Genomic DNA, 48,212 nt, shown 5'->3' with positions numbered 1-48,212 from the left:
TCTGCCGGTTTTTGCGCGTGAACAGCGGCACGCCCAGCCGCGCCTCAAGCTGCTTCAGCCGCGCGGTGACATTCGACTGCACGCAATGCAAACGCCGCGCGGCTTGCGAGACGCCGCCGCACTCATGCACCGCTTGAAAAACACGCAGTTCGGCCAGGTTCATGATTCGCTTTCAGTGAATGACGCATCACTATTTTTCATTTTTGAGAATACATCAGACAGCCTATCTTATAGATCACTTTCAGTAAATAACATTGACTAACGATTCTCTATAAGTGATAGATATGGAAACATCGATTGGCGCGACGCGTCAGCACTGGCTGCTGGCGTTGTCCGGCATGTTGGCCATGGCGGTCGCCATGGGCTTCGGCCGCTTCGCCTACACCCCGCTCTACCCCTTGATGCTCAAGGCCGGGGTCATTACCTTGCCGCAAGGTTCATGGCTGGCCGCGGCCAACTATGCCGGCTATTTGGCCGGCAGCCTGCTGGCCGCGCGCTGGCCGTACGACGGCGCCGGCAGGCAGGCGGCACGCTGTCTGCTGGCCACGGTGGCCTGTCTGCTGTTGATGGCGGTCACGCGCTGGTACCCGGCCATCCTCGTCCTGCGGCTCTTGGCAGGCTTTCTCAGCGCCTGCGCCATGGTATCGGTATCGACCCGCTGCTTGCGTGCCGACGCCCACCCCGCCATGGCGCCCGTGCTGTACGCCGGCGTCGGGCTCGGCATCTTGCTGTCCACCTGGCTCATCGGCCACGCCGCCGCGCTCACCCTTCCCGTCGGCGCCTTATGGACAGCCTGCGGCGCGGCGGCGCTCATGCTGTCGGTGCTGCCGCTTGTCCTGCTGCCACGCACGCACGCGGCCTCCGCACATAGCCCGCGCGCGCATTCTCTCGACGTGGACGGGCTCACGCGCCGGCATTTGACGCTGGTCTACACACTGGCGGGGTTCGGCTATATCATCAGCGCCACCTATTTGCCGGTGATGTTGAGCCAGTCCGCACAGCTGCGCGACGGCGTCACCCTGGTCTGGGGACTGGTGGGACTTGCCGCCATGCTGTCCTGCCCAGCCTGGTATTGGCTGTCGACCCGCTGCAACGCCCGGCGGGCGCTGATCTGGAATCTGAGCATTCAGGCGCTGGGCGTCGGTCTGCCGGTGGCTTTCCCCTTCTTTTGGGCGCATCTGTGCGCCGCTGCCTGTCTCGGCGGCACCTTCATGGGCACGACGGTGATCGTCATGCCGGCGGCGCGCCAACTGCAGGCGGGCGCGAAAACCAATTTGATGGGGATCATGACGTTCGGCTTCGGCGTCGGGCAGGTGGCCGGGCCGTTCTTCGCCCAGCTAAGCGCCGACCGTCTCGGCACCCTGTCGGCGTCGCTTGGCACCTCGGCCGCCGCCTTGGCGCTGGCGGCCGCGTCGCTGCGATGGCGGCGTGGGGGTAAATAGAGATTGCGGCGAGTGCGCCCTACGCGAAGGGGTGTCCCGTTTCGTAGGGTGCAATCGACGCGCAACGCGCGGCATTGCACCAAATACCTAGGGACAAAAAAAACGAGCCTGTCGAAAAACAGGCTCGGAGAAAAGGTCGCCGTCAACATTCAAGACAATGACTTGTGACCAGGGACAAAGAGATCACCAGGACAGTTGCGGAAGTTAACGTCACAACGGGACAGGACAGTTTTCCACAACAGATCCGGTAGCGGAGCAAAGCACCGCTGAGGCCCGTATTCTACGGCTACCCCCGGCGATGATTAATGGTGTTCCCCTGATAATTATCACTTCCAAGCTTCGAATGTTTGTTTATAATTTAGTTTTACCTTCGATTCGAAGCCATGGATAAGTTCGATAAGAAAATCCTCAATGCGCTCTACGAAAACGCGCGCATCAGCTTCGCCGAGCTGGCGCGGCGGGTCAATCTATCCGCTCCGGCCGTGGCCGATCGGGTGGAAAAACTCGAGCGCGCCGGCGTCATCACCGGCTATCACGCGCGCATCAATCCCAGCAAAATCGGCTACCCGATCCAGTGCCTGATCGAGCTGACCGTCAAACATCAGGACTACTTCATCGTCATCGAGCAGTTGGCGACGATGCCGGAAATCCTGGAGTGCTTTTCGGTCACCGGCACCAGCGGCCTGCTGTTGAAGGTGGCAGTGCATTCGATGCCCGATTTGCAGGCGCTGATCGCCCGCTTGATGCAATACGGCGACACCAAGACCTCGATCGTCATCGACGTGCCGGTGCCGTTGCGCATGCCCGAGGTGGTGGACACCGAATAAGCACCCGCCAGACGTAAAAAAACCGGGCGCTCAACGCGCCCGGTCGCGGGGGAGTCGATCAACTTTCGTCGATCATTTGTGGTTGAGCACGGCCACCGCCTGATCGGCGTCGCCCGCCAGAACCACATGCAACAGCGTGCTGGAGAACGGCACGATTTCCACCGCCCCCAGCCCCTTCAATGCCTTCTCGTCGACGCGGCCGCTGTCCGCCACTTCAACGCGCAGGCGGGTACCGGCCACCTGCTCGACATGGAATATATTGCTTTCGCCGCCCAATGCCGCCGTCCAGCGGGCGCGATCAAAATTTGGCGTGCTCGACGACGCGGCCGGCGCGCCTTCCATCTGGTGCAATGCTTGACGGATTTCGTCGGCAATCAAGTCGGCTTCCGGCCCAATCACCACTTGCACGCTGCCCGGCGCGGGGCGAATCATGCCGCGCGAACCCAGCGCCTTGAGCGCCGTTTCGTCCAGCGCATGACCATCGACCACTTCCAAACGCAGACGGGTGGTGCAGGCGTCGACCGACTTCAGGTTGGCGGCGCCGCCCAACGCGGCGATGTAGCCACGGGCGCGATCGCTGGCGCTGATCGTCTGATCGGGCACCACCGGCGCGTTGTCTTCGCGGCCCGGGGTCATCAGGTTGAATTTGCGAATCGAGAAGGTGAACACCACGTAGTACACCACGAAGTACACCAAACCGACCGGCAGCATCAACAGCGGGTTCTCACCCTTGCCGCTGGAAAGCAGGTAGTCGAACAAGCCCGCCGAGAAGGTAAAGCCCAGGCGGATGTGCAGTAGGTGGGTAATCACCAGCGACAAGCCGGTCAATACGGCATGCACGGCATACAGCGCCGGCGCCAGGAACATGAAGCCGAATTCCACCGGCTCGGTTACGCCCGTCAGGAAAGCGGTCAGCGCCATCGACAGCAACAGACCGGCCACGGCTTTCTTGTTTTCCGGCTTGGCGCAACGATACATGGCCAAGCAGGCGGCCGGCAGGCCGAACATCATGATCGGGAAGAAGCCGGTCATGAAGGCGCCCGCGGTCGGGTCACCGGCGAAGAAGCGGTTCAAGTCGCCGGTGGCGAGCTTGCCGGCCGCGCCGGGGAAGCTGCCGAACACGAACCACACCAGCGAGTTGAGGATGTGGTGCAGACCGGTGACGATCAGCAGACGGTTGAGCACGCCGTAGACGAACAGACCGATGCTGCCGGCGTTGATCAGCCAATTGCCGATAGCGCCGATGCCGTTTTGGATCGGCGGCCAAATCACGCTGAACACCAAGCCGAGCACCACGCTGGACAACCCGGTCACGATGGGCACGAAGCGCTTGCCGCCGAAGAACGCCAGGTACGGCGGCAGCTTGATGTCCTTATAGCGGTTGTACAAGCCGCCGGCGACCAAACCCATGATGATGCCCGAGAGCACCCCCATGTTGATCTTGTCGTCCAGCGCCTTGAGCACGGCGGTGAGGATCAGATAGCCGACCACCCCGGCCAAGCCGGCGGTACCGTTGTTCTCCTTGGCGAAACCGACCGCCACGCCAATGGCGAACACCAGAGCCAAATTGTCGAAGATCGCGCCGCCCGCCTGCGCGAGCCAAGCGATATTCAACAGGTCAGGCTGCCCCAGGCGCAGGAGCAAGCCCGCGACTGGTAGCACGGCAATCGGCAGCATCAGGGCGCGCCCTAGCTGCTGAATGCCTGCGAATTTACTTAATGCCATCTCACTCTCCTGTGTTGAGAAGCCGCCTACACCTGCGGCCAGATTTCGCGCGCTCGCGCGCGGACTTCCGCGGCCGACGAGAGCAGCAACAACGACTGCGCCTCGCGTCGGCACATGGCCAGATCCAGGGCACGCACCCTGGCCTTGAGTTCGGGAATCAATCCAGGGCTCACCGACAGCTCGGTCACGCCCAAGCCGATCAGCACCGGCGCGGCCTCCAGATCGGAGGCCATCGCCCCGCACACACCCACCCAGCGGCCATGCTTGGCGGCGCCTGCGGCGGTTTGGGCGATCAGGCGCAACAGCGCGGGGTGCATGGGGTCGAGGCCGGCGGCCAGGTCCGGATTGCAGCGGTCGCGCGCCAGCGTGTATTGCGTCAGGTCGTTGGTGCCGATGGACAGAAAGTCGGCATGCTCGGCCAGCTGATCGGCGAGCAAGGCGGCCGAGGGCACCTCGATCATCACGCCCAGTTGCGGCAGCGCGGTGATGCCCATTTCCGCCGCCAACTCGCCCAGCCGCGCCTTGACGCGCAGCAGATCGGCCACGTCGGCCACCATCGGCAACAGAATGCGCAACCGGCTGGCCTGACGGGTGGCCAACATCGCAGCCAGTTGATCGTCCAGCAAGGCCGGGCGGGCGAAGCCGCTGCGGATGCCGCGCAAGCCCAGCGCCGGGTTGTCTTCCTGAGGCAGGCTCAGGTAGGGCACCTCCTTGTCGCCGCCGACGTCCAGCGTGCGCATGATGGCGTTGCGCCCTTCCAGCGCGTCGAGTACCGCCTGATACGCGGCCTGTTGCTCGTCGCGGCTCGGCGCCGACTCGCGCTCGATGAACAAGAATTCGCTGCGCAGCAGGCCGACGCTGTCGGCGCCGCAACGCGCCGCTTCGCGCGCGTCGCGCTCGTTGGCAATATTGGCGGCCACCTCGATGGCCTGGCCATCCAGCGTATGCGCAGGTTCGAGCGCTTGGCGCTTCATGTGCTCGAGCGTGTCGCGGCGCGCGTCGATCTGTTGCCGCGCGGCTTGCAGGCTATCGGCGGCAGGCGTGATATCGAGTACGCCATGCGTGGCATCGAGCAGCACCTCCAGACCGTTCTCAATCTGCAGCACCGCCGCGCCGGTGGCCACCAGGGCGGGAATACCGCGCGCGCGCACCAGGATCGCCACGTGCGACGTGGCGCCGCCACGCGCGAGCACGACGCCGGCCAGGGCATCGGCCGGCATACCGGCCAGATCCGATGGCGTCAGGTCATCGGCGATCAGGATCGAGCGCGGCGGCACCACCGGCTTCTGATCCGCGTCGCCGCTGATCGCCAGCAACACGCGTCGCTCCAGGTCCTTCAAATCGTTGGCGCGCTCGGCCAACAGCGGATTATTCATGGCGCTGAGCACTTGACGCTGGGTGCGCGCCGCGTCGCGGAACGCCACGCCAGCGCTCTTGCCCTGTCCGATCGCCCGCTCGGCGGCCCCGACCAATTCAGGGTCGTCCAGTAAGGCCAAGTGGGCGTCGAAAATCGCTTGCATCGCCTTGTCGCCATGCTTCAGCGCGGCGTGCATCTGCGACATGATGGCGCTGCGCACGGTCGCCAGCGCCCGCGCCAGCGCGTTGTATTCCGTGCCGAGCTCACCGGCAAGCTCGACCACGCGCGGCTCGGCGGCGGCGAATTGCGCCACCGGTCCGATCGCCAAACCCGGCGCGGCCAGCACACCGCCGACCTTACCGGCGCCCAGCGCGGCAGGCGCGGGTACGGCGGGTGCCTCGACCTCGCCATGGGCGCTAGGGCTATGCGCCTCGAGCGCCTCCACCACCGCGGCCAGAGCCTGACCGGCTTCGGGGCCGCTGGCCAGCACCTCCACCCGGTCGCCATGGCCGATGCCGAGGCCCATCAGACTCACCACGCTACGCGCATTGGCCTCCTGACCGGAAAAGCGCAAGAACACGCGGGCATTGAACGCTTTGGCGGCTGCCTGGATCATCGCGGCGGGCCGGGCGTGCACACCGTCGCCATGACCGACCACGGCCCAGGCCGTCGTATCGGCGCTTGGCGTCGCCGAGGCATCCGCCACGGCCGATGCGGCACCCTTGGCGCGCACACGCATCAAGATCGACTGGCCGGCCGTGACTGCGCCCGTGGCCCTTTCCGCCATCTCTTGCGTGTCGCTATTGGCAATCACCACCACGGTGATCAGCGACGGCGCTTTGCCGGCGATGAAGCTGAAATCGGCCTCGATCAGCGCCTGTCCGCAGGTCACGGTCTGGCCCTGCGCCACCAGCGGCTTGAACCCCTCCCCCTTCAAACTGACGGTATCGATGCCGATGTGCATCAATATCTCGGCACCATTGGCGGCGGTCAGCGTCAGGGCGTGGTGCGTGCGCGCGATCTGCGTGACGACGCCGTCGCACGGCGCCAAGAGCGTACTGCTGGTGGGGTCGATGGCCAGGCCGTCGCCCATCATCCGCCCGGCAAAGACCGGATCGGGCACCTGCTCCAGCGGCAGCACCGTACCGGTCAATGGGGCTTTGAGTTCGAGCGCTTGGGTCATGATGTTTTCCTGTCTGGCGCAGCCGCCGTCAGACGGTGCGTGTTACTTTCGAAAGATGGCGCGGCTGATCGGGATTCATCCCACGGGCTTCCGACAATTGCGCCGCCATCAAGTAGAAGCTTTGGATCGCCAGCAAGGGATCGAGTACCTCGTCGTCGGCGGTGGACAGCGTCAATTCACGCTCGGCCACGTCCTGCGGCGCCGCCAGCAGCACATTGGCGCCGCGGTCGCGCATTTCGCGCGCCAGGGCGATCAAGCCGGCTTGTTCCGGGCTGCGCGGCGCGTAGATCAACAGCGTGTAGCCCTTGTCGATCAACTCCATCGGCCCATGGCGGATTTCGGCGCTGCTGAAGGCTTCCGCCTGCAACGCGCAGGTTTCCTTGAACTTCAGCGCCGATTCCAACGCCACGGGGAAACCGAGACCGCGTCCGACCACCATGATGCGGTCGAGCGGCGCCAGCACGTCGATGGCGCGCGACCAGTCTTGCTTCGCGGCCTCGACCAAACGTTGCGGCAGGCTATCCAACGCCGACAGCAGCGCCTTGTCACCTTGCCAGTGCGCCACCAGGCGCGCCACGGCGGACAGCGAGGCGATGTAGCTCTTGGTCGCGGCGACGCTCTTTTCCGGGCCGGCGCACAGCGGCACCACCCATTCGCAGCAATCGCCGAGCGGCGATTCGTTCTGGTTGACCATGGCCACGGTCACGGCGCCGGCGCGGCCGAGCGCGCTCATGGTTTCCACCAGATCCGGGCTCTGGCCGGACTGGGACAGACCGATCGCCAGTTGGCCGTTCACGGCCAGCGGCGCGTGGTGCAGCGTCACCAGCGACATCGGCAGCGACACCACCGGGAGCCCCTGGCGTTGCATGGCCAGGTAGGCGAAATAGCTGGCGGCGTGGTCGGAGCTGCCGCGGGCCACGGTCAGCGCCATCTGCGGCGGACGCTGCACCAGCAGGCGACCCAGCATCGACAGGCGTTCATCGGCATACATATGTTGCGCGGCGACCGCATCGGCGGCGCTTTGCGCTTCTTCAAGCATCAGCGAGGACAAGGGATTCTCCTTCGACATAAACATGAGTCAGATTGAGGTCGGTATCGAACACGGTCAGATCGGCCCAACAGCCGTCGCCCAGCCGGCCGCGATCCGCCAAGCCGAGGTAATCGGCCGGGTTTTGCGACAGGCGGTGCGAGGCATCGGCCAAATCGAGCCCGATGGACACCAGGTTGCGCAGCGCCTGATCCATGGTCAGCGTGCTGCCGGCAAGCGTGCCGTCGGCTAGGCGAACCCCGCCCAGGCACTTGGTTACCGTGTGCGAGCCGAGCTGGTACTGCCCGTCGGGCATGCCGGCGGCGGCGGTCGAGTCGGTGACGCAAAAGAGTCGCGGGATCGCGCGCATCGCGGCATGCATCGCGCCCGGATGGATGTGCAGCAGGTCCGGAATCAGCTCGGCATACTCGGCATGCGCGAGCGCGGCGCCGACCATGCCCGGCTCGCGGTGATGCAGGCCGGTCATGGCGTTGAACAGGTGGGTGAAGCCATGGGCGCCGTGCTTGAGCGCCGCCACGCCGTCCTCATAGCTGCCCAGCGTATGGCCAAGCTGCACGCGCACGCCGCGCGCCTTGAGCGCAGCGATGATGTCCAGGTGTCCCGGGATTTCCGGCGCGATGGTCACCAGGCGAATCGGTGCGATCCGGTTGAAGCGGTCGAATTGCGACAAGGCGGCCTGGCTCGTGTTGTCGGGTTGCGCGCCCAGTTTGCCGCGGTTGATGTACGGCCCTTCCAGGTGCACGCCCAACACGCGGGCCGCTTGGGGCGGACGCACTGCGCAGACGCCGGACAGCGCGGTCAGCGCGGCGACGATGTCCGACTCGGGCGCGGTCATCGTGGTGGCCAAGAGCGACGTGGTGCCGTGGCGGGCATGCAGCCGCGACAGCGTCACCACCGCATCGCCGCCTTGCATGGTGTCGGCGCCGCCGCCGCCATGCACATGGGTATCGATGAAACCCGGCAAGATCACCGGTTGCGGTCCAGTCAGCGTTTTCGCCTCGATGGCGCGAATTTTTTCGTCAAAGGCCAGTGTGCCCTCCACCCAACCCGTGGGCGTCAGGATACGGCCGCTCAATTGTTGTAAATCACTCATCGCTTCAGCTCCGCGACAAAATCGTAGTAATCGTTTCGACAGTAGGTATCGGTCAGTTCAATGGCATTGTTGGCGGCATCGAAGCCGATACGCGTGACCCGCAGCATCGCTTCGCCGACAGGAATGCCGGCCAGCGCGGCGAGATCGGGCGTGGCATTGATCGCCCGCACGTGCTGCAAGGCGCGCACAACCGAATGACCGGCACTATCCAGGTAGGCGTACAGCGAGCCGCCGATTTGCTGCGGATCGGGCAGACAGGAGGCCGGCAAGGTACTGATTTCAATCGCCATCACCACGCCGTCCGCCAAGCGTTTGCGCTTGAGGCGGTAAACCTCGGCATTGGGCGATAGCCCCAGCTTGATGATCTCCTCAGTCGACGGGATGCCGCGATCGCGCGAGAGCCATTGCGACTCGGGTTTGAAGCCCTTGGCCTTCAGCACTTCGCTGAAGCCCTTGAGGTGTGACAACGGTTGTTCGAGTTTCGGGGTAATAAAGGTGCCGGAACCATGGCGTCGGGTAATGAGCCCTTGATCCAGCAAGATGTCGAGCGCCTTGCGCGCCGTGACGCGGGAAATCGCCAGCGCCTCGCACAACGAACGCTCCGACGGCAAGGCCTCGTCCGCCTGCCACCAGCCGGCATTGATCGCCTCGGCGAGTTTGCGCGCCAATTGCAAATACAGCGGCGTGTTCGCCGTTTCATCCAGCAACAAGGCAGTCCAGCGACTATCCATTTGCCACTTCCGGGAATGAGTATGTGTGGCGAAAATTAATACCACTTCAATACCACGTCAATACCAATTTCCTAAGATTTATCGCCACCTCGATATGCTGCACGGCACAATCAGTGGTGTTTTACCCAGTATTTATGCTTTTGGTATGAATAGAGCGCTGGCAAAGTGGTATTAGCGCCGGAGGAACGTCTTGGCGATGGAAACAATGGCAGGCATTTGCCCGCCTGTATCATCGCCGCCGCAGTGGTGATCCCGCGAAGCGGTTTCCGACGAGTGGTCTGATAGGAACGGCGTCGACCGGCCTTTGGCGGCCGCGCCGGCATCAAGGAAAACACCATTCGCCATGCGAGCGGCATGACGAGCGCACAGTGTGGTAAATCAGCGTCGCCAGGCGAGCAACAGAACGGCGGAAACGATGACGCCCATGCCGGCCCATTCCGCTTGGCCGACATGTTCGCCAAGCAAGCCCATGCCGAGGAGCACGGCAATCACCGGGTTGACGTAAGCGTAACTGGTGGCCAGCGAGGCACGGACATGCGCCAATAGATAGATGTACGCGGTATAGGCGACGATCGAACCGAAAACCGCCAGGTAGAGCATGGCCAGCCAGCCGGAAAGCGGCGGCAGCGCGCTCAAGTGCTCACCCCTCAGCGTGCTGCCCAGCAGCAGCTCCACGCCGGCGCACAGCATCATGGCCGCACTCGACATCATACCTTTGGGCTGAGTCACTTTCTTGCTCAGCGCCGATCCCAACGCCCAGCCGGCACAGGCCAGAATCAACAGCACGGCGCCGATGGGGCTCGCGCCCAGATTGGCGCCAAAGTTGAGCAGCACGATGCCGCAGAAGCCGAGCGCCAGCGCCAGCCACTCTTTGGGCCGGGCGGGATGGCCAAGCAGGCCGGCGAACAGCGTGGTGAACAACGGCACGGTGGCGACTACCAGTGCGGCCACGCCGGAGGACACATGGGTTTCCGCCATCGTCACAAGCCCATTGCCGATAGCGGGCATCAGCAAGCCCAAGAGCGCCGCGCCTCCCCACTCCCGCCGATTCGGCATCGGCGCGCCTCGCGCGATCAACCAGCCGAACATCAGCATGCCAGCCAGCAAAAAGCGCACGCCAGCCATCATCAACGGCGGCCAGTGCTCGACGCCGATACGGATGGCGAAGTAGGTCGAACCCCAGATGATGTAAAGCGCGAAGAGAGAAAACAGAACGGGAAGACGGTGTTGAGTCATAGGATCGGCCAGGGGAATGACCGATCATTCTATGAGTTCATATCCAAACAGCAAAGAGCCATTATCTTGGAATAAGACAGGTCCACTCTGGGCGCGGCGCGCGCCCAGAGCCCGTCAGCGCGTCGCTAGGCGTTGCAGGATATTGGAAAACTCTTCCATGTAGGTATCGAAACGCGTGGCCAGACGGTCGACGTCGGTGGCAAAGCGGTTGTAGGCCACAACGGCGGGAATGGCGGCGAATAGACCGATGGCGGTAGCGACCAGCGCCTCGGCAATACCCGGCGCCACAGTGGCCAGGGTCGCCTGGCCGGCATTACCCAGGCCGATGAAGGCATGCATGATGCCCCACACCGTGCCGAACAACCCGACGTAAGGGCTGACCGAGCCGACGGTGGCCAGGAACGAGGTATGCCGGTCGAGCGCGTCCAACTCGCGCTGCGCGGCGGCACGCATCGCGCGGCGGGCGCCGGCCATGACGTCCGACAACTCCGTGCCGCTGCGGCCGCGCAGTTTGAGGAATTCGGCGAAACCGGACGAGAAGATGCGCTCCATGCCGCCACGCTGCTGCCGGCGGCTCGCGTCCTCGTAGAGCCGGTTCAGATCGGTGCCGCTCCAAAACTGGCGCTCGAACTCGTCGCTGTCGCGGCGGGCGCTCTTGAGCACGAAGGTTTTATTGAAGATCAACGCCCACGACAGCAAGGAGGTCAGCACCAAGCCGGCCATCACCAGCTGGACCACCAGGCTCGCGTTGAGAATCAGAGAAAGAAACGAAATCGGTTGCACGGAAATTCCTTGCAGGCGGTGCCGGCGTGGGTCGCTCGGCATCATTTCATGAAAATGATGTAGTGACCCGCTCAATGTCATTCAAGTTCCATAGCTGACCGCGACAAGCAGCCAACATGGCGCATGGCAAACGCTTATTGTAACGCCAAGCGGGCCAAAAACGGCAAAGGACTCACGGGGCCAAGTAGTTTTGGGTGATGCGCGCCACCGAGCCGTCTTGCTGCATTTCCTGCATCACGCCATTGAGCCGGTTGATGGTTTGGTTGGGCATGCCGGGATTACAAGCCAGATACATGAAGGCCGTGTAGAACACCATCGCCGGTTTGAGCTGCGGCAGGTTTGCCTGCTTGACCAGGTAGTTGCCCAAGTATTTGCCGGTGGCCCAATAGTCGATGCGGCCGGCCTCGAGCTTGCGCAGATTGAGATCGTCCGTCGGCGTCAGCTCAACGTTGAAGCCGCGCGCGATCAAGTATTGCGCCACGGCGTCGCCGTTGTAGCCGCCGATCCTGTACCTGCGCACGCTTTCCAGATCGAGTCCCGGCCGGGGGCTCGACGGCCCGGCGTACAATACCCACGGGTTGGCCAGCAGCGGACCGATCCACTTGAATTGATGTTCGCGATTATCGCTGCGCGTGGTCGAATACACACAAGTATTGTTTTCCAGCACAGCGGTGTTGAAGGCGCGAATCCAGGGCATGAGCTCGACGGTGTAATCCATGCCGGCGCGGCGAAACAACTCGCGCACGATGTCGGTGGACATGCCGCCGACCTGGCCGTTCTCCAGCATCATATTGAACGGCGGGTACGACTCGGTCAGCAGGCGCACCCCGGCCGCCCCAGCCGTTCCGGACAACAGCCCCAACAACAGCGCCAGCATCGGGCGACGCAACCAGGCGGTTTTCATGCCCCCCCCTCGATCACTCGTTCAAATAACGTTTATGCAGTTGCTCGTAAAACCCGTCGTGCTGCATGGTCGACAGGGCGTCGTTCAAGCGCCGGATCGTGGCATCCGGCACATTGGGGTTACATGCCAGGTAGAGGAAAACACTATTGAAGGTCAAGATCTGCTTGACCTGATCCGCTTTCAGCTGGTTGATCAGATACGTGCCGCGCGGCTTGCTGGTTGCCCAGAAATCGATGTGGCCGGCCAAGAGCTTGCGCACGTTGAGGTCGTCGGTCGGCGTCAGTTCGACGTTGAAGCCAAGCCCGATCAGATACTGCGATTCGGCGTCACCGTTGTAACCGCCAATGGTATAGCGGCGCGCATCTTCCAGCGCCGCGATGCCTTTGGGGCTGGACGGTCCGGCGTATAACGCCCAGGTGTTTTCCACCAGAGGGCCGATCCACTTGAACTGGCGCTCGCGATTATCGGTGCGCGTGGTCGAGTAGACGCAGGTATTGTTCTCGATCACCGCGGTGTTGAAAGCGCGGATCCACGGCTGCAACTCGATCTGATAAGGCAGTTTCGCGCGCCGGAACAATTCGCGCACGACATCGGTCGCCATCCCGCCCACATCACCGTTGGTCAACGTCATGTTGAACGGCGGATACTGCTCGGTGAGCAAATGCATCGTCGGCGGCTTTCCCCACGCCGCCGTCACCGCCATCATGCCCGCACATACCATGCATTGCCGTAGAAATTTATTCATCGGCGCCACCTTCTCCGGGGGGTCACGCTATCACTATAGCCGAGCGCTACCGTGTAATCCTCAATGCCGGCGGTGCAAGGCGCGCGCACCGATGTCACGCCGCAGCTGCATGCCGGCGAAATGAATTTGGTCGGCCAATGCATAGGCGCGTGACTGCGCCATGCGCACGCTGTCGCCCAAGCCCACCGCGCACAGCACCCGGCCGCCGCTCGTCAGCACCCGGCCATCGGCATCCAGGCGGCTGCCGGCATGAAACACCACGCCATCCTCCGCTTCCTCGGGGATGCCGCTGATCGGATCGCCCTTGCGCGGCGCATCCGGATACCCCTCCGCCGCCAGCACCACACCCAACGCCACACGGCGGTCCCATTCGGCCTCGGCCTTGTCCAGCGTGCCGCGGACGCCGTGCTCGAGCAAAACGGTCAAATCGGTCTTGAGGCGCGCCATGATCGGTTGGGTTTCCGGGTCGCCCAGGCGGCAGTTGAATTCGATGGTAAAGGGATTGCCTTGCGCATCGATCATCAGGCCGGCATAAAGGAAGCCGGTGTACGGGTGCCCGTCGGCGCGCATGCCGCGCACCGTCGGCATGATGATCTCGCGCATGACGCGCGCGTGCACTTCCGGCGTCACCACCGGCGCAGGACTATAGGCGCCCATGCCGCCCGTGTTGGGCCCTTGGTCGTTATCGCACAAGCGCTTGTGATCTTGGCTGGTGGCCAGCGGCAGAACATGCTCGCCGTCGACCATGACGATGAAGCTTGCCTCCTCGCCCTGTAGGAAATCCTCGATCACCACGCGGGCGCCGGCATCCCCCATGCGATTGTCGCGCAGCATCATATCGATGGCCCGGTGGGCATCGTCCAGATCCATGGCGACCACCACACCCTTGCCGGCCGCCAAGCCATCGGCCTTGATGACGATGGGCGCGCCGCGCACGGCGACGTAGGCGTGCGCCGCCTCGGCGTCGCCGAACGTCTGATAGCCCGCGGTGGGAATGCCGTGGCGCTGCATGAAGGCCTTGGCGAAGTCTTTGGAGCTCTCCAACTGGGCGGCAAAACGCGTCGGGCCGAAAATCTTCAGACCGGCATCGCGGAAGGCGTCGACCACACCGGCGGCCAGGGGCGCTTCAGGGCCCACCACCGTCAATTCGATTTTTTCGCTCTTGGCGAAATCGACGAGCTCGGCCGTTCCGGACAGCGGCACGTTGGTCAGGTTGGGATCGAGCGCCGTGCCGGCGTTGCCGGGCGCGACGAAAACCTTCGAAACCCGTCGCGACTTGGCAATGCGCCAGGCCAATGCATGCTCACGACCACCATTGCCAATAACCATCACTTTCATGCTGTCTTCCTTGCCTCGAATGAAGTGTGTTCGCCGACGTCATACCGTCGGTCACGCTGCGTATGATAACGCGCCACCCGCCGCCGCGGCAGGGTGGCGCATCTCTTAGTGCCGGAAATGACGGCAGCCGGTCAGCACCATGGCGATGCCGTGCTCATCGGCGGCGGCGATCACTTCTTCGTCGCGCATCGATCCACCCGGCTGGATGATTGCCTTGATGCCCTGTTCCGCGATGACGTCGACCCCATCGCGGAACGGGAAGAAGGCATCGGAAGCCGCCACCGCGCCGGCGAGCGCGAGTCCCGCGTCATGCGCCTTGCGCGCCGCGATGCGCGTGGAGTCGACCCGGCTCATTTGCCCCGCGCCGATGCCGGCGGTTTGCTGGTTGCGCGCAAAAACAATGGCGTTGGACTTGACGAATTTCGCCACACGCCATGCGAACAACAGATCGGCCATTTCCTGCTCGCCGGGCGCGCGCCGAGTGACGACACGCAATTCGTCGCGTTGTACGTTTTTCGCATCCGGCGTTTGCACCAAGAGCCCGCCGCCGACGCGTTTGAGCTCGAAGCGGTTGGCGCCAGCCGTCATCGGCACTTCCAGCACGCGCACGTTCTTCTTGGCGGCGATCAGCGCTTTGGCCTCGTCGCTAAATGCCGGCGCGATCAGCACTTCCAGGAACTGGCCGGTCACCGCCTCGACCGCGGCGGCATCCACCGGGCAGTTGAAGGCGATGATGCCGCCGAAAGCCGACGTCGAGTCGGTGGCGAACGCCAGCCGATAGGCCGACAGCGCATCGCCGGCGACGGCCACGCCGCACGGATTGGCATGCTTGACGATGACGCAGGCTGGCGCGTCGAAGGTCTTGACCGCCTCCCAAGCGGCATCGGCATCGGCAATGTTATTGAACGACAGTTCTTTACCTTGCAGTTGGCGGTAATGGGCGATGGTCCCCGCCGCCGGGTCGAGGTCACGGTAGAACGCGGCCGCTTGGTGCGGATTTTCGCCATAGCGCATGTCCTGCACCTTGACGAACTGCAGATTCAGTCTGCCGGGGAACGAGGAGCGTTCGATCACGCCGGTCGGTTCGGCATCGACCAACGCCGTCAGATAATTGGAAATCGCGCCGTCGTAGGCCGCCGTATGGGTGAATGCCTTCTTGGCCAGCGCGAAACGCGTTTGCCGCGACAACTGGCCGCCGCTGACGCGCATTTCGTCGACCAGCGCCGTATAGTCGGCGGCATCGGTCACCACGGCGACGTGCGCCCAGTTCTTGGCCGCAGAGCGCACCATCGTCGGCCCGCCGATGTCGATGTTTTCGATGGCGTCCTCCAACGTGCATTCGCCATTGGCGACGGTCGCCTCGAACGGATAGAGATTGACGCAGACCAGATCGATGGCATCGATGCCGTGCTCGCGCATCTTGGCCACATGCTCCGGCAGGTCGCGGCGGCCGAGAATGCCGCCATGCACTTTCGGATGCAGGGTTTTGACCCGGCCATCCAGCATTTCGGGGAAGCCGGTGTAGTCGGACACCTCGGTCACGGCGACACCCGCGTCAAGCAACAATTTGGCGGTGCCGCCGGTCGAGAGGATCTTGACCCCCATCGCGCTGAGGGCGCGGGCAAATTCAAGCACCCCGCTCTTGTCGGATACACTGATCAATGCACGTTCGATTTTGGTCATGATGTTTTGCGCCAGTAAAAAAGGACGGACAAACAAAAGGCCGCCCTGGGGGGCGGCCTTTTTATCTTCAGATCAAATCATAAGATTTCATCTTCTTACGCAGCGTGTTGCGGTTTAATCCCAGCAACTCCGCTGCCTTGGTCTGGTTCCCTTGCGTGTGGATTAACACGACCTCCAGCAGGGGCTTCTCCACACAGGCCAGTACCATATCGTAGATGGCGGAAGGCGTTTCCCCATCCAGATCCTGGAAGTAGCGTTCCATCGCCTGTCTCACGGATTGCGAAATATGGTCGTTGTCCTGTATGGCTTGTGTCTTCATCGACTTTTGCTCTTGTTGGGTCAGATCTGCTCGGGCAGATCTTGTGTTTGGTACACCAGCCGATCGGAGTCGGTAGCCAAGCCGGCGAAAAACGCCGCGACATAGGCATGCTGCTCCACCGTGCTCTCCAGTTGATACATCGCCTCGCGAAACGCATTGGCGCCTTTTAATCCGCGGGTCGTCCAGGCGATATGCTTGCGCGCGATACGGCAGCCGGAATACTCGCCGTAAAACGCATACAACTCGTCCAAATGGGCGAGCAGGATGTCGCGAACCTCGTCGACCCGGGGCGGCGGCAACAATTCGCCGTGCGCCAGGTAATGCAGGATTTCGCGGAATATCCATGGACGGCCCTGCGCGGCCCGGCCGATCATGATCGCGTCGGCGCCCGTTTCGGCCAATACCGCCTTGGCTTTTTGCGGCGAATCGATGTCGCCGTTGGCGATCACCGGAATCGACACCGCGGCCTTGACCTGCCGGATCGTGTCGTACTCGGCGTCGCCCCGGTACATGTCCTCGCGCGTGCGGCCGTGCAACGCCAAGGCGGCAATGCCGCAATCCTCGGCCAAGCGCGCCACCCTGAGCGCGTTGCGCGTTTCGCGACACCAGCCGGTACGCGTCTTCAACGTCACCGGCACATCGACCGCGCGCACCACGCGCTCCAGAATACGCCCAACCAATGCCTCGTCGCGCAACAGCGCGGAACCCGCCGCCACATTGCACACCTTCTTCGCCGGGCACCCCATGTTGATGTCGATGATTTGCGCGCCGCGTTCGACATTCAATCTCGCCGCCTCCGCCATCTGCGCCGGGTCGGCGCCCGCGATCTGCACGGCGATCGGTTCCGGCTCGCCGGCATGGTCGGCACGACGCAAGGTTTTTTCCCGCGTCCACAGCGCCTTGTTGGCGGTGATCATTTCAGACACGGCCAGCGCGGCGCCCATTTTCTTGCACAACATGCGAAAAGGACGGTCAGTCACACCCGCCATGGGCGCGACGATGAGGCGGTTCTTCAGCCGGTAGGGTCCTATCAACATGTTTTACAAAGGTATTACGAGCGGAGGGCGGCCATTGTAATGCTTTTTCACATTGCGGTAAAAAACATTTTGCTTATTTTTTGGTCAACCACGATAGCGGAAAGAAATGATCGAGGGGAAAAAGGGACGCTCGGCGGGGATAAGGGGGGAAGTCAGCCGATAAGCCGGGTTCTGTCGTTGGACAGTCATTCTTCTAGGCCTGCCGTTACCAGCAGGCTCCAGCAACCTACCCGGGCGCTATGCGAGCCACGTTGACGCGCCCATATTTGGTCTTGCTCCGGATGGGGTTTAGCCTGCCGTTCGTGTTGCCACGTACGCGGTGCGCTCTTACCGCACCTTTTCACCCTTGCCTGATCCACGCTGACGCGTGGCCATCGGCGGTTCAGCTCTCTGTGCCACTTTCCATCGCCTCGCGGCGTCCGGCCGTTAGCCGGCATCCTGCTCTATGGAGCCCGGACTTTCCTCCCCGCCTGGCGCAAGGCCCGGCGCGGCGACTGTCTGTCTGACTTCCCGATGCGGATTTTACCTGAAATCGGCACCGGCGCCAGCTGATTCGGACGAGGCAATGCCACGATTCCCGATTCGCAGCATCCGCGGCTATACTGTGCGTTCGCTTCGGGGGGACGGCATGGAGCATAACCAGACCAGTCTATCGCGCATGCAGCTCATCGGCTCCTTGCTGATCGTCTTCCTGCTGGCCGTGGGTCTGTCTTCCTATTTTTTGTTTTCCCATTGGCGCGACTTCTCCAACCGGCAGGCCACCCTCTCCGCGCTCTCCGCCGAGCGCGCGCGCGAACATTTGAAAACGACCAGCGAGCAGACCGAACTGATGCTCGGCGCGCTACGGGAACAGACGAGTCAAACGCTCAAGCGCCATATCCGCGAACAGACCGACCAGGCTTGGCTGATCGCGCAATCGACTTGGCAGCGCGAGCAGGGCAGTCAATCCCCCGCCATGATCGGGCGCCAAATTCTCTCGACGCTGGGGCCGCTGCGCTTTCATGACGGGGACGGCTACTTCTTCGTGCTGGGCCTCGACGGCCGCGTCCTATTGCACCCGGATGTACGCCAGTCCTCCCCCGCCGTCTCGCTGTCGCTGACGGACGATGCCGGGCGGCATGTGGTGCGCGCGTTGCTCAACGCGGCACAAAGCGCCGATGGCGCCGGCTTTCTCTACTATCGCTGGCCGGAACCGGGCCACAGCGTCATGCATGACAAGATCGCCTACGTGCGACGCTTCGCGCCGTTGGGATGGCTGATCGGCGGCGGAGAATATGTGGCGCACGCTGACAATACGTTGCAGCAACAGGGGCTTGAACTGCTCGATGCGCTGCAATCGACGCAGCGAGACAACTACGTCGTCATCGACCAAAACGGCTTATTACGGCTATTCCCGCCCGAACCGAGCCGCGTGGGTCAGCATTTTCTGTCACTGCCACCGCAATATCGGTCGCTGGTGGCGACCCTGATGGCGCAAAGCCCGAACGGCAACTTCCTGCCCTGTCTGTACGAAGGAAAACACGCGCTCGCCTATGCGCGCAAATTGCCGGACTGGGGCTGGACGCTGGTCACAGTGCTGCCGATCCAGGCACAGATCGACCGCGACCTGGCGGCGGACCAGGAGCTGCGGGACACCTTGAGGCAGCGCGTGCACGCCACCTTGCTGATGACGCTGTCGGCGCTGGTGGTCGCAAGCCTATTCTCTTGGATCTTCGCCCGTTGGATGAACACGCTATTCGCGCGATATCGGCGCGACCTATGGGCGAGCCATCACGAGTTGCGCGAGCGCTCGCGCGAACTGCTGCTGTCACGCTTCATGATGGACAATGCGTCGCAGGTGGTCTGCCTGATGGACCAGCACGCGCGCTTGGCCTATCAGAACGAGGCGGCGCGCCTAACCCTCGGCGACGAGCCGAATCAGCGCGCGAAGCGGCTGGAAGCACTATTTCGCGCGCCGGAAGGTCCGCTGCCGCAAACCTATTTGGTGATGTTGCCAGCGTCGTCCCAGGCACGCGCCTACGAAGTCACGCTCAACGAGATCGTCTACGAGGGTGAGCGCTACCGTTCGGTCACTGCCCACGACATCACCGCGCGAAAGCGCGATGAAGACACGCTTCGCCTCGCGGCCAGGGTGTTCGAGACCAGCACCGAAGCGATTTTGATCGCCAACAGTCAAAACCGCATTCTCAAGGTCAACCACGCGTTTGAAACCAGCACCGGCTACAGCGAAGCGGAAATCCTCGGCCTGACGCCGTCGATCCTGGCCTCGGGCTGTCATTCGCGTCAGTTCTACGACGAAATGTGGCAATTGCTGCGCGAGCATGGCAAATGGTCCGGCGAAATCTGGAATCGTCGCAAAAACGGCGAAGTCTTCCCGGAATGGCTGACCATCAGCGTACTGACCGATGAACGAGGCAAAGTCAGCCACTATATCGCGCTGTTCACCGACATGACCGAGCGCAAGCGCCAAGAGGCGCAAGTCCGCTATATGACGGAATATGACCCGCTGACCGATTTGCCCAACCGCGCGCGGATCCATGACCGTTTGCAGGCGGCCATCGCCGCGGCGCACTCCGAGGGCAGCGAGCTCGCGGTCCTGTTCATCGACCTCGACCATTTCCAGCACGTCAACGACACGCTTGGCCACGCGATCGGGGACGCGCTGCTCAAGGAGACGGCGAAGCGGCTGTCGCAGATACTGCGCGACGTCGATAGCCTGGGCCGTAGCGGCGGCGATGAATTCATTCTGGTCTTGCCCCGGATCGCCCGCCACGAGGAAGCCGCGCAAGTGGCAGAGCGCGTCCTGGCCGCGCTGGCTCAGCCCTTCATGCTCATGGACAATGCCGTGCATTGCTCGGCCAGTATCGGTATCAGCCTATTCCCCCAGGACGGCCGCGATATCCAAGGCCTGATGATGTGCGCGGACCTGGCGCTGTATCACGCCAAAGCGAGCGGCCGCAACCTGTTCCGCTTCTATTCCAGCCAGATGAACAGCCACTTCAACGAGCGGCTGCTGCTGGAATCGCGGCTACGCGAAGCGTTGGCGCGGAACCAGCTCGACCTCGCCTATCAACCCCTGTTCGCCATGGATGGCCAGACGCTTCTCGGCTGCGAGGCGCTATTGCGCTGGCAACATGCGGAAATCGGCGTCGTCGCGCCGGAGCGCATCATCCCGGTTGCGGAGGAAACCGGCTTGATCGAGTCGATCAGCGCGCTGGTGCTGGAGCGCGCCTGCGCGGACATCGCCGCCTGGCAACAGGAAGGCGCGTCTGTGTTGCCGGTCATGATCAATATTTCAGCCGGCGAGCTGGCGCGTCCGCATCTCGTGGAGACGATGCGCGCCGCGCTGGCCAAATACCGGCTGCCCGGCAGCATGCTGCTGCTCGATGTGAACGAGGACGCGCTGATGACCAACCCGGCCAGCGCCATCAAAGTGCTTGACCGCATTCGCCTGCTTGGCGTCGGCCTGTCGATCGACAACTTCGGCATCGGCTATTCCAGCCCGGCGCACCTGAAGCGATTCGCGCCGGCAATGATCAAAATCGACCGCACCTTCGTCGCCGGTTTGCCAGACGATAGCGAGCACGCATCGATCGTGTCGGCCATCATCCATCTGGCGCACGCGCTCGGCATCCCCACGCTGGCACAGGGCGTGGAGACGGAAGCACAGCGGCTATTCTTGTCGCGCATGGGCTGTGGCGGCTTCCAGGGTTTTCTCGCCGGCGCGCCGCAATCGGCGCGCAGCATGGCGCGTCTTTGGACCAGAGGGACCACGGCGCCGTCAATCGAAGCGTAGGGTATAGCGCGACTCGGCCGAGGCGTTATTGCCGACCCGCAGCAGCAGCGACCATTTGCTGCTGAGCTGATACATCAGCTTGAGCGCCTGCTGCGAGCTGGTCAGTCCATATTCATAGCCGAGATAGAAAGTACGGCTGAGCTGCTTGCCGACGGTCAGTACCTGTTCGGCCGGGCTCACCGTGCCATTGAGCAAGGTTTTGCTTTCCTTGCGCGTCAAGCCCAGATCGTCGAATAAGCCCACTTTGTCGTTGAGACTGCCGGCGGCAAACTGGCTCGCCGCCAGCGCCAGGAAATTGCTGTCCTGCGCATTGTCATCGGCGGCGTGGCCAAGCAGCAGCCAGGACAGCTTGTCGCGCTCGGTCATGCTCTCATCGGCAATCAGTTGCAGACGCGGCTGTGCGACCGACCCGAGCACCTCGACGCCAGCGCCGACAGGAGACAGATGCCGCCGGGCTCGGATGTTCAAATTGGGATTATCCAGCGGACCGACGAAAGTAATGGTGCCGGTGTCGATTTCCAGTTCCTGCCCATAAGCTTTGTAGCTGCCCTTGACCACGTTCACCTGGCCGCGCGCCGATGGTGCCATGCCCTGATGCGCGCTGACCTGCACTTGCCCGGAAAGCGCGACGTCGAGCCCTGGACCGAGGAAAACGAAATGGTCGCCCAGATCCAGTATCAAGTCGACGGCAACCGGCAATTGCGCCAACGCCGAGGAAGGCGCCGGCCGCCCCATGACCATCACATCGTCCGACAAGGCCGGCGTTCCCACCTTGGGCAGCGACAGCCGCCCCTGGTCGGCGCGCACGCGCCCGGACAGCGCGATCAGCTTGTCGTTGACGGTGAGCGCCGCATGGCCGCTCACCACCAAATGGCGATCAGGCCGATCGAAGACGCTGAACTGGCGGATTTCCACTCGCACCGCCGCTTCCGGCCGCAGCGAGGCGCCGCTGCCGCCACTCAAGCGCAATTGCCCGCTGGCCGAGGCATCGCCTTGCCCGGAAACAAAACGCAATTGATCCAACCACACAGTCTGACCATCCAGCCGAGCCGCCAAGGTGCCACCCGCCAGCCGCAAGCCGGTGCGGCGGTCGCGCAGCAACAGGTCGTGGCCCTGAATGCGCCCGCGCGCCTGCGGGTTGCTGAGCGGCCCCGACAACGCCAGGTCGGCATTCAGCGCGCCGCCGGTTTCCGCGGTATCGGACAAAGCCGACAATGCCGAAAGCTGCGGCAAATCCAGTTGCAGTTGCGCCGCAAGCGGCGTGGTGGCCCGAATGCGCCAGGGGCTGGCCGCCAGCGTGCCGGCGAGCCGCAGCCGGCCAATGCCGGCGGTGAGCTCGGCCTCCAGCGCGGTATGCTCGCCACGCCAATCCAGCTGTATCCGTGCCTGGTTCAATGCCAAGGGCAGCGACTGGCTATCGCCCGGCAACGCCAGATCGCCGCCTTGCCGCGCCAGCATCAGCTGTCCGCGTCCCTCCGCGCCCACATCCCAGCTGCCGCCGACGACCAGCCCGCGAACGGCGGGAAGATCCAGCCAAGGTTGCAGTTCGGACAGCGCCAACCCATCGATGCGGCCGCGGCTGGTCAGGCGGCCATCGGCGAGCCGCGTCAGCCGGTCGAATGCCACTTCCGCGCCGGCCAGACGCAGGCGGCCCGCGCCCAGCGTCACACCATCGGGCCCGATCGCCACGGCAAGCGGCGCGAGCAGGGTCAAATCCGGCCGGCCGGCAAGCCGCAGAGCCTGCACCGTGCCGCGCCAGCCGGCCTGATTGGCCGGCATGCCGCCCTCTGCTTGCCACGAGGCCTGAAAGGGCTGCCCGGACAACGCAAGTTGCGCCTCGCCGGCGATGCGGTGCCTAACCCGGGTACCCTCCGCCGCCACGCGCATGCTATCGACGCGCCAGGCGGCGCCACTAACATGTTCCGCCGCGGCATTCAGACGGAAGACACCCGCGCCGCCGTCCTGCAACATGCCATTGAGCGTGAGCGACTGTGCCGTCATCAAGCCAGGCACCCGCAATTGGCGCAGATTGAGATTGAGACTGACCTGAGGCGCGGCGGGCGTGCCCGCCAGATCGATCTGGCCCTGGGCGCTGCCGGCCAGACCGAAACCGATGCGCGCGAGCACGGGCGCGTCGATGCGGGCGGAGAGCCGGTCGCCGGGCGCGCCCCAGGCTCCGCGCCCTTGGACCGTATTGCCGGCGAGGTTCAAATCCACCGCGATCTTCCGCAGCCGGCGTCCATCCAGCGAAAGCCGTGCCAGCCCGCCCACCGGTGCGCCGTCCAAGCGGCTTGGCGACATATCGAGCGCGAGCTCGGCGGTTAACGGCGCCTCGGCGCGCCCACTGGCGCGCAGATTGCCGTTGAGATCGCCCTGAGGCCAGCGCGCGAACAGCGCGCGCGGGTCGCCATGACGCAAAACGCCGCTCAGGGCAAAGCGCCGGTCGGCGTCGAACGTTCCCTGCAGCGCCAGCGTGCCCCCCCCCGAGTGCAGGGTTCCTTGGTCCAATCGCAGTTGCCAGGGCTGGCCCGCGGGCTGCAACCAGGCAGCATCGGCCTGCAGCATCGCATGCTGCCCGCTGAGCCCGGCACGCAGCAGCAATTTTTCGCTGGTGCCGGCCAATGTGGCGCTGCCGTTGATCACATCACGCGGCGCCGCCGCGTGGAGCGCGTGGGGATCGATCCCCGACAGCCGCGCATTGAGCGCCACGCCGCCTTTGCGCAACAGACCATCCACTTGCAGGCGGCCACTCGCCAACGCGACATCGAGCAGACCAATGCGCAGAATGCCCTGATCCAGCCGGAAGGCGCCCTGCGCCGCCGACAGCGGCAACCGGCCGCTGCTCACCGGCCCGTTCTGACGATTGGTCAGATTGAACTGACCACGGACAATGCCCGCGGCGTCGGGCTCGATATGCGCAGAGACGTCGAGCGCCGCGCTCGGCCACGCGGTGCTGATTTCGTGCGGATCGACGTTCTGGGTGCGCAAGTCGAGCTGCCGAATCCGCTCGAAAGGCTGGTCGGCGAAGGGGGAGAAGCGGCCGGACAGATCCACCTCCACCGGATGCGCACGCACTTTGCCACGCACGATCAGCTGTTGCAGGTCCCCCTCGAAGCCGAGCTCGCTGCTGCCGGCTTCCGCCGTGCCGGCGAGCCGCCCGCTCAGCGCAAACGGCGCGCTGTCGGCCAGGGTGAACTGACCGCTCAAACTACCCTGCGGTATTCTAAGTTGCGTCAATGACAGATGATGATGTCCCAGCGCATAGCGATAGCGCCCTTGTACGTCGTAAAGCGCCACGCCGCCGGGTTCAACGCTCAAGCCGGCCAGCTGCAGGCTGGCGATGTCGACGTCGAGCGGCAGCGACAGACTGGTTGGCAACTGCGGCCAAGGCGACGCCGGAGCCGCCGGATTCGGCGCATAACGCGTAAGACCAATGGCCAGGTGCCGTATCGCCAGTTGGCGATGCCACAACCGCGCGGGCTGCCAGTCCAAGTCGAGCCGATCGATGAAGAGCCGTCCATCGGCGTTCTGAAATTCGATCTCGTCGAGCTGGAACCCCTGCCACAACGTGCCGCTGACCCTTGCCACACGCAGCTCGCCCCCGGATAGCCAGGCAATGCCTTGCCACAGCCGGGAAAAACCGCTTTCGCTGGCTGTCAGCCAAGTAGCCAGGGCGAATACAAGCGCCAAACATGCCGGCAAGAGCCCAAGGAGCCAGGCGCGGCGCAGGCCGCGCCGCGCCGGTGTAACAGGGGGAGGGGAGGAAGGATGCGCCGCCATCAGAAAGCCAGCCCCAAGCTCATGCCCCAGGCCACGCCGCCCTGCCCCTGAGGCTTGGCCAAATCAAACGACAGCGGCGCCACCGGGCTATACCAGCGCGCGCCAATCCCGTAACTGCGTTTCAAACTGAAACTCTGCCAATCGGCCACGGCGTTGCCGGCGTCGGTGAACAGCGCCAGCGCCCAGTCCTTATAAACCGGAATCTGGTATTCCAACGTCCCGGTCACCAGCACGGCACCACCAAGCACCGAGCCATTCGGTCCGGGCAAGCCCAGGCTTTGATAGTCGTAGCCCCGCACGCTATTGGTGCCGCCGGCGCGAAACAGCTGCGAATTGGGCACGTCGGCCACATTGCTCGCCCATACCCGCCCCCCTTCCAACCGCGCCATCAGGGTGCCGAACGCGGAGGAAAACGGTGTCCAATACTGCGCCGCGCGCGCGTATAGCCGCACGAAATTCGTGCTGGACAACCCATTGTCCACCGTGCCGGACAGCATGCCGTCGATCAGATAACCGCTGCGAGGGTGCAACGGATTATCGACCGCGCGTCGCGTCACACCGACGCTCGGCAACAGCGCGCGGTTGACCTGTGAGTCCTCGTCGACCACATGTTGCGATTCGCGTACGAAATTCAGCCCGATGCGCCACTCGTCACTGCCGAGCGTGTGAATGCGCCACACGCCGATCTCCTCCGATTGGGTAATCAAGTTCTGAATGTCGGTGCGCTTGATGACAGCATTGACGGTATGCACGTAGCCGTCGGCGGTGCGCGGCAAGGCAATACCGAAATTGAGCGATTGCTGCGATTGATCCCAGCTCAGCACCGACGAACCGGTCAGCCCGGTGCCGAACAGATTGTTGTGATCGAAACCGACCCGCACGCCGGGCCCGACATCGGTATCGTAAGTTAAACCGAGCTCCAGTTTCTTGAGGGGAAATTCGGAGAGCTCGACGATCACCGGCGCCGTGTTGTCGGCCGCCACATGCTGCAGATCGGCACTGACCACCGCGCCGGAGAACTGATTGCTATGTTCCAGCGCCGCCTGGTAGTCCTGCAGCACCTGCAGCCGATAGGGGTCGCCCGGCTTGAAATCGGCAAGCTTCTGCACCACGGACAAGGGGTAACGGCTCAAGCCGTGAATTTCCAGCGCGCCGAAACGGACCAATGGCCCGCTATCGATGACGACGGTCAGCCGGGCATTGTGGTCCACGGGATCGATCACGGCTTGGCTCGTCTCCAGCCGCGCCAACGGAAATCGATCCGCCGCCACGGCCTGCAGGGCCTGGCGCTTAGCCACATCCCAACTCGCCTGGCGAAAGACGGCGCCGACCGGCAAGGGCCACTGCGCCATGATCGCCTGGCGGCGCGCGGCAACATCGGATTCTTCTGCCAGCGGGCCCTTCAGCTGAAGGTCGACGGCGCCAATCGTGACCGGCATGCCGGGTTCGACCTGGACCAGGAACTGGCGCGGCGAGCCGCCTTCGTCACGCACCTGCACGCGCGCGTCGAAATAGCCTTCCGTTTCCAACAACTTGCGCGCGCTTTCCGGCGTCGAGCGCACCAGAACCTCCAGGTCGCTATCGGAAACCGGTGCTTCGAGGCGCGCCGTCGCCAGCGGCAGGTGATCGCCCAACACCGTGGCGAGCGCGGGGGGCGCATCGAAGCGCACCGCGTAATCCGCAGCCAAGCTGTAGGACGACAGGCCGAACAACAGCAATCCGCCCAGGCGCGCGAACAGGGAGGAAAAGGTCATGGGCACATGGTAGCCAAAGCGCGCCAGGCTGGCGAGCATGACTTGGGGCAGGGGGAGAGCCCGGCTGACACGGCATGCGCCGAGCCAGCCGGGCGTTAGGGACCCTCAGAACCCGTTATGGGCTCAGCGGGTTCTGAGACGCCGTTACTTCTTGCGTTGCGGCGGCAGGTCGGTGCAGACCCCGCCGAAGACCTCGGCGGACATGCCGATCGATTCCCCCAATGTCGGGTGCGGGTGGATGGTCTTGCCGATGTCTTCCGGATCGCAGCCCATCTCGATGGCGAGGCAGATCTCGCCGATCATATCGCCGGCATGGGCGCCGACGATCCCGCCGCCGATGATGCGATGCGTCTCGGCGTCGAAGAGCAGCTTGGTAAAGCCCTCTTCCTGGCCGTTGGCGATGGCGCGGCCGGAGGCGGCCCACGGGAACACCGATTTGCCGATCTTGATGCCTTCCTTGCCGGCCTCTTCCTCGGTCATACCGACCCAAGCCACTTCCGGATTGGTGTAGGCCACGCCCGGAATGACGCGCGCGTCGAAGAAGGCCTTGTGACCGGCAATGACTTCAGCGGCAACGTGCGCTTCGTGCACGGCTTTGTGCGCCAGCATCGGCTGGCCGACCAGATCGCCGATGGCGAAGATGTGCGGCACGTTGGTGCGCATCTGCTTATCGACGGGGATGAAACCGCGCTCGGTCACGATCACGCCCGCGTTTTCGGCGCCGATCAGCTTGCCGTTGGGCGCGCGGCCGGCGGCCACCAGCACCTTGTCGTAACGTTGCGGCCCGGCGGGAGCGTTTTCCCCCTCGAAGGTGACCCAGATGCCGTCTTCGCGCGGTTCGACCGCCACGGTCTTGGTCTTGAGCATGACGTTGTCGAAACGATGACTGTTCATCTTCTGCCAGACGCGCACCAGATCGCGGTCCGCGCCCTGCATCAAGCCATCCATCATTTCGACCACATCGAGCCGGGTACCGAGCGACGAATACACCGTACCCATTTCCAGGCCGATAATGCCGCCACCGATAATCAGCATTTTCTGCGGCACATCGGCGAGCTCCAGCGCGCCCGTGGAATCGATGATGCGCGGATCTTCGGGAATGAACGGCAATTTCACCACGCGCGAGCCGGCGGCGATGATCGCCTGCTTGAAGCGCACGACCTTCTTCTCGCCGGAGACGGCCTTACCCGGCCCGTCGGTCAGCGCGACCGACAGATGGTACGGGTCGACGAATGCGCCGACACCACGCACGATCTCGACCTTGCGCGCCTTGGCCATGCCGGCCAGGCCGCCGGTCAGCTTGCCGACCACCTTTTGTTTGAAGCCGCGCAAGGCGTCAATATCGATTTCCGGTTTGGCGAACTTGATGCCGTTGGCCGCCAATTCCATCACTTCGTCCATCAGTTCGGCATTGTGCAACAACGCCTTGGACGGGATGCAGCCGACATTGAGACAGACGCCGCCGAGCGTGGGGAAACGCTCGACCACCACCGTCTTCAAGCCGAGGTCGGCGGCGCGGAAGGCGGCGGAATAACCGCCAGGGCCGCCCCCCAACACCAGCACGTCGCATTCGATGTCGGCACTGCCGCTATGCGTCTGCGCCACCGGCGCCTCAACCGGCGTCTCGCCGGTTTGCGTATGCGCCGAAGCCACGCCGCCAGCGTCGACGACCTCCAGCCGGGCGATGACGTCGCCCTCGGACACCTTGCCGCCGACTTGAACCAGCACTTCCTTGATCACGCCCGCCTCGGCGGCAGGCACATCCATCGTGGCCTTATCGGTTTCCAAAGTCAGCAGGGCGTCCTCGACGGCGATGGCATCGCCGGGCTTGACGAAGATTTCAATGATATCGACGCCGCTATGGCCGCCGATATCAGGGACTTTCAATTCAACGATTTTGCTCATGGTCTAGTCCCCCCTTACAGCATCAGGCGGCGAATGTCCGCCATGGACTGCGCGAGGAAGCTGGTAAAGCGTGCGGCGGACGCGCCGTCGATCACGCGATGATCATAGGAAAGCGACAGCGGCAACATCAAGCGCGGCTGGAATTCCTTTCCGTTATATACCGGCTTGATGGCCGACTTGGACACGCCGAGGATTGCCACTTCCGGCGCGTTGATGATCGGCGTGAAGGCCGTGCCGCCAATGCCGCCCAGACTCGAGATGCTGAAGCAGCCGCCTTGCATGTCGTTCGGGGTCAGTTTGCCCTCGCGCGCCTTCTTGGCAAGCAGCGCCGACTCCTGCGCCAACTCGATCAGACTCTTCTTGTCTGCATCGCGGATGACCGGCACCACCAGGCCATTGGGGGTGTCTGCGGCAAAGCCGATATGGTAGTACTGCTTGAGCACCAAATTATCGCCGTCGAGCGAGGCATTGAACTCGGGGAATTTCTTCAGCGCGGCGACACAAGCCTTGATCAGGAAAGCGAGCGGGGTCAGCTTCACGCCATCGGCCTTGAGCTCCTCGCCCATACTCTTGCGGAACGCTTCCATCTCGGTGATGTCGGCCTCGTCGAACTGGGTCACGTGCGGAATCATCACCCAGTTGCGCGCCAAGTTGGCGCCGGAGATTTTCTTGATGCGCATCAGCGGCTGGGTATCGATCGGGCCGAACTTGGCGAAATCGACTTTGGGCCACGGCAACAGGTCCAGTCCGACACCACTGCCGCCGGTCGCCGTCGGCGCTGCGGCGGCGACGCCACCTTCCATGATGCCTTTGACGTACGCCTTGATATCCTCTTCGACAATGCGCCCCTTACGGCCGGAGCCCTTGACCTTGGTCAGATCGACGCCCAATTGGCGCGCAAGGCGGCGGGCCGACGGACCTGCGTGCGCCTGGTCGACATTGCCCTCATCCGGCAGGGCCACTGCGGCAACCGGGGCGGCAACCGTCGCTGCCACTGGAACAGGCGCCGGCGCGGGAGCCGCAGTGGGCGTCGGTGCGGCGACCGGCGCCGGCGTGGTCGCGCCAACCGTCCCCACCGCCTCGACACGGGCGATCACATCGCCTTCGGACACCTTGGCGCCGACTTGAATCAACACTTCCTTGACCACACCGGCGTGGCTCGCCGGCACTTCCATCGTGGCCTTATCGGTTTCCAGCGTCAGCAGGGAGTCGTCGACTTCGATGCGCTGCCCCGGCTGGATAAAAACCTCGATAACGTCGACGCCGTTATGGCCGCCGATATCCGGTACTTTCAGATCGATCAGATTGCTCATTTGTCTGGTTCCACGTGGGATGCCGGGCCTAGGCCCGGCATCGTGTTCTTCGATGGGCTTATACGGTCCACGGCGCCGGCTTGTCGGCGTCGATGCCGTAGCGGGCGATGGCCTCGGCCACGCGGGCTCGCTCGATCTTGCCCTCTTGTGCCAGGGCGGTCAGCGCGGCGACGGCCACGTGATAGCGATCCACTTCGAAGAACTTGCGTAACTGCTGACGCGAATCCGAACGGCCGAAGCCATCGGTGCCCAAAACGGTATAGCGTCCCGGCACGTAAGCACGAATCTGCTCAGCGTAGTTGCGGATATAGTCGGTGGCGGCAATCACCGGGCCACCGCGACCGGCCAGCTGTTCGGCAACGTACGGCACACGAGCCTGCTCGCTTGGGTGCAGCATGTTCCAGCGCTCGACGGCCATGCCGTCGCGATGCAGCAGATTGAACGAGGTCGCGCTCCAAATGTCGGCGGCAACGCCAAAATCGTTCTTCAGCAGGTCGGCTGCGGCCATGACTTCGCGCAGAATCGTGCCGGACCCCATCAATTGCACCTTGACGCCGGCATCGCCGCCGTCGCGCAGCAGATACAGCCCCTTGAGGATGCCTTCTTCGGCGCCAGCCGGCATTTCCGGATGAGCGTAGTTTTCGTTCATCAGGGTGATGTAATAGAACACGTCCTCCTGATCGACGTACATGCGGCGCAGGCCATCTTGCAGAATCACCGCCAACTCGAAGGCGAAGGTCGGATCGTAGCTGAGGCAATTGGGAATCAAGCCGGCCTGAATGTGGCTATGGCCATCCTCGTGCTGCAACCCTTCGCCGTTAAGCGTGGTACGGCCGGCCGTGCCGCCAAGCAGAAAACCGCGGGCGCGCATGTCGCCGGCGGCCCAGGCCAGATCGCCGACACGCTGGAAACCGAACATCGAGTAATAAATGTAGAACGGGATCATCGGAATGCCGTTGTTGGCGTAACTCGTCGCCGCGGCAACCCAGGACGACATGGCGCCCGGTTCGTTGATACCTTCCTGCAGAATCTGACCGTCCTTGGATTCCTTGTAGAACATCAGCTGATCTTGGTCTTGCGGCACGTAATTCTGCCCCATCGACGACCAGATGCCATATTGACGGAACATGCCTTCCATACCGAAGGTACGCGACTCATCCGGTACGATCGGCACGATCTGCTTGCCGATGTTCTTATCCTTGAGCAGGGAACCCAGCATGCGCACATACGCCATGGTGGTAGAGAATTCACGCTCACCGGAGTCCTTCAGCAAGGCGTCGAACAGATGCAGACCCGGAATGGTCAGCGGCGCGGTCACCGGCTTGCGGCTCGGCAGATAGCCGCCGAGCGCGGCGCGGCGCTCCTGCAGATAGCGCATTTCCGGGCTGTCGTCCGCCGGCTTGTAGTACGGAACCTCGGCCAGTTGCTCGTCGGTGACCGGGATGCCAAGGCGATCGCGCAGACGGCGGATCGAGTCGATATCCATCTTCTTCGCCTGGTGCGCGATGTTCTGCGCCTCGCCGGCCGCGCCCATGCCGTAACCCTTGATGGTCTTGGCCAAAATCACGGTCGGGCGGCCGCCGGCGTTGTTGACGGCCTCGTGGTACGCCGCGTAAACCTTATGCGGGTCATGGCCGCCGCGGTTCAGTGCCCAAATTTCGTCATCGGACATGTTGGCGACCATGGCGCGCAACTCCGGATACTTGCCGAAGAAGTGCTCGCGCACGTAAGCGCCATCCTTGGATTTGAAGGTCTGATAGTCGCCATCGACGCACTCGTCCATGCGCTGCTTGAGCAATCCCTTGGAATCCATGGCCAGCAACGGATCCCAGCGGCTGCCCCAGATGACCTTGAGCACGTTCCAGCCGGCGCCGCGGAATTCGCCCTCGAGTTCCTGGATGATCTTGCCGTTGCCGCGCACCGGGCCGTCCAGACGCTGCAGGTTGCAGTTAACGACGAAAATCAGGTTGTCCAGGCCTTCGCGCGACGCCAGGCTAATGGCGCCGAGCGATTCCGGTTCATCCATTTCACCGTCGCCACAGAAACACCACACCTTGCGTCCAGGCGTGCGCGCCAAGCCGCGGCTTTCCAGATACTTGAGGAAACGGGCCTGATAGATGGCCATCAATGGGCCGAGCCCCATGGAAACCGTCGGGAATTGCCAAAAATGCGGTTGCAGCCAGGGGTGCGGATAGGACGACAGGCCTTTTCCATCCACTTCCTGGCGGAAATTATCGAGATCGCCTTCGCTGAGCCGGCCTTCCATGAAGGCTCGGGCGTAAATACCCGGCGCGATATGACCCTGGAAATACACCAGATCGCCGTCCTGCTCTTCATTGGCAGCGCGCCAGAAGTGGTTCAAGCCGACGTCGTAAAGCGTGGCGGACGACTGGAAGCTGGCAATATGTCCACCGAGCTCAAGCTCCTTCTTGCCGGCCCGCAGCACCATCGCCACGGCATTCCAGCGGTTGATCGAGCAGAGACGGTTTTCCATCTCGTAATCGCCAGGGGATTTGACTTCTTTACCGACCGGAATACTGTTTTGGTAGCCGGTGGTCAAATGGAACGGCAGGTGGCCTCCGCGCTCGCGGGTCCGCTCAACCATGCTCTCCAGCAGAAAGTGCGCGCGATCGGCGCCTTCGGCGTTCAGGACGGACTCCAGCGCCTGCAGCCACTCTTGGGTTTCCAAAGGATCAATGTCTTGCGGCATGCTCTCAGCCATTTTCATACATCCTCATCATTTGTGCGGCCGGCCAGAGGCGCCGACCTGGTTCTTCCCACCGCGGAATGTTCAATAGCGAACATTACCGGTTGTTTGCAGTCTATTTTTTTCGTTTTTGGTTATATTTTTCGTTTTAGAAAAAATTAGGCGAGTACAGAGCAGTTTAAAACGAACGATGTTCGTTTTGGAATAGCCTTCTAGTGTTTTGGCTCCAACCCAATAGCATTTTGACAATTGCCGCGGCGCAGCATGTTGCATTTTTGCTATTGCATGACGCCCGTCTCAGTGGAATCCCGCTTGTTCTCGGCGACGATTTTTTCCAGCTCGCGCGTGCGGGCCTCGATCTCGGAGCGCAAGAAGAAATCGTCGCCCGGGGCTTGCTCAGCCAAATGATATTGCTCCAGCGCCGCCTCATACTGCTGCTCGAAATACAGCGCGTTGCCCAGGGCCGCGTGATAGCGCAGCATGTCGCGATCGGCGAACAGGCGCGATTGCAATCGGTACAAGACCGGGTCGCCCGGTACGCGCTGCAGCAGCTCGCGAATGGCTTGCAAAGCCTGCGCGCGCATTCCCATCTGGATCAGGAGATCAATCTCCGCATCCGCCAACGGGCGGTTGCCGTTAAAGCGGGAGAGACCTGCCTGGTAGACGGCCAGTGCGGCTTCATTGTTTTTCCCGTCCCGCGTGATCGAGGCCTCAAGGCCGTACAGCATCGCACTGGGCGGAAGCAATTGACGCGCCCGTGCCAAGGCTTTCCCCGCCCCGGCCAGATCGTGCTGGCGCTGATGTGCCAGCGCCAAGCCGTACCACTGAGCCCCTTCGCTGAGAAATTGGCGATTGGCCAACGCCGTTTGATAGAACTTGACGGCATCCGCCGGCGTCAACAACTGATTGCGGATCTTTTCCCGCACCAGCAAATAATCGGTGCTGCTGGCGCGCATGCGCACCGGGGAGTTCAATGCCCGGTTTTGCGCCTCGCTGATCCGCTCCACGGTCACCGGGTGCGTACGCAAAAACGCGAAGGCCTCGCCACCATTGAGATGTTCGCCTTGTTGCAGACGCTGGAAGAAACTTGGCATGTCCCGCGCGTCGAAACCGGCGGCGGTGAGGTATTGCATGCCGACACGGTCGGCCTCGCGCTCGTAATCGCGTGAGAACGACAATTGGTTGGCCACCGTCAGACCGACGCCCGCGTTGAGCGTACCGAAAACAGCGTCCGAATTGTGACTGCGCGTTGCTAGCGCGGCAGCCACCAAGGTTGCCAATAACGTGAGCTGATTAGGCAGCGCGTTGGCCTGCATGCGTGCTATATGGTGCTGTGTGACGTGCGCCATCTCATGGCCGAGCACCGAAGCGAGTTCGCCTTCGCTCTGGGTAGCCAAGATCAGCCCCTTGTTGACACCCACATAGCCACCCGGCATGGCAAAGGCGTTGATGGCGCCGTCATCGACGACGAAAAACGTGAAGCGGAGGCCAGAACCCACCGCGCCCGCTGCCAGACGAGCGCCGATAGTATTGATATAGGTGTCGAGTTCGGGATCGTCACTGATCGCGTCTTGCTGCCGCAGTTCGCGCATGGCATTGCGTCCGATGCGTGCCTCATCCGCGAGAGACATGGAGGCCTGGGAAACATCGCCCAAGTCTGGCAGATCAGCAAGAACGACGCCTGCGTCCAACAGCAGGCACAAGGAAAGCGTCGTGAGCAGGAGCGTCTTTTTCATCCAGATATGATATTCCGCATACCCAGCGCATTGCACGCAAATCGATGGAGAAAATCGCTCTGGCGCCTTCGATGCTTACAGGGTCCGCACCAACTCCTTGCGCTCCGGCGCATCATGACGTCGGAGGTTCTCAGCGCTATAGAGGGACTGCAAGGTCGACAGCAGCGACATCGCTTCACGGCTGGCCACGCTGTAAAAAATCCATTTGCCATCGCGCCGGGTCGTTACCAGGCCTTCGTTTCGCAACACGCCTAACTGCTGCGACAGTGTCGGCTGGCGAATACCGGTCAACCTCTCCAATTCCGAGACCGCCTTTTCCCCCGACACCAGCTGACACAGCAGCAGCAAACGGTCTTCGTTGGCTAGGCTTTTCAGTAGGGAAGTCGCCTTGGCGGCATTTTTCTTTAGTTCAGACAAGTCCATGACATATTTCCTTCGCGCCAGGTGCGTGTGATGAGGGGATCTTGTTGGTTTAGCGGTCTTGGTGAACACACCGGTAAAAACGCTTGTGCGATCATTGACCGGCTCCATACAATGACAACATCCTAGTGAATGAGTTCATACCCTTCGCTCGCCACTGGCCAAATGATATGGCCCGCCCTCTCATCCGCTGATTTGAAAATAGAGGCGTAGCCTTGTGCCGTTTCTCGCGTTACTATCAGCGCAATCGAAATCCGCCTCGCCGATGCCTATCCAAAAGGACAGGTCACTCTAGGCAGCCTGTTAAGGAGACATACCCATGAGCGTGCTGGGCGCCATGCTCGAACATAATCGAATCTTTGTTGACAATCGCGAATACGAACAGTTCAAAACGGATAAGTTTCCCGACAAGAATCTGTTGGTGCTCGCCTGTATGGACGCAAGGCTGGTTGAGCTGTTGCCCAAGGCCATGGGCTTGAGAAACGGCGACGCCAAACTGATCAAAAACGCCGGTGCGTTGGTGACGCACCCTTGGGGTTCCGTGATGCGCAGCATCATTGTCGGGATCTACCAGTTGCGCGTCGATGAAGTCTGCGTGGTGGCGCACATGGATTGCGGCATGAACGCGATCAATCCGGCCAACGTGCTCGAATCGGCAATGGCGCGCGGCGTCAGTCCGCAAACCATCGAAACGCTGCGCGCGGCGGGCATCGACCTGGATAATTGGCTGCGCGGCTTCACCAATGTCGAGGACAGCGTCCGCCACACGGTCGGCGTCATCCGCCAGCATCCGCTGGTACCGCGCGACATTCCGGTCCATGGTTTGGTCATCCATCCCGAAACCGGCGCCCTTAAGCTGGTCGTCGACGGTAGGCCCGGGGCGGAATCCTGATCATGCCCAAGCGTGTTGTCGGGATATTTGGCGGCACGTTCGATCCCTTTCACGCGGCTCACCTGCGCATGGCTCAGGCATTCCAGTCCGAGGCCGGTCTGACCGAGCTGAGGCTGGTGCCGGCAGGCGCGCCTTATCACCGGGGAGGAGTGGCCGCGAGCGCTCAAGACCGCTTGAAAATGGTCGCGCTCGGCATCGCGGCTATGCCTGGCATGCGGGTGGACGATCGGGAACTGCGGCGCGCCGGCGCCTCCTTCACCGCGGACACATTGGCCGAGATCCGAGCGGAAATCGGCCCGGACATCCCGCTATGGTTCTTGATCGGGGGCGATTCGCTGCGGCAGCTGGATACCTGGCGGCACTGGCAATCGCTTTTTTCGCTGGCGCACCTGGCGGTGGCCATGCGCCCCGGCATCGACGCGCTCGAACTACCGTCCCCCGTGAAGGAAGCATGGTCTGCGCGGCTGAGGCCGCACGCCCAAAACGACGCCGCCTCTGGTACAATCCTGCGCCTTACGTTGCCGCCCATGGATATATCAGCCAGCGCCGTGCGCGACGCTGTCGGCAAGCACCAGTCCATTTCCCATCTGGTGCCTCCGGCGGTCGCCTCCTATATTCAAACTCACGGGCTCTACCGGCCAATGTCCGGCCAGGGCGCGGAATGACTCAATAATGATAGATGCATCCTAAGACGATGCATCGGGCCTTTCTGGAAGGGACTCATGGAAATCTCGGAAATCGTTAAAGTTGCGGTGGATGCCCTGGAAGACGTCAAGGGCAAAGACATCATCGAGCTGGACACGCGTGATCTAACGTCGTTGTTTCAGCATCTCATCGTCTGCACGGGCGACTCCAACCGACAAGTCAAAGCACTGGCCAACAGCGTCAGCGTCAAACTCAAAGAAGCAGGCGTCGACATCATCGGCACCGAAGGCGAAGAGTTCGGCGAATGGGTGCTGGTCGATGCCGGCGATGTCGTTGTCCACGTCATGCTGCCTGCCGTACGCGATTATTACGATATCGAAGCATTGTGGGGCGGCGAGAAACCTTCGTTCGTCCCTGTCGGCGCCAAGCCCTGGAAAGTGCTTTAAGCCGTTGAATGCAGCCTTGCTAGTACAGACATCCGCACCATGCGAATAACGATTCTGGCCGTGGGCACGAAGATGCCCCGTTGGGTGGATGAAGCCTTTTCCGATTACGCTAAGCGTTTCGGGCGAGACATCGGCCTGGAACTGAAGGAAATCAAACCGGAAAAGCGGGGCGGCGGCGTCACCGCGGATAAAGGCATCGCCGCCGAGCATGCCAGACTGTTGGCGGCGATTCCTCCTCGTGCAGTTCTGGTCGTGCTGGACGAGCGAGGCAAGAACTGGACCACGCAGCAACTCGCCCAGCAAATGCAGCATTGGCAACAGGATGGCAGTGACCTGTGTTTCATCATCGGCGGTGCGGACGGTCTTTCGCCCGCATTGAAGGCGCAAGCCGATATTCTGCTGCAACTGTCTGCATTGACGATGCCGCACGGCATGGTTCGCGTACTGCTGGTCGAGCAGCTCTACCGCGCTGTCAGCATTCTGAACAACCACCCCTACCACCGCGAATGACACGCCTGGCCGGATGACCGGCTGTGCTGGCCTCTCTCGCGGCGGATGATTAGCATGCCGTTTTCCCCATCGGAACAACGCTCATGCGCATGCCGCCGCTTCTTGCCGCCGCGCTTATTGCGATCGCCGCGCCGAACGGGTCGTGCGATGCCCTGCTCGGCTTCACTGACGCGCGTGGTGTGCTGCATTTGTCCAACCTGGCCCAGGATCCGCTGGACCAGCCACTGGCGCCTTTAGCGCGCTTCTCGCCGGCGGCAAAGCCGTTGCAGGAACTCATCGATCAAACCGCCGCACGATTCGGCATCGATCCAGGGCTGTTGCACGCATTGATCCAAGTGGAGTCCGGGTACGATGCAGAGGCACGCTCCGCCAAGGGCGCGATCGGACTCATGCAGCTCATGCCGCAGACGGGCCGTCGCTTTGGTGCCGGCCGGCTGGAAGATCCCGTGGACAACCTCAACGCCGGCACCCGCTACCTGGCGTGGCTCTATCGTCGGTTCGGCGGCGACCTTCCACTCACGCTGGCCGCTTATAACGCCGGCGAAGGCGCCGTGGCCCGCTTCGGCAACCGCATACCGCCCTACCCCGAAACGGCCGGCTACGTGGCCAACGTACTGCGTCGCTACAGAGCCGCGTCGAGCAACGCTGCGGCATCGGATTCGGCGCGCCACGTGGTCATTTTCAGCGGCGATGCGCCCGCCAGAGCGGAACGTTGGTGAGCCGGTCAAAGGTGAATACCCAACATCTCACCCAACGGATCAGCCAAATCGCGGTAATGCGCATTGTGATCGTAGACGCCTAACAAGCCGGGAAACGACTGTGGGGAGTGAAATATCTGCCGCGCCTTGCGCGAGGTGAGTTTGTGCATGCGCAAAATACGCCCATCCCAGTGCACCACGCGCGGCTCTTCCGCGTCCAACAATATGTCCAATACCTGGTGGATGCTTTCCATGAGCACCACTTTGCTACGCACTCGGTTTTCGCCACTAACGAATGACGTCATGGTCAGTCTCCTGATCGGTGTAGGTTCTTTGCAAACGATATATAAACATCACTTATATGTTTTTAAATTAAACGCTACACAGTCTAGGGAGACTCTGAATTTCCCGCAAGCCGATTTAATACAACGTCATATATGATAATAAAAATAAAAAAAACCCGATGCTCTCGGGTTTTTGCTATACCTTTCCCTACCGGTGGGTGGGAATCATCCTCGCCAGTGCTCAGCACGAGAGCTGATGGGCCAACACCTTCAGCGTCCGCCAAGGCTCTCCCTGTTCCACGCCTTTGATCTGACGATCCACCCGCGCGCAGGTCTCCAGGGCCTGCATCAGCCGACGCGCGCCGATGCGCCGCAAAGCCGGTTCGGCCAGCCTTTGCTTATTGCCCCACAAACGCAATTCACGCGATAGGTCGCGCACTTGACGCCCTTCTTTGAGCCCCTGGCGCAATCGCAACAGCATGCGCACATCTTCGCTGAACGACCACAACACCAATACCGGCGCTTCGCCTTCCGCCTCCAGCCCCTCCAACATGCGCAGCGCACGCGCCGCATCGCCCTCCAACCAAGACTCCGATAGATGGAACACATCGAATCGCGCCACATTGGCGACCAAATCGCGCAGCATCTCCAGCGTCAGCTCGCCTTGGGGGTAGAGCAATCCCAGCTTGTCGACCTCCTGACGCGCGGCCAACAAATTGCCTTCCACCCGGTCGACAAAAAACGTCAGCGCCTCGGCGGACATCGATAGACCTTGCGCCTGCAATCGACGGTTGATCCAGCCCGGCAGCGCCTGCCTGTCGATAGGCGCCGCATGCAGAACCATCGCCGCCTTCTCCAGCGCTTGGAACCATTTCCCTTGCTGCTGACGCTCCATCTTGGGCAACAGCACCAGCGTCACGGTATCCTCCGGCGGATGTTCGGCCAAGCGGGTGAGCGCTTCCGCCCCCTCGACGCCAGGCCGACCGCTGGGAATACGGATTTCCAACACCTTGCGCGAAGCAAACAGCGACACGCTGCTCATGGCGTCGATCAGCGACGACCAATCGAAACCGGCCTCGACGGTGAGTACTTCACGCTCAAGATACGCCTGCTGCCGTGCGGCGGCGCGAATCAAATCCGCCGCCTCCAAGGCCACCAGCGCCTCTTCCCCATGGATCAGATACAGTGGCGCCAAAGGGCCGCGCGCGAGCGCGCCGGCCAAGGCATCAGGGCTGATGGCCGGCATCGTTGGCCTTTGAATCGGGCACGACGCCCGCAGCCGCCGACGCGGCATCCTGAATCATTCGTTGACTGGACAGGCGGAAAACCAAGAGCTGCGCGGCCGTGCGCGTCATGTCGTTCCACAACAGCGTCTCTTCCTGGTCCTTACCCAGCACCACCGAATCGCTATAGGTCATGGTACGGGACTGACGCAACACAATATCCCGGCCGGCCTGGGCGCCATTGACCCACAGTTGGGCGGTCAGGCTGTAATTGAGCCGGTACTCGTTGGCCTGACCGCTGCGATCGATGTCGGAGACTTCCTTGTTCCGGCCCTCCCCGGTGATACGCAGCACGGCGTCCGCACCGTTGGCCGAATCCAGTATGGTCAACTGCGGGTATGCCTTCAGCGCTGCAGCCACCTGTTGCGCCGCTGGCTGCGTCGAATCGATATACAGCCGGCTAAACGGGAACGCGCGTGGCGTCGAATCCAGGCCACGCAAGTGAAACCCGCAGGCAGCCAGCGTCATGGCGAGCAAAAGAGCGGACAGGGTCGTCAATAGTCGGGTCATGCGGTCGAACCTTTGGCTTGGCCGGGCAGGTGAAACCTGCCCGACGGAGAGTTACACGACGATATTCACCAGGCGCCCAGGCACTACGATGACCTTCTTGGGCGGCTTGCCTTCCATGAATTTCTGTACGTTGGCGTTCGCCAGCGCGGCCTGCTCAATGGCGTCCTTGGCGGCATCGGCGGCCACCACCACGCTGCCGCGCAATTTACCGTTGACCTGCACCATCAGTTCGACCTCGCTCTTCACCAACGCGGCTTCGTCCACCTTGACCCACGCCTGATCGAGCAGGCGCGAGCCCGGCACCAGCTCGGACCACAGCGCTTCGGTGATATGCGGCACGATCGGCGAGAGCAAAATCACGGCGGACTCCATCACCTCCTGCGCCACGGCACGGCCGGCATCGCCCGTGGTGTCGGTCTTGTCGTACGCGTTAAGGAGTTCCATTACCGCGGCAATTGCCGTGTTGAACTGCTGGCGGCGGCCATAGTCATCGGTCACCTTCTGCACCGTGGCATGAAGCTTGAAGCGCAGCGACTTGAGGGCATCAGACAGTGCGCCGCCCTGATAACGAGCCGTCACCCCCTGGCTGACATGCTCATAGGCGGTTTTCCACAAGCGGCGCAGGAAACGGTTCGCGCCTTCAACGCCGGCATCGGACCATTCCAGCGACTGATCCGGCGGGGCCGCGAACATCATGAACAAACGCGCCGTATCCGCGCCGTATTTCTCGATCAGATCCTGCGGGTCCACGCCGTTATTCTTCGATTTGGACATCTTTTCGATGCCGCCGATCTGAACCGGTAGGCCGTCGGCGCGATGCGTGGCCTTGACGATCCGGCCTTTCGCATCGCGTTCGATGATCACATCCACCGGTGCGATCCAATCCTTGTGCCCACCCTCGACATCGCGATAGAAGGTTTCGCACACCACCATACCCTGGGTCAACAGACTGGAGAATGGCTCGTCAGTCGACACCAACCCCTCGTCACGCATCAGCTTGTGGAAAAAGCGGGCATACAGCAAATGCAGAATGGCGTGTTCGATGCCGCCGATATACTGATCGACCGACAGCCAGTAGTCCGCGGCCTTCTTGTCCACCATGCCGGTATCGCAGTTGGGCGAGGCATAGCGCGCGTAATACCAGCTGGACTCGACAAAGGTATCCATGGTGTCGGTCTCGCGGCGCGCGTCGCCGCCGCAGCTCGGGCAGCGGGTTTGATAGAACTCGGGCATCTTGGCCAGCGGCGAACCGGCGCCGTCCGGCACCACGTTTTCCGGCAGCACAACCGGCAGCTGGTCCTCCGGCACCGGGACGTCGCCGCAATGCGGACAGTGGATGATCGGAATCGGACAGCCCCAGTAACGCTGGCGGCTGATACCCCAGTCGCGCAAACGATACTGGGTGCGCGGCGCCCCCAACCCCTGGGCTTGCAGCACTTCGGCCATGCGCTCGAACGCGCCTTGGTAATCCAATCCGTCAAACTCGCCGGAATGGCATAGGATGCCGGTTTCGGTATAAGCGGCCGCCAGCGGCTCGGTCAGCGCCTCGCCGGCAGCGGGACGAATCACTGTCTTGATCGGCAGGCCATACTTGTGGGCGAACTCGAAATCGCGCTCGTCATGCGCCGGCACCGCCATGACCGCGCCCTCGCCGTAACCCCACAGCACGTAATTGCCGACCCAGACCGGCACGTCAGCGCCGGTGAACGGATGCTTGACGGTCAGACCGGTCGGCATGCCCTTCTTCACCTGGGTCGCCAGATCCGCTTCGGACACGCCGCCTTTCTTACACTCGGCAACGAATTCGGCCAACGCGGGATTGCCCGCCGCGGCGCGGGTCGCCAGCGGATGCTCAGCAGCCACGGCAACATAGGTGACCCCCATCAGGGTGTCCGGCCGCGTGGTATAAACCTTGAGCAACTCGCCCGAGCCGTCGCCATAGGGGAATGCGACCTCCATGCCGCGGCTCTTGCCGATCCAATTACGCTGCATGGTTTTGACCTGCTCAGGCCAACCAGTCAGTTTGTCCAGATCGTTCAGCAGCTCTTCCGCATACTGAGTGATCTTGAAGTAATACATCGGGATTTCACGCTTTTCCACCAACGCGCCGGAACGCCAGCCGCGGCCGTCGATCACTTGCTCGTTGGCCAGCACGGTCTGGTCAACCGGGTCCCAATTGACCACGCCGGCCTTCTTGTAGATCACGCCTTTCTGGAACAGGCGGGTAAACAGCCATTGCTCCCAGCGGTAATAATCCGGCTTGCAGGTCGCGAGCTCGCGGTCCCAATCGATGGCAAGTCCAAGGCTCTTGAGCTGGCGCTTCATGTAATCGATGTTGGAATAGGTCCAACCGGCCGGCGCCACGTTGTTCTTCATCGCGGCGTTTTCCGCCGGCAGGCCGAAGGCGTCCCAACCCATCGGCTGCAGCACGTTGAAACCATTGAGGCGCTTAAAACGCGACAGTACGTCGCCGATGGTGTAATTACGCACATGCCCCATGTGCAGCTTGCCCGACGGATACGGGAACATCGATAGGCAGTAGTATTTTTCGCGCGTGCTGTCCTCGATCGCTTGGAAGACTTTGTTTTTGGCCCAATCGTGTTGTGCCGAGGTTTCAACCTCGTGTGGCGTATAGTGTTCTTGCATGGTGATCTCGGAAATACTCTTTGCCTGAAAGTCAATTCGACGATTATAGCCGGGCAAGCCCGAAGCACAGAAGCGTGCGGCGAGGATTTGTCACGTTATGGTCATCCAACGACGAAAAACTCGATCAGATTTATGCAGATACACGCGTCAGAAACAACTTAAAGCGCTCCAGCCGATCCATCAACGCAGCCAACACCGCGGGCTCCCACATCGAATGCCCCGCGGCCTCCACCAGGCACAACTCCGCTTTGGGCCAGCCCGCAGCCAGCGCGAACGCGCCCTCCGGCGGGCAGATGACATCGTAGCGCCCTTGCACGATACATGCCGGTAAATGGGCAATGCGGCCGAGGCCCTGCAACAGCTGGTCGGGCTGCAAAAACAGCCGGTTGACGAAATAATGCGCCTCGATGCGAGCCAGCGGTAGCGCCAGATAAGCACTGGCAGCCCGTTCAACGGCATCGGCACGCGGCAGAAGCGATACGCAGTTCGCCTCCCAAGCCCCCCAGGCTTGGCAAGCCGGCAGATAATCCGCTGGATCGTTTGAAATCAGCCGCCGGTAATACGCCGAGAGCAAATCCCCCCGCTCGTCGGCCGGGATCGGGGCGATAAAACGCGTCCAGGCATCGGGAAAGAAACGAGCCATGCCGTGCAGGAACCAATCGATATCGCCAGGGCGGCCCAGGAAAATGCCGCGAAGGATCATGCCGCAAACGCGTTCGGGATGCGCTTGGGCATAGGCCAACGCCAATGTGCTGCCCCAGGAGCCGCCAAACACCAGCCAGCGCTCAATGCCCAGCATCTCGCGCAAACGCTCGATATCCTGAACCAGAAGATCGGTCCGGTTGGCGGAAAGCTCGCCACGCGGCACCGAACGGCCACTGCCTCGCTGATCGAACAGCACGGCGCGGTAAAAGCCGGGATCGAACAACTGCCGGCACATCGGCGCGCATCCGTCGCCCGGTCCGCCGTGCAGGTACAGCACGGGAAAGCCATCCGGCCGGCCGCAGGTTTCCCAGTACATCTGATGCAGCTCGTCAAGGCGCAGCATGCCGCTGGCGTACGGCGCGATGGCAGGATAAAGCATGAGAAGGCGTCCCGGGCTGGTCAGAAAATCATTCTGACGGCATTGTGCGGGAGATGACAGTTCTGGCGCAATCGTCTGACAGCGTACAGGAAGAAAATCGGAAAACACCCGACTCGGTCACCAGCCAGTCGAGCCGTATATCCCAGGCCTCGCGCGGCACGCGCGCCACGCGCTGGCAGTCGAACGCGACACCGATCAACAAGGGCCGCCGCCGTCCGGCGGCATGCAGCGTCGTATCGTAGAAACCGCCCCCTTGTCCAAGGCGAAAACCGTCATCATCCACCGCCATGAGCGGCACGAACAGAACGTCCAGCCGCTCCGCGCGTAACACCGGTCCAGCATATTCGGTGATGGCATAACGGGGATGCCGGTACCAGCGGTCTTCCGCACCGAGACGCGAGAACCACAGGCGCCGCCCGCGCTCGGGAATGACCGGCAAGTAGACTTCGGCCCCGCGATGCAGCGCCCGGCTCAACAGACGCTCGATATCCAGCTCCGACCCAGCAGCCAGGTAGCCGCCGATCCGCTTGCCGCGCCGCACGAAACGCGCGGCGAACCGGGCAATTTTTTCCTCGGCGCGGCGCCGGGCCAGCGCGGGCAGCGCCACGCGCGCGCGGCGCACCGCGCGACGCAGCGCCAGTTTGTCATCGAACAACGGCAGCGCAGTTGGGGGGGTCATGATGGAGGCCATCATCCGCTAGGGGGACGATCGAAAGAGAGGCCCCCGCGAGTGTCGTTCTGGCTAAATTCGCTTGAACCCTGTTTCCAGGGGGTCGCCTGCCTCGCACATTTGGGCGCGTCCCGAAGGACGCGGCGCGCCAGTGCTACTCATTGCCAGCAACCTAAGCGAACGCATTGGTTCAAAGGAATTTTTGAGCCGTCACGAACACCGCAGGGGGTAACCGGGAAACTCGTCGAAAGCGCGGTCACTCGAACAGCGACTGCTGGCTTTCTTGCAAGGCAGCATCAGCGGCCTCGCTCATACTGCGTATTCTACGTTGAAAGGCGGCCATCTCCAAGCCTTCCCCCACTTTTGTTTTTAGCAAGTCGTGAGCGATATTCAACGCGGCCATGATCGCGATCTTATCGGCATCGACGATCTTACCCTGGCCGCGAATGGCCTCGATTTTCTCTTCCAGCAGACGTACCGCTTCGAGCAGCGTGTCGCGCTCGTCGCTCGCGGTACCGATGGTAAAATGCCGCCCCAACAACGACACATCCACTTGCACGATCTCGCTCATGCGTCCTCCTCGGCGCCTGGCAACCGTTCGATCAGCGTTGCCACACGCTGACGCGTCTCTTCCAGGCGGAAATGCATATCGGCATTTTCCCTTAAGGCCTGTGCCAGCGCTTCCGCCAGACGGGCGTTCTGCGACCCCATCTCGCCGATACGCGTGATCAGCCCCGCCACCCGGGTTTCCAACGATTCAAGTTCTTTGTCCATGGCGGCGAGCATAGCCAACGGTTAGCGAGGCGTCAAACCGAGCGCCTGCCGCGCACGGTCCAGCGTGGCGCAAATGGCCTGTGCGCCGAGCGCCAGCCGTGGACCTGGCCGGCTGGCCAAATCGACATCCACCGCGTAGCGTGTGCCCTGCGCCACCGCCGGAATACTCTTCCAGCTATCCCAGACCGCCAACTCTCGCGTCGAAGCCGCCAGCATCACCTGAGGCCGGCCGGCAATGACCGCCTCGCGACTGACTTGCGGCGCGGGCGCGCTCAGGGCGCCGAACAGATTACGGCCGCCGCACAGTTGCAGCACGGCCCCGAGATAACTCGCATCGCTGACGGTAAACAACGGCGCCGGGCTCATCTGATAAAACACCGAGACGACCGGCCGCCCATGATAGTGCGCTCGCAATGCGGCAATCTGCGCTTGGTACGCGGCCGCCGCGCGGCTGGCCGCGGGCTCGGTCGCGCTGAGCTTGCCCAGCGCCAATATCTCGCCCGCGATATCGTCAAGCCGCAGCGGGTGGCTGACAAAGACCGCCACGCCGGCCGAACGCAAGCGTTGCAACAACTGCGGCGCGCTACCGTCTTTCCAGGCCACGACCAAATCGGGGCGTAGACGCAGCACCGCCTCCAGGCTCACCCCCATCAGATCGCCGACATGCGGCAAGCGTGTGGCCGCCACGGGATAGTCGCTGTACGCCACCGTGCCGACCATATGGTCGCCGGCGCCGGCGGCATAAACCAGCTCGGTGGTGGATGGCGCGAGCGTGATGATGCGCGCGGCCGGCCGTGCGAGCGTCACCGCCGCGCCGGTGCCGTCACGCACGGTGACATCGGCACGCGCCGGCGCGATAGCCAGGCAAAGGGCGCTCAACACGCCCAGCAAACGGAATAGGTGCATATCGATGTTATAACCCGCCCGCAGTGACGCGGTCGGGTTATCGGGGGTTAGAACGTCATAGTGACAGATGCTTGATAGGTTCGTGGATCTCCAGGATACGCGGTATAAAGCGGCTGGCCACTCGAATCGATGACGCCATAGGCGATATAGCGACGATCGAACAAATTGTTAACTGCCAGGGACATAGACACTTGTTTCGAGAGCTCGCGGGTCAATTTGGTATTGACAAGGGTATATCCCGCCATCTCGGTCCAAAACTGATTTGCCTGGTCATTATCCAACCTTTGCTGGCCGACATAGTTCACGTCGATGCTAGCTTTAGTGTTCTCCTGGATACTCCAATACAAACCAACGTTGGCAAGAAGCGAAGGTACCTGAGGAATCTCGTTTCCGGAAACAGACTTGCCACCGTAATTTCCGTCTTGGAATGTCGCCCGCTGCCAAGTGAGATTTGCATGTACGCGTAGATTGCGTTGTACATTCAACGCTCCCTCCAGCTCCATGCCTTGATGTTGGGTTCTATCCAAGTTGATATTCGTACCAACAGGGCCAAGATACGGCATGAAATGGATTTCATTGACTACATCTGAGCGGAACACTGCAGCACGGAAATTGGCGCTCTCTCGTTGCCACTCAATCCCCAGCTCCTGCTCATGCGATAGTTGAGGTTGTAAGCCGCCGTTTGTTCTGATCAGGTCGTCACTATTTGGCGTACGAAAGCTTTGGCTTAATTTCGCATAGCCGCTCCAAGACGAGATTAACGCCTGGCGCATGCCAAGTTGCCAAGCATGCAACTCCCTATGTAACCCAAAACTATAGCAATTGGCTGAGGACAGGCATTGCAAATCATCATCGATCCGCTGTGTGCGGCCGCCGATATTCAGCTGCCCGCCTTGCCATACATTGAACTGAGCTTCGGAAAATACGCCGAACCGACGTTGCTCACCGTTAGCAAAAGTGCTGATCGAGGGGCCATAGTAATTGTTGTCATCACTCGATTGCGCATTTCGCCAATCCACGCCGGTGACGATTTGATGCCCATTTCCAAAGGGTAGCGCGTAACGAATCTGGCCGGAATCTTCATTGACTTTTCGGTTATCTACCGAGCCATAGGAAGCATCGCTGGTCAACGTATATTTAGTCCGCGTCGACAGATCAATATATAACTTGCCAGCCCCTAGCGACTGAGACAACCGGGCACCCACTTCATCTAGTCTTTGCGTGCCAGTTTGGTATGGCGACGCATAGTAAGTTTGACCGTAGTCAGGATGCGCTTGAAATTCATTAATCCCTGCTACAGGATCGATTTCAAGCATGCCGGGTAAGCCATAACTCTCGTTACTGGAGCGTGCGTATACACGCACTAACGATTGATCAAGCTTCAGGTTTAACCCAACGCCGCCACTCTGACTCCGTAGACCAGAGTTGCGCATGAATCCGTCATCACTTTTTGCATGGCCAAAAGCATCCAAGCTCATCTCATCACCGGCTAGGACAAAGTTGCCATCCGTCTGTCGCAACCGCTCATTACCCACCGTCTGCGTGAGCGATGCGGACGACTTGCTGGGCATCGAGGACTTAGTGATGATGTTGATCACACCTCCTGTTGCACCTTCCCCATATTGCACCACGCCACTACCGCGTACGATTTCAATCCGCTCAATTTGCGCAAGCGGGATATTAGAAATAATGGGGGTAGACTGATCATTAGTGTTCTGCCGTATTCCATCAACCAAGACAAGCGTGTTACTCACACCCGTCATGCCAAAGCCACGCAAATCAACGGCAGGCTCAGCGCCGCCTTGATTGATCAAATGCACGCCGCCAACAGTGGCCAAGACGTCAACAACGGAGGTTGCACTACTCTGCGCAATATCCTGCGCGGTGATCACGCTGACGCTCACCGGCGCCACGCCACGCGCCTGCGGCACGCCGCTGGCGGTCACCACCACGTCGCCACCGTCGAATACGGGAAGGTCTTCCGCCAGCGCCACGCCAGCGA

The 48,212-nt window shown here is 62.2% G+C and carries 39 protein-coding genes and 2 other RNA genes; 8 read left to right on the top strand and 33 right to left on the bottom strand.

The window, feature by feature from the left end; genetic code table 11:
• Nucleotides 1–163: LysR family transcriptional regulator (locus JOZ06_RS20670; protein ID WP_366814619.1), on the bottom strand; the 163-nt coding region annotated here is incomplete at its 3' end.
• Between the two features lie 121 nt (nucleotides 164–284).
• Between JOZ06_RS20670 and JOZ06_RS09565 the strand changes: the two genes are divergently transcribed.
• The gene (locus JOZ06_RS09565) at nucleotides 285–1,442 is read left to right on the top strand and encodes a YbfB/YjiJ family MFS transporter (protein WP_293231808.1); all 1,158 of its coding nucleotides are present in this window, start codon (nucleotides 285–287) and stop codon (nucleotides 1,440–1,442) included.
• Between the two features lie 383 nt (nucleotides 1,443–1,825).
• Entirely contained in the window at nucleotides 1,826–2,269 is a 444-nt protein-coding gene (locus JOZ06_RS09560; protein ID WP_293231806.1) for an Lrp/AsnC family transcriptional regulator, read from the top strand.
• Nucleotides 2,270–2,341: 72 nt separating this feature from the next.
• On the opposite strand, the gene nagE is transcribed toward JOZ06_RS09560, so the two are convergent.
• The 14 genes from nagE to rnpB all read right to left on the bottom strand — a co-directional run bounded on the left by nagE (nucleotide 2,342) and on the right by rnpB (nucleotide 17,961).
• Nucleotides 2,342–3,994, bottom strand: coding sequence for an N-acetylglucosamine-specific PTS transporter subunit IIBC (nagE, locus tag JOZ06_RS09555; protein WP_293231804.1), 1,653 nt, complete (start codon nucleotides 3,992–3,994; stop codon nucleotides 2,342–2,344).
• A gap of 26 nt (nucleotides 3,995–4,020) precedes the next feature.
• Nucleotides 4,021–6,534 carry a phosphoenolpyruvate--protein phosphotransferase gene (ptsP, locus tag JOZ06_RS09550; RefSeq protein ID WP_293231802.1) on the bottom strand — a complete coding sequence of 838 codons (2,514 nt, stop codon included), beginning with the start codon at nucleotides 6,532–6,534 and terminating at the stop codon, nucleotides 4,021–4,023.
• Nucleotides 6,535–6,562: 28 nt separating this feature from the next.
• The gene (locus JOZ06_RS09545; RefSeq protein ID WP_293231800.1) at nucleotides 6,563–7,585 is read right to left on the bottom strand and encodes an SIS domain-containing protein; all 1,023 of its coding nucleotides are present in this window, start codon (nucleotides 7,583–7,585) and stop codon (nucleotides 6,563–6,565) included.
• On the bottom strand, nucleotides 7,566–8,675 hold the full coding sequence (gene nagA / locus JOZ06_RS09540) for an N-acetylglucosamine-6-phosphate deacetylase (RefSeq protein ID WP_293231798.1): 1,110 nt from the start codon (nucleotides 8,673–8,675) through the stop codon (nucleotides 7,566–7,568). The genes JOZ06_RS09545 and nagA overlap by 20 nt, the downstream gene beginning before the upstream one ends.
• Nucleotides 8,672–9,406, bottom strand: coding sequence for a GntR family transcriptional regulator (locus JOZ06_RS09535; RefSeq protein ID WP_293231796.1), 735 nt, complete (start codon nucleotides 9,404–9,406; stop codon nucleotides 8,672–8,674). Before JOZ06_RS09535 ends, nagA begins: the two co-directional genes overlap by 4 nt.
• 378 nt (nucleotides 9,407–9,784) lie before the next feature.
• Nucleotides 9,785–10,642, bottom strand: coding sequence for a drug/metabolite exporter YedA (gene yedA / locus JOZ06_RS09530; protein WP_293231794.1), 858 nt, complete (start codon nucleotides 10,640–10,642; stop codon nucleotides 9,785–9,787).
• Nucleotides 10,643–10,756: 114 nt separating this feature from the next.
• Nucleotides 10,757–11,425 carry a protein TolQ gene (gene tolQ, locus JOZ06_RS09525; protein ID WP_293231792.1) on the bottom strand — a complete coding sequence of 223 codons (669 nt, stop codon included), beginning with the start codon at nucleotides 11,423–11,425 and terminating at the stop codon, nucleotides 10,757–10,759.
• 172 nt (nucleotides 11,426–11,597) lie between these two features.
• Nucleotides 11,598–12,329 (bottom strand): transporter substrate-binding domain-containing protein, encoded by a 732-nt coding sequence (locus JOZ06_RS09520; RefSeq protein ID WP_293231790.1) that lies wholly within the window; start codon nucleotides 12,327–12,329, stop codon nucleotides 11,598–11,600.
• Nucleotides 12,330–12,342: 13 nt separating this feature from the next.
• Complete coding sequence (locus tag JOZ06_RS09515) at nucleotides 12,343–13,074, bottom strand: transporter substrate-binding domain-containing protein (protein WP_293231788.1); 732 nt, start codon at nucleotides 13,072–13,074, stop codon at nucleotides 12,343–12,345.
• Nucleotides 13,075–13,134: 60 nt separating this feature from the next.
• Nucleotides 13,135–14,412, bottom strand: a complete 1,278-nt coding sequence (gene purD / locus JOZ06_RS09510; protein ID WP_293231786.1) for a phosphoribosylamine--glycine ligase — start codon at nucleotides 14,410–14,412, stop codon at nucleotides 13,135–13,137.
• Nucleotides 14,413–14,517: 105 nt separating this feature from the next.
• Nucleotides 14,518–16,095 carry a bifunctional phosphoribosylaminoimidazolecarboxamide formyltransferase/IMP cyclohydrolase gene (gene purH / locus JOZ06_RS09505; protein WP_293231784.1) on the bottom strand — a complete coding sequence of 526 codons (1,578 nt, stop codon included), beginning with the start codon at nucleotides 16,093–16,095 and terminating at the stop codon, nucleotides 14,518–14,520.
• Nucleotides 16,096–16,162: 67 nt separating this feature from the next.
• A complete protein-coding gene (fis, locus tag JOZ06_RS09500; protein ID WP_293231782.1) occupies nucleotides 16,163–16,414 on the bottom strand; it encodes a DNA-binding transcriptional regulator Fis in 252 nt (83 codons plus the stop codon).
• Between the two features lie 20 nt (nucleotides 16,415–16,434).
• Nucleotides 16,435–17,451, bottom strand: coding sequence for a tRNA dihydrouridine synthase DusB (gene dusB / locus JOZ06_RS09495; protein WP_293231780.1), 1,017 nt, complete (start codon nucleotides 17,449–17,451; stop codon nucleotides 16,435–16,437).
• Nucleotides 17,452–17,595: 144 nt separating this feature from the next.
• Nucleotides 17,596–17,961, bottom strand: an RNA gene (rnpB, locus tag JOZ06_RS09490) — RNase P RNA component class A.
• A 118-nt stretch (nucleotides 17,962–18,079) separates the two neighbouring features.
• Here rnpB and JOZ06_RS09485 point away from each other — a divergent pair.
• The gene (locus tag JOZ06_RS09485; protein ID WP_293231778.1) at nucleotides 18,080–21,247 is read left to right on the top strand and encodes an EAL domain-containing protein; all 3,168 of its coding nucleotides are present in this window, start codon (nucleotides 18,080–18,082) and stop codon (nucleotides 21,245–21,247) included.
• On the opposite strand, the gene JOZ06_RS09480 is transcribed toward JOZ06_RS09485, so the two are convergent.
• From JOZ06_RS09480 to JOZ06_RS09450, 7 genes are all read right to left on the bottom strand, one after another.
• Complete coding sequence (locus JOZ06_RS09480) at nucleotides 21,233–25,027, bottom strand: translocation/assembly module TamB domain-containing protein (protein WP_293231776.1); 3,795 nt, start codon at nucleotides 25,025–25,027, stop codon at nucleotides 21,233–21,235. The genes JOZ06_RS09485 and JOZ06_RS09480 overlap by 15 nt on opposite strands.
• Complete coding sequence (locus tag JOZ06_RS09475; protein WP_293231774.1) at nucleotides 25,027–26,781, bottom strand: autotransporter assembly complex family protein; 1,755 nt, start codon at nucleotides 26,779–26,781, stop codon at nucleotides 25,027–25,029. The genes JOZ06_RS09480 and JOZ06_RS09475 overlap by 1 nt, the downstream gene beginning before the upstream one ends.
• Before the next feature lie 144 nt (nucleotides 26,782–26,925).
• The gene (gene lpdA / locus JOZ06_RS09470) at nucleotides 26,926–28,686 is read right to left on the bottom strand and encodes a dihydrolipoyl dehydrogenase (RefSeq protein ID WP_293231772.1); all 1,761 of its coding nucleotides are present in this window, start codon (nucleotides 28,684–28,686) and stop codon (nucleotides 26,926–26,928) included.
• A gap of 14 nt (nucleotides 28,687–28,700) precedes the next feature.
• Nucleotides 28,701–29,999 carry a dihydrolipoyllysine-residue acetyltransferase gene (gene aceF, locus JOZ06_RS09465; protein ID WP_293231770.1) on the bottom strand — a complete coding sequence of 433 codons (1,299 nt, stop codon included), beginning with the start codon at nucleotides 29,997–29,999 and terminating at the stop codon, nucleotides 28,701–28,703.
• 58 nt (nucleotides 30,000–30,057) lie between these two features.
• Nucleotides 30,058–32,721 carry a pyruvate dehydrogenase (acetyl-transferring), homodimeric type gene (aceE, locus tag JOZ06_RS09460; RefSeq protein ID WP_293231768.1) on the bottom strand — a complete coding sequence of 888 codons (2,664 nt, stop codon included), beginning with the start codon at nucleotides 32,719–32,721 and terminating at the stop codon, nucleotides 30,058–30,060.
• 263 nt (nucleotides 32,722–32,984) lie between these two features.
• Nucleotides 32,985–34,442, bottom strand: a complete 1,458-nt coding sequence (locus JOZ06_RS09455; RefSeq protein ID WP_293231766.1) for a M48 family metalloprotease — start codon at nucleotides 34,440–34,442, stop codon at nucleotides 32,985–32,987.
• A 75-nt stretch (nucleotides 34,443–34,517) separates the two neighbouring features.
• Nucleotides 34,518–34,865 (bottom strand): metalloregulator ArsR/SmtB family transcription factor, encoded by a 348-nt coding sequence (locus tag JOZ06_RS09450; protein WP_293231764.1) that lies wholly within the window; start codon nucleotides 34,863–34,865, stop codon nucleotides 34,518–34,520.
• 316 nt (nucleotides 34,866–35,181) lie between these two features.
• Here JOZ06_RS09450 and JOZ06_RS09445 point away from each other — a divergent pair, with 316 nt between their 5' ends.
• From JOZ06_RS09445 to JOZ06_RS09425, 5 genes are all read left to right on the top strand, one after another.
• Entirely contained in the window at nucleotides 35,182–35,754 is a 573-nt protein-coding gene (locus JOZ06_RS09445; protein ID WP_293231762.1) for a carbonic anhydrase, read from the top strand.
• Between the two features lie 2 nt (nucleotides 35,755–35,756).
• A complete protein-coding gene (gene nadD / locus JOZ06_RS09440; RefSeq protein ID WP_293231760.1) occupies nucleotides 35,757–36,419 on the top strand; it encodes a nicotinate-nucleotide adenylyltransferase in 663 nt (220 codons plus the stop codon).
• A 57-nt stretch (nucleotides 36,420–36,476) separates the two neighbouring features.
• Entirely contained in the window at nucleotides 36,477–36,845 is a 369-nt protein-coding gene (gene rsfS / locus JOZ06_RS09435; protein WP_293231758.1) for a ribosome silencing factor, read from the top strand.
• A 39-nt stretch (nucleotides 36,846–36,884) separates the two neighbouring features.
• On the top strand, nucleotides 36,885–37,355 hold the full coding sequence (gene rlmH, locus JOZ06_RS09430; RefSeq protein ID WP_293231756.1) for a 23S rRNA (pseudouridine(1915)-N(3))-methyltransferase RlmH: 471 nt from the start codon (nucleotides 36,885–36,887) through the stop codon (nucleotides 37,353–37,355).
• An 83-nt stretch (nucleotides 37,356–37,438) separates the two neighbouring features.
• A complete protein-coding gene (locus JOZ06_RS09425; RefSeq protein WP_293231754.1) occupies nucleotides 37,439–38,074 on the top strand; it encodes a lytic transglycosylase domain-containing protein in 636 nt (211 codons plus the stop codon).
• A gap of 5 nt (nucleotides 38,075–38,079) precedes the next feature.
• Here the strand turns inward: JOZ06_RS09425 and JOZ06_RS09420 are convergent, their stop codons facing one another.
• From JOZ06_RS09420 to JOZ06_RS09370, 11 genes are all read right to left on the bottom strand, one after another.
• Nucleotides 38,080–38,358 carry a hypothetical protein gene (locus tag JOZ06_RS09420; RefSeq protein ID WP_293231753.1) on the bottom strand — a complete coding sequence of 93 codons (279 nt, stop codon included), beginning with the start codon at nucleotides 38,356–38,358 and terminating at the stop codon, nucleotides 38,080–38,082.
• Nucleotides 38,359–38,578: 220 nt separating this feature from the next.
• Entirely contained in the window at nucleotides 38,579–39,583 is a 1,005-nt protein-coding gene (gene holA / locus JOZ06_RS09415) for a DNA polymerase III subunit delta (protein ID WP_293231751.1), read from the bottom strand.
• Complete coding sequence (lptE, locus tag JOZ06_RS09410) at nucleotides 39,564–40,130, bottom strand: LPS assembly lipoprotein LptE (RefSeq protein WP_293231749.1); 567 nt, start codon at nucleotides 40,128–40,130, stop codon at nucleotides 39,564–39,566. The genes holA and lptE overlap by 20 nt, the downstream gene beginning before the upstream one ends.
• Before the next feature lie 51 nt (nucleotides 40,131–40,181).
• Nucleotides 40,182–42,776, bottom strand: coding sequence for a leucine--tRNA ligase (leuS, locus tag JOZ06_RS09405; protein WP_293231747.1), 2,595 nt, complete (start codon nucleotides 42,774–42,776; stop codon nucleotides 40,182–40,184).
• Between the two features lie 130 nt (nucleotides 42,777–42,906).
• Nucleotides 42,907–43,860, bottom strand: a complete 954-nt coding sequence (gene pip / locus JOZ06_RS09400; protein ID WP_293231745.1) for a prolyl aminopeptidase — start codon at nucleotides 43,858–43,860, stop codon at nucleotides 42,907–42,909.
• A 28-nt stretch (nucleotides 43,861–43,888) separates the two neighbouring features.
• A complete protein-coding gene (locus tag JOZ06_RS09395) occupies nucleotides 43,889–44,539 on the bottom strand; it encodes a 5-formyltetrahydrofolate cyclo-ligase (protein WP_293231743.1) in 651 nt (216 codons plus the stop codon).
• A 38-nt stretch (nucleotides 44,540–44,577) separates the two neighbouring features.
• Nucleotides 44,578–44,761, bottom strand: a non-coding RNA gene (ssrS, locus tag JOZ06_RS09390) — 6S RNA.
• Nucleotides 44,762–44,786: 25 nt separating this feature from the next.
• Entirely contained in the window at nucleotides 44,787–45,101 is a 315-nt protein-coding gene (locus JOZ06_RS09385) for a cell division protein ZapA (protein WP_293231741.1), read from the bottom strand.
• Nucleotides 45,098–45,304 carry a hypothetical protein gene (locus JOZ06_RS09380; protein ID WP_293231739.1) on the bottom strand — a complete coding sequence of 69 codons (207 nt, stop codon included), beginning with the start codon at nucleotides 45,302–45,304 and terminating at the stop codon, nucleotides 45,098–45,100. The genes JOZ06_RS09385 and JOZ06_RS09380 overlap by 4 nt, the downstream gene beginning before the upstream one ends.
• Before the next feature lie 21 nt (nucleotides 45,305–45,325).
• Nucleotides 45,326–46,210 (bottom strand): cobalamin-binding protein, encoded by an 885-nt coding sequence (locus tag JOZ06_RS09375; RefSeq protein WP_293231737.1) that lies wholly within the window; start codon nucleotides 46,208–46,210, stop codon nucleotides 45,326–45,328.
• Between the two features lie 47 nt (nucleotides 46,211–46,257).
• A partial coding sequence (locus tag JOZ06_RS09370) for a TonB-dependent receptor (protein ID WP_293231735.1) occupies nucleotides 46,258–48,212 on the bottom strand: 1,955 nt, incomplete at its 5' end.

This window comes from Paludibacterium sp. (assembly GCF_019232825.1).
GTDB lineage: Bacteria > Pseudomonadota > Gammaproteobacteria > Burkholderiales > Chromobacteriaceae > Paludibacterium.
The sequence above is the reverse complement of the archived record's forward strand: the minus strand, read 5'-3'. Positions and strand labels throughout refer to the sequence as shown.

Bases quoted from the DNA above. Each gene is read 5' to 3' on its own strand.
- JOZ06_RS09565 (WP_293231808.1), top strand. From the start codon at position 285: ATGGAAACATCGATTGGCGCGACGCGTCAGCACTGGCTGCTGGCGTTG.
- JOZ06_RS09560 (WP_293231806.1), top strand. From the start codon at position 1,826: ATGGATAAGTTCGATAAGAAAATCCTCAATGCGCTCTACGAAAACGCG.
- nagE (WP_293231804.1), bottom strand. From the start codon at position 3,994: ATGGCATTAAGTAAATTCGCAGGCATTCAGCAGCTAGGGCGCGCCCTG.
- ptsP (WP_293231802.1), bottom strand. From the start codon at position 6,534: ATGACCCAAGCGCTCGAACTCAAAGCCCCATTGACCGGTACGGTGCTG.
- nagA (WP_293231798.1), bottom strand. From the start codon at position 8,675: ATGAGTGATTTACAACAATTGAGCGGCCGTATCCTGACGCCCACGGGT.
- JOZ06_RS09535 (WP_293231796.1), bottom strand. From the start codon at position 9,406: ATGGATAGTCGCTGGACTGCCTTGTTGCTGGATGAAACGGCGAACACG.
- yedA (WP_293231794.1), bottom strand. From the start codon at position 10,642: ATGACTCAACACCGTCTTCCCGTTCTGTTTTCTCTCTTCGCGCTTTAC.
- JOZ06_RS09520 (WP_293231790.1), bottom strand. From the start codon at position 12,329: ATGAAAACCGCCTGGTTGCGTCGCCCGATGCTGGCGCTGTTGTTGGGG.
- JOZ06_RS09515 (WP_293231788.1), bottom strand. From the start codon at position 13,074: ATGAATAAATTTCTACGGCAATGCATGGTATGTGCGGGCATGATGGCG.
- purD (WP_293231786.1), bottom strand. From the start codon at position 14,412: ATGAAAGTGATGGTTATTGGCAATGGTGGTCGTGAGCATGCATTGGCC.
- purH (WP_293231784.1), bottom strand. From the start codon at position 16,095: ATGACCAAAATCGAACGTGCATTGATCAGTGTATCCGACAAGAGCGGG.
- fis (WP_293231782.1), bottom strand. From the start codon at position 16,414: ATGAAGACACAAGCCATACAGGACAACGACCATATTTCGCAATCCGTG.
- dusB (WP_293231780.1), bottom strand. From the start codon at position 17,451: ATGTTGATAGGACCCTACCGGCTGAAGAACCGCCTCATCGTCGCGCCC.
- JOZ06_RS09485 (WP_293231778.1), top strand. From the start codon at position 18,080: ATGGAGCATAACCAGACCAGTCTATCGCGCATGCAGCTCATCGGCTCC.
- JOZ06_RS09480 (WP_293231776.1), bottom strand. From the start codon at position 25,027: ATGGCGGCGCATCCTTCCTCCCCTCCCCCTGTTACACCGGCGCGGCGC.
- JOZ06_RS09475 (WP_293231774.1), bottom strand. From the start codon at position 26,781: ATGACCTTTTCCTCCCTGTTCGCGCGCCTGGGCGGATTGCTGTTGTTC.
- lpdA (WP_293231772.1), bottom strand. From the start codon at position 28,686: ATGAGCAAAATCGTTGAATTGAAAGTCCCTGATATCGGCGGCCATAGC.
- aceF (WP_293231770.1), bottom strand. From the start codon at position 29,999: ATGAGCAATCTGATCGATCTGAAAGTACCGGATATCGGCGGCCATAAC.
- aceE (WP_293231768.1), bottom strand. From the start codon at position 32,721: ATGGCTGAGAGCATGCCGCAAGACATTGATCCTTTGGAAACCCAAGAG.
- JOZ06_RS09455 (WP_293231766.1), bottom strand. From the start codon at position 34,442: ATGAAAAAGACGCTCCTGCTCACGACGCTTTCCTTGTGCCTGCTGTTG.
- JOZ06_RS09450 (WP_293231764.1), bottom strand. From the start codon at position 34,865: ATGGACTTGTCTGAACTAAAGAAAAATGCCGCCAAGGCGACTTCCCTA.
- JOZ06_RS09445 (WP_293231762.1), top strand. From the start codon at position 35,182: ATGAGCGTGCTGGGCGCCATGCTCGAACATAATCGAATCTTTGTTGAC.
- nadD (WP_293231760.1), top strand. From the start codon at position 35,757: ATGCCCAAGCGTGTTGTCGGGATATTTGGCGGCACGTTCGATCCCTTT.
- rsfS (WP_293231758.1), top strand. From the start codon at position 36,477: ATGGAAATCTCGGAAATCGTTAAAGTTGCGGTGGATGCCCTGGAAGAC.
- rlmH (WP_293231756.1), top strand. From the start codon at position 36,885: ATGCGAATAACGATTCTGGCCGTGGGCACGAAGATGCCCCGTTGGGTG.
- JOZ06_RS09425 (WP_293231754.1), top strand. From the start codon at position 37,439: ATGCGCATGCCGCCGCTTCTTGCCGCCGCGCTTATTGCGATCGCCGCG.
- JOZ06_RS09420 (WP_293231753.1), bottom strand. From the start codon at position 38,358: ATGACGTCATTCGTTAGTGGCGAAAACCGAGTGCGTAGCAAAGTGGTG.
- holA (WP_293231751.1), bottom strand. From the start codon at position 39,583: ATGCCGGCCATCAGCCCTGATGCCTTGGCCGGCGCGCTCGCGCGCGGC.
- lptE (WP_293231749.1), bottom strand. From the start codon at position 40,130: ATGACCCGACTATTGACGACCCTGTCCGCTCTTTTGCTCGCCATGACG.
- leuS (WP_293231747.1), bottom strand. From the start codon at position 42,776: ATGCAAGAACACTATACGCCACACGAGGTTGAAACCTCGGCACAACAC.
- pip (WP_293231745.1), bottom strand. From the start codon at position 43,860: ATGCTTTATCCTGCCATCGCGCCGTACGCCAGCGGCATGCTGCGCCTT.
- JOZ06_RS09395 (WP_293231743.1), bottom strand. From the start codon at position 44,539: ATGACCCCCCCAACTGCGCTGCCGTTGTTCGATGACAAACTGGCGCTG.
- JOZ06_RS09385 (WP_293231741.1), bottom strand. From the start codon at position 45,101: ATGAGCGAGATCGTGCAAGTGGATGTGTCGTTGTTGGGGCGGCATTTT.
- JOZ06_RS09380 (WP_293231739.1), bottom strand. From the start codon at position 45,304: ATGGACAAAGAACTTGAATCGTTGGAAACCCGGGTGGCGGGGCTGATC.
- JOZ06_RS09375 (WP_293231737.1), bottom strand. From the start codon at position 46,210: ATGCACCTATTCCGTTTGCTGGGCGTGTTGAGCGCCCTTTGCCTGGCT.